We start from the raw sequence: 57,671 nt of genomic DNA on the forward strand, positions 1-57,671 counted from the left end.
TAACTTTTGTCGTGGAATAACTATATTGCTTCCTGCCTCGCAGTAAACGTTCAATCATCAGAATAAAAATAACGATTCCCATAAGAGAGGCAGCTAGTTTGATGGATGATTCCAGATCACCTAGCCCAAACCACGTTTGGAAAATAGCTGTACTAAACGTCTGGATTCCGAAATACTTCACTACCCCATAGTCGTTCAAAACCTCAAGCACTACAAGACTAGCCCCGCCAATTATGGACACACGGGAAATCGGGATAACTACTCTGAAGAAGATTTCCAAAGGGCCTTTCCCTAAAGTGCGCGCACTTTCAATGAGGGAGGCAGATTGGTGAGAAAGAAAGATTCTCGTAATCATATATACATAAGGATAAAGAAACAGTGTATAAATGAAAATTGCACCTGGGACGTTCATGATGTCAAAATAGGCAGGATTCACTACGATATCGAAATGGTTACGAAGCGTCTTTTGAATGACACCCGTATAATTTATGATGCCGTGATATGTATAAGCACCAATGAATGGCGGAATCGATAAAGGGAGAATTAGCGCCCATTTCATAAAGTTCCTAAGGGGAAAATTATATTGAGCAATGAGCCAAGCAAGACTAAGTCCGATAGCAATCGTGAACAACGCTGTAAAGAAAACGAGTGTGAGCGTCGACTTAATATAGTTAAGAAGCATGAATTCCTTTATATGTGCCCAATTTTCACTAGCTGGAGAAAATATGCCTATTACAATCGACATATTCGGTAAAAACAGCACGATGATAATGAGTACAGCTGCAATCGACCACCCGTTTACGTTAGCTAAATACTTGTTCATGAGAAACCCATCCTTTATCTTTTCCGCAACAACCCCCTTACCGAATTTCCGGAAGGGGGCTCGACTTTTATTTCCAGCCGACTTCGTTAAAAATCATAATCGCTTTCGCGTTGTTTTCTCCGAGTGTCGATAATGGAATATCTTGTTCTTTAAAATCCCCCCAAGATTTGAGGAGTTCTGAAGGTTCAACATTTTCATTAACCGGGAATTCATAATTTGCAGAAGCAAACTCGCCTTGCGCCTCTTCCCCAGTTAGGAATTCAAGTAATTTAACCGCGTTCTCCGCGTTTTTTGAACCTTTTATGACTCCTGCTCCACTAATATTTACATGTGTACCAGTAGTTTCTTGGTTCGGGAAGAAAACACCAAGGTTCTCGGCTACTTTCACTTCCTCCGGCTCTGTTGAATTAAGCATTTGACCGAAATAATATGAATTCATAATTGCGACGTCACCGATTCCTGCAGCGATTGCTTTCGCTTGGTCCCGATCTCCGCCCTCAGGATTTTGGGCAAAGTTATTGACGATGCCTTGAGCCCATTCTTTCGCTTTCTCTTCACCATTTATCTCGATGAATGAAGCAAGAAGTGACTGGTTATAAACACTTTCAGATGACCGCACAAGAACACGGCTTTTCCATTTGTCTTCCGTCAGCGCTTCGTACGTGGAAAGCTCTTCGGGTTTAACTTTATCTTTATTATACACTAAAATTCTCGCACGTTTCGTCAACCCAACCCACATATCGTCAACATCACGTAAGTTCTCAGGTATTTGTTTCGATAAGATGTCACTTGACACAGTTTGAAGGAGTCCATCTTCTTTTGCACGATACAGTCTTCCAACGTCTGCTGTTAGTAATATGTCTGCTTTCGTTGCAGTTCCTTCACGTTTGATCCGTTCGATAAGTACATCTGCTTCGTCTTTTATTACGTTAACTTTTATACCAGTTTCTTGTTCAAACTTTTTATATAATTCATTATCAACATCATAATGACGGCTTGTATATAAATTCACTTCCGCCTTTTCAGTTTTCTTAGAAGCTGAATCAGTATCAGTACCACTTTCCTTTTTAGTTGTACTTCCACATGCAGCAAGTATGAGCATCATGGCAACAACAATTATGTATAAGCTCTTCTTCATGATTTTCCATCTCCAGACTTTTAGTTTTTTTGATTGAAAATGATTCTCAATATCATTAATAATATATAATGAAATCCAGTGAAAGTCAACATAAATATGTAGGTATTCAGACAATTCTTTAGGCTAACTTTCGAATAATATGCAAAATCATGAGTTATAACAAGCTATAGATAAACCGAATAAGAACCGTTTCATAAGTCTTAGATTCGTATTCATTTGGTTGAAGGTATTTAAAACTAGTGATATTTCATTACGCAATCTCATCGCTTTACCCTGATAATGAAGTCCATCGTAAGATTTCCCTCATATAAGTAACTGCTTAATAAGCTATGTCAGGCATTTAATTAAATTGCCTATCCCTATGCGCTTATTTCTTTGTGCTTGTCTTATTAATAATACGATAAAAGAATAGCTCAATCGTGAAAGGGAAGGCTATTATTATCATGTTATTGGATGGAGGAAAAGAATGATGATAAAAAGAATCGTTCATATCATTATCATTGCCATTGTCTTATTTTCAGTCCCAAAAATTTTCACAAATACACTTCTAGACACTTCTTCAAAATCAGACGTCGAAGGTTCCGTTACTACTTTCTCAGAAACAACTAATGATGACCTTTATAAAAGAATTTCAGCTTATAATGACAAGCATAAAATCGAACCGACCGATGCAAAAATAGACAGAGTATGGAAGGCGATACCCGGGTATAATGGGCTGGCCGTAGATATTGAAGCCAGTTATAAAAAAATGAAAAAAGGCAGTGATATAGATACGACCGAAATGATTTTTAAAGAAGTACCGCCCAAAATCCATCTAAACGATTTAAAGCCTTCCCCAATTTTTCGGGGAAACCCGGAAAAACCTATGGTGGCATTGTTGATAAACGTTGCCTGGGGTAATGAATATATTCCGGGTATCCTTAAAACATTAAAGGATTCTCAAGTAAAGGCAACATTCTTTTTTGACGGAAGTTGGGTTAAAAATAACCCCGATCTAGCCATGAGCATCAATTTCGAAGGTCACGAAATCGGAAACCATGCTTATAGCCACCCCGACCTTAACAAACGCTCCCGGGCCGATACAATGGATGAACTGAAAAAAACGAATGATGTAATTGAAGCGACTTTGGGTACCAAACCGATATGGTTTGCTCCGCCAAGCGGAAGTTTTAATCAAGAAACGATCCACGTTGCCGATGAGCTAGGCATGAAAACCATTCTATGGACGGTAGATACAGTCGATTGGAGAAAGCCCGCAACTTCTGAAATGGTTAAGCGCGTTCTTGCGGGGGTAAGCAATGGTTCGATGGTACTCATGCACCCCACTAAACCTGTTTCAGAGGGGCTGGAAACGATGATAATTGATATTAAAAGGAAAGGGTACCAATTGGGGACTGTAAGTGACTTAATGAGCGAAAAACGTATTGAAAATCATAGTTTGCCCCTTAAAAATGATAATTGAGGACATTCGCCCTTTCGATATTGAAATTGGAAAGGGTGAGACCATTCAGACCAATCGCTTCGAAAAAATCAGGCTTGAAAATAGCGTGGAGCCTTAAGCTATAAAATTTTTCGAGTAAAAGCTCACGAGAACTCCGGATTTTTTATCTTTGACGGAATGATTAACGAAAATAACACGCCCCGTAACAATAATTACCAAGAATTGAAAACCGCTCTTGAGCACATGATATGGTCATGGAGGTGATTAATCTTGCCAAACAACAAAGACAGAAATCCAAACCAAGACCGCAACCGCAACAGAAACGATAATCCAAACGATATGCGTGAAGAGTTTGGAGCTGCATTCGATGTCGATAAGCTGAGAGATCAAAACAATGATAACCAAAGACAAAAAGAACAACGCACAAACCGTAACGACCGAAATAACAAATAAGTGATAAAAAAACTGGCACATGAGTATATTCATGTGCCAGTTTTTCATTTATCTATCTCGCCGATTCTCACCTTGAAGCCGCACAGGGCTACTGATCATTCGTATTCTTTCCATGATTCGGGCCGCTTTTACTGCTTCTTTTTCACCGCGTTGCGAATATGTCAAGTGATCTTCAAGTTCAGTGTAGTTGAAATTAGATGTGAAAAAAGTAGGCAATTTTTCCGCCATACGGAATTGCAAAATCGTTCCAAGCACTTCATCCCGCGTCCACGCAGACATCGTTTCTGCACCTATATCATCCAGCATAAGCACTTGCGCATTCTTCACGAATTCGATTTTTTCATTGAGCGTCTGATCTTGAATTGACTGTTTCATCTCCCTCAAAAACTCTGGTACGTACACCGCGACAGTACGCACCCGACGATTGGCCAGTTCGTTCGCCAATGCTCCGAGCACAAAAGATTTACCAATGCCAAAGGGACCATAAATGTATAGGCCTCGATCTGGAAGTTTACCGGTTTCATCGAAAAAGTTCAGAAAATCTTTTGCAGCCCGTACTGCCTTCACCCTGCTGTCATCAAAAAACATATCTATATCGTGTAATTTTGCCTCCATTACGTCTTTTGGCATATACATACTGTCGATCATTTTAGTAATATTACGTTGATCTTCATCAGTGAGCCTATTTGGACATTTCGTATACTCTACATCAATCAGACCGCGCGCCAATACCAATTTGGGTTCAAATCCATTCATGATATTCACACATCCCGAAAGGTCCGGACACTTTCCACACCCATGGGAAGCCGAGGCATATTCATACAACTTCCCTAGGCTTCTTTCGACAACCTCGCTGTCAATCACGTCGGAATGATCGGTCAAAAATTGCTGTACCCCCGGACTTTCCATCACTTCTCCCCGCAATTCTTCATACCTTGCAGCAAATGCCGGAGCTTTCACAACACGCTTCAGCGTATCGCCAATTCGTTCCATTTCACTTCACCGTCCCATCTTCTGTTACGCCTAATTCTTTCAGCAACTTACGACGTTCTTCATCAATAGCTGAATTTGAAGCAGGCTTACCTGTTTTTACTGTTTTCGTTTGCTTTTCTTCCTTTTTATAAAACCATTCCGGTACTTTTTCTTCTCGGGTAGGTTTTCGCTTCGCCCTGGATACCTGTCCTTCATTTTTCCACTTCACATACTGATCGTGCTCATTCCTGGACAATTCCATTGCAGCTTTAACTGTTTCCACCTTTTTGCCCATCCAATGGGAAGCAATCCGTTCCGCGAAACTGTTCGTTATTTTCCCGTCATTACGATAAAGAACGTATTGCAGGAGGACATTGACGACGCCGACGGACAATCCATGTGTATTGACCAGCTTTTCAGCTAGCTTCACATCTACCGATAACGGCTCTTTCCCCATAAAGTCACGTAGCATTTCAAGTGGTGCCGTATTTTCAAGGTAATGTTCCAATTCTTCATCACGGGTCATTGTTTGACTAGCCGGTTTCGGAGCCTCTGCGGCATACACTTTATGCAGAGCGGGAGCATCTTTGGAAACATTCATCTTATAAAATTCTGCAGCTGATTTCCGTAATCTGTCTTCAGGCAACTTGAGATCTTCATCAAGTGCCATCATGATAACTTTTTGCATATCAAGCGGAGTCAACGAATAAAGGAATGCGAGTTTAGAAATTGTTTCTTTTGAAACAGAGGATAACGCGGCTTGGGGAACCATCTGTTCCGATAAACCGGAACGAAGAAGAGCGAAATCAAAATCCGGCTGCACGAACGGGACACCCTCAGGCTCGTTCCGGCCGATAAATTCCTGGTCCTCCCTCATATTCATGTTATATCCTTGCTGAACTGGTGTGTATACATCCAAAAAGGTTCGCGAAACGTCTTCAAACCCATCGTCTTTGCTGCGATCGATTGCAAAGCGGGAACGTAAATTACGATATGCTTGCTCTCCAATTTTACTGAAGAGGAATGTCGACAACAATGGATCCTGGAAAAATGCCCGGGCATCGAGGGGGGGAAGCAATTCGTAAATGAACAATCTCGCATCTCCATCTTTTCTCCCGTAAGTCCGCAGCAATCCAATTGCTTCAAGTGAAATCCTTGCCTCGAAAACAGGTCCAAGCGGCATTGTCAAGATGTTCATGAGATGGTAATGGTTATATTCGCGTTCATCCTCCCTCTCTGCGTCAGCCCAAAGAGTCATAAACAGACTCATCGCACTTGGACCAATCAACGGCTGATAAAATAAAGTGAGGAGTTGACGGTCATAATCCGAGAACGACTGTGATAATCTGATTTTGTATGCATCAACTGGTTGCAATTCTTTAAAAAGGGGTGCCATTAGAACTCTACTTCCTATCTCAATGGAATACTTTACTTTTTCGTACGTTTCTGTAAGTCTTGCAATTCTTCTATGAAAACCGTGATGTCTTTGTATTGGCGATAGACTGAGGCAAATCTGACGTATGCGACTTCATCGACCTCTGTAAGCTGTTCCATAACCATTTCCCCAACATCATCGGAATTAATCTCCACTACACCTGCACTTCTCAATTCTTTTTCAATCGATGTCACGATATTTTTAAGGTTTTCAAGTTGAACGGGACGTTTCTCACAAGCCCGGATTAGGCCTCTAAGCACTTTTTCTCCGCTGAACTCTTCACGTGATCCATCCTTTTTCACGACAACCAGAGGTGTTTCCTCAACTTTTTCAAATGTCGTGAATCGGAACGCGCATTGTTCACATTCCCTGCGACGCCGGATAGATTTATTTTCCTCGGCAGGTCTGGAATCGACGACCCGGGTGCCATTGTACTGGCAAGCTGGACATTTCATAAGTATTTCCTCCGATTTTTCTTAGATAATAACTTAATTATAACAGAACATGACTGGAAAAATCGAAATTGAGGGGAAAGAAACATCGTCCAATTAAAAAAGCGCCCCGCAAGTCATTGTACTTCGACCTTCGGGACGTTTTCTATTTACTGTTAAGCCAGCTCTAGTGATTTTAAAGCGAATGCAACTTTCTTCGTCAAATCAACGACGCGCGCGGAATAACCCCACTCGTTATCATACCATGCAAGCACTTTCACTTTCCGGTCAGCCATAACGATCGTTGACAGCCCATCGATAATCGCCGAGTCAGTCGTCGTATTGAAATCAATGGAAACAAGCGGTTCTGTCGTGAAACGAAGAATGCCTGCCATTGATCCTTCTGAAGCCTGCCTGAATGCATTATTCACCATTTCCACTGTAACGTCTTGGTTCAAATCTACAACAAGATCGACAAGTGATACATTTGGTGTTGGAACACGAAGTGACATTCCGTGAACTTTCCCTTCCAATTCTGGAAGTACAAGTGCCAATGCTTTTGCAGCCCCAGTAGACGTCGGGATGATGGACTGTGCGCATGCACGTGCACGGCGAAGGTCCTTATGGGGATTATCCAGGTTTTTTTGGTCATTCGTATAAGCGTGGATTGTTGTCATTAAGCCATTGTTAATTCCGAATGTATCATTCAATACTTTAGCAACCGGCGCAAGACAGTTTGTCGTACAGCTGGCGTTCGAAATCACGTCGTGCTTCTCGATATCCAATTTGTCATCATTAACGCCAAGAACAATTGTAATATCTTCATCTTTACCAGGTGCGGATATGATAACCTTTTTCGCTCCCGCTTCAAGGTGAAGTGCAGCTTTGTCCCGCGAATTGAATTTACCTGTCGCCTCGATAACAATATCAATGCCAAGCTCTTTCCAAGGGAGGTTAAGCGGATCACGGTCTGAAACGATTTGAACCCGTTTACCATTGACGACAATCGCGTTTTCCTCTGCAATTACATCACCGTCAAATGTGCCATGATTCGTATCATACTTTATCAGATGGGCAAGCGTTTCTGATGGATAAGTTGCGTTTATCGCAACAATTGTAATATCTTCTTCCCTAATCATTTGGCGGAAAACCATCCGTCCAATTCGTCCGAACCCGTTAATAGCAATAGAAGTAGTCATTTAAAGATCCTCCTGTATGTATGTTATACTTTTTATGTTTATTCGCTCATTAGTATAACATATATTAATCAAGAACAAAGGGTTTATGTTATTTATTACATTTTCCAACTCTTCAGAATAAAGTCACGGCCGTGCATTCCAATCTAAAAGTATTTCTTCCAACTGTTCCCCCGTCTGTTCTACACTCTCGTTGTTCTGAAGAACAGCGTCGGCACCTTGTTCTTTTTCCGCCATTGAAAGCTGGGAACGGATCCGGGCTTCCGCCTCTTCTTCCGATAACACATTCCGCGTCATAAGACGTTGTTTTTGGATTTCAGGTGTAACGGATACGACAATGATTTTATCAACGAAAGATTGCAGCTTACTTTCAAATAAAAGAGGGATGTCCAAGATGACTGTGTTTGCCCCTTTAGAAATCCAATCCTCTTTTTGCCGAACCATTTCTTTGCGGATAGCTGGATGGATGATGCCATTCAATTTCTTCCGTTCTTCTGCATTTCCAAATATGCGCTCGCCCAGTTTTTCACGGTTGAGCGATCCATCCTCATGTAAAATGTCTTGTCCAAATATGCGGCTGATTTCCGACAGCACCGGACTTCCTGGTTCAACGACGAGTCGGGCAATTTCGTCCGCATCCACAATTGGAAATCCTTTTTTTTTCAGCATGGCGGAAACGGTGCTTTTTCCGCTGGCAATACTTCCCGTTAATCCGATAATCATTGCAATCCCCGCCTTTCAACATTCATTTTTGGCATGTCGGACAATAAACAGATGTCCTGCCCGCAATTTTCATACTGTTCGTGTCGGCACCGCAGGCAGGGCAATGTTTTCGGCCATACATTTTAAGCCGATCCTGCATTGTTCCAGCTTCCCCGTTAATATTTCGATAATCGGAAATGGAACTTCCACCGGCATCGATACTCTCTTGAAGAATGTCTACGATAACATCGAACAATTCGGTTTTGCGTTTCTTACTAATTCGATCCGCTGTCCTACCAGGATGAATATTCATCTTATAAAGCGCTTCCGTCGCATAGATATTCCCGCATCCCGATACAACGTGCCCATCCATTATGACTTCTTTGATTGGTTTCCGAGCATATTTCGGGGTAGCCGCCATTTCTAGAAAATGATTTCTCGCACCCGCAGCGAACGGTTCGGGGGCCATTTTCAATAATGGAGGATGGTCCGCTTCACAACCAAGAAACCGCAATTCCCCAAAGCGTCGTATATCCGAATAGACAAGCAATCCTCCGCCTTCCAGCGTAAAGACGACGTGGACATGATTGCGAAATTTCATTTCCTGAATGTCATCGACTTTTTCAACTGTGAACCATGCCCCTGACATACCTAAATGACTGACAAGAAGACAGCTGTTACCGTCTTTTGTTAAATGAAAATAAATGTATTTGCTTCTGCGTGTGACGTCTTTAATCGTCATCCCAGCCATATCCATGATAAAATCTTCAGTTGTAATTCCTTTTATCACAGCTTCTTTGCCTAGTTGTTTTGATTTGATGACCGTATCTGAAACGGTTACCTCCTGGATGGTCCTTCCGATCGCAACAGGCGCAAGTGCACGGACGACCCCTTCCACTTCCGGCAGTTCAGGCATTGTATCCCCTCACTTCGTATCATACCAAGATAATCCAAACGCCCATTCAACTTTCAATGGCACATCAAGTTCCAGAGCAGATTCCATCACTTCGGGTACGATTACTTTTAGTTTTTCGATTTCCTCTTCCGGTGCTTCAAAGATCAGCTCATCATGCACTTGCAGGAGCATGCGCGTCTGCATACCCTCAGCTTCAAGGCGTTTGGCCATTTCTATCATTGCCTTTTTAATGATATCAGCTGCACTACCTTGAATCGGCGTATTCATAGCTGTCCGCTCCGCAAAACTTCTCAAGTTGAAATTCGAACTAGTTATTTCTGGCAAATAACGTCGGCGACTCATGAGTGTTGTCACATAGCCTTTTATTTTCGCTTCTGCAACGCTGTCATTCATATACTGCTTGACACCCGGGAAGCTGCTAAGATAGGTGTCAATGAACTTTGCTGCGTCTTTTCTTGTGATATCCAAACTTTGCGAAAGTCCGTAATCGCTTATGCCATAGACAATTCCAAAGTTTACCGCTTTTGCCGCCCTACGCATATCTGAGGTCACCGACTCGCTATCCACCCCGAAAACATCCATTGCCGTTTTTGTGTGAATATCCGCGCCTTCTCGAAACGCTTCAATGAGCTTCTCATCTTGCGACATGTGCGCGAGTACTCGCAGCTCGATTTGCGAATAATCCGCGGCAAACAGGTACCAGCCCGGTTCAGATGGAACGAACGCGGCGCGAATTTTTCTTCCTTCTTCAAGCCGTACAGGGATATTCTGCAGGTTCGGATTGATGGAACTGAGACGCCCTGTTGTAGTGAGCGCTTGCTGGAACCGTGTATGAATCTTCCCGTCCTCAAATATTTCTTTCAACAGTCCTTCAATATAAGTCGAGTTCAATTTACCGAGTTGCCGGAAGTTTAAAATATGGCTGATGATTTCATGTTCACATTCAAGCTTTTCAAGAACGTCAGCTGCCGTTGAATAACCGGTTTTCGTCTTTTTAATCGGAGTAAGTCCGATTTTTTCAAATAGAATGACACCCAGTTGTTTAGGCGAGTTAATATTGAACTTTTCCCCTGCAATTTCATAGATGATTGCTTCAAGTTCCGCCAGTTTTGCGGAAAGCTCTGTTCCGATAGAAAGAAGTGTTTCCCGGTCTGTCTTAACGCCGGTCGTTTCCATTTTGCCAAGGATTGCCGCTAGCGGCAACTCCAGTTCGTGATATAAATCGTACTGATCGTTTTCCCGTAATTTCTGTTCAATTTCAGAACGCAGTTTCCAAATTGCTTGCGCTTTCCGGCCCGCGTGCTCCGCAATCACTTTTTGTTCCGGCTTCGATTTCTTTGCACCTTTTCCATAAATCACTTCATCATGCTCGACTTCCGTGTAGCCGAATTCACCTGCAATGGAGGCCACGTCAGTATAAGTGGTCGAAGGGTTGACGATGTACGTCGCAAGCAGTAGATCGAATTGGAATCCTTCCGTCTCTATACCTTGCCGCGCTAGCGACGCGTAAGCCGCTTTCGAATCGGACGTGTATTTCAACTTATCCGTATTTTGCAGCCAAATTTTTAACGCATCGCATTCTTTTGCGACTTCTAGCGGAACAAATAGTGTATGTTTTTCATCAGCCAGGCTGATGCCCAGAATCTCCGCAGTCAAATAGTTTTCATCCATCATTTCGACGTGGATTGCCATCTCGTTTGATAAATCCCCGTCCGCCAATTCCGAAACGATTGTCACTTCAATAGCTTCCTTAGGCTCTTCCGCCGCTTGCGGTGTGATTTTATCGAGAAGCGTCTTAAATTTCAATTCACGGTAAATACTCGTCACTTCGTCCATATCGGGTCCCTCATATGACAAATCAGTCAGGGTAACCGTGATTGGAGCAGCAACTTCTATCGTCGCAAGGTCTTTACTCATGAATGCCTGCTCTTGATTTTCCGTCAAATTCTGATTCAGCTTTTTAGCAGTAATCTTATCAAGTGATTTATAAACATTTTCAATAGAACCGTATTCAATCAGTAATTTAAGCGCCGTTTTCTCACCGACACCGGGGACGCCTGGTATGTTATCTGATGCATCGCCCATAAGGCCTTTCATATCAATGATTTGATGGGGTTCGATACCATACTTCTCCATGACATGTTCAGGTGTGTATTTCTCAATGTCCGTCATCCCTTTTCGAGTGATGAACACTGTAGTATTGCGACTTGCAAGTTGCGTTAAATCTTTGTCCCCGGAAATGACGACGATTTCAGAACCGTCCGCATCGCCTGTTTTACTGAGCGTGCCGATGATATCATCCGCCTCGTACTGATCCAGTTCATATTGAGGAATATTGTAGGCATCAAGAAGCTTCCGTAAATAAGGGAATTGCTCGGATAATTCAGGTGGGGTTTTCTGACGCCCCCCTTTGTATTCTCCGTATGTTTTATGCCTAAATGTTGTTTTTCCGGCATCCCATGCGACGAGAATATGCGTAGGTTTTTCTTCTTCCAAGATGTTTTGCAGCATCATTGTAAAGCCGTATACTGCATTAGTATGAATCCCGTTATCGTTGGTCAATAAAGGCAATGCGAAAAATGCCCGGTATGCAAGACTGTTTCCGTCAAGTAACACGATTTTCTTAGTCGTCACGTACATTCCACTCCTATTCAAAAAACGTCATCTTCATTCATCTTACCACGAGGGCAGGAGTAATTGAAAATGACGCGTCGTTCAGTCCCGATACTTGCGGGACTGACAGTCGTTTAGACAGGGTCCTGCATTATTCTTTACTCAAGATAGCCCGTCAGTACCTTCGCGTACGGCGAGTCGGCTGGGATAATGATCATTGTGTCGTCGCCGATTGTCTTCTTATACGACTGAAGTGTGCGGTATAAGTTATAAAACTCTGGGTCTTTCGAGAACGCATCATTGTAAATTTTTGCCGCCGCGGATTCGCCTTCAGCATGAATGATTGCCGCTTCTTTTTTCGCGGTTGCCAACATTTCCTGCACTTCGCGGTCTGTCTCTGCTTCGATTCGGCGTTTATCTGCATCCCCTTGTGATAAATAGGATTGGGCAGTCGATTGACGTTCGGAAATCATACGTGTATAAATCGACTGTTCGTTTTCCTCAGGCAAGTCGATACGCTTCATACGGACATCCACTACTTCGATCCCGTAGTTCCCCTCAGCTAAAAACTCATTTACCCTTTCCGTTACACGGTCATTCATACTACCCCGGGAAGAGTTTTCGTCATTGACGACATCTACATAATTCAGCTGACCGAGTTCTGTTCGGACAACAGAGTAAATGAACTCTCCTAACCGCGTTTCGGCATTAACAATATTCCTCGCGTTTGAAATCATTTTTCCCGGATCAGTGATTCTCCAAACCGAATAGTTGTCTATGATAATTCGTTTCTTATCCTTTGTGTTAATTTCCTCTTCGGACACGTTGTAACTCATCAAACTTTTGGGAAGAGTTGTAACACTTTGGATGAACGGTATTTTCATGCTCATTCCCGGTTCATGAACGATGCGTTTAATCTCCCCGAATTGGCGGACGACTCGGTATTCATCTTCTTTAACGATGAAAATATTGGCGATAACTATGACCGCTAATGCAAATAGCGCAGTAAGGATAAACGTCAATTTCGCATATTTCTTTATTTCAAACGGAGCTTTCGGTGTAACAGGTGCACCTGTTGCTTTTGGCGCTTTCTGTTTTGCACGCTGTTTTTCCAGAAACTTTTCTTCGATGGATTTAAATGGATTATTGTCGTTCGCCATCAGTTTCCATCCCCTTCCGTTTTCGGCTCAGCTGGTGGTATTGTATTTTCCAGTTGCTGCAACGGGAGATATTTCACCGTTTCGCCTGAATCGTTCATAATATAGATTTTTGCTTTCGGCAATACTTGTTCGAGTGTTTCAATGACAAGCCGCTGACGCGTAATCGCTTTATTCTTCGAATATTCTACTAGTAAATCATTAAACAGAGCGACATCACCGAGGGCTAGCTCGGTACGCGCCTTCTTTTGCCCGATTGCATTAGACTTGATGGCGTCAACTTCCCCGATCGCTTCATTCTTCTTTTGATTTTCATATTTTTTAGCTTCATTCGTCTTTGTGTTTTTCGTTTCGCGTGCATCCGTCACAGCTGTGAAAGCGGCTCGAACTTCGGCATTTGGAAGTTCGACATCTTGCAACTTTACGCCTTGAATAGCAATGCCGATATCGTACTTATCAATGAGTGTCGCAAGCAGTTCGCGTGTCTGCGCTTCAATTTCCGCTTTACCGTCCGTCAGTGCGGCGTCTATCGTAGAGCTGCCGATAATGGAGCGAATAGATGCTGAAGTTGCGTCGTGAAGGATTTCCTTCGGATTTTGCGCATTGAATAAATACTTCTGGGGTTCAGTGATTTTCCATTGAACAACCAAATCGGTAAGTACAATGTATTCATCCCCCGTGATCATCTTGGTTTCTTTATCGAACGAAACTAGCTCTCCCCCGGCATCTTGCTTGTATCCGAATTGCAGACTATATGTCTCTTTTGATAGAATTTCAGCCCTTTGAATAGGCCATGGTAATTTGAAATGAAGTCCGGAATCCGTCACTGTTGTATCTGCTTTTCCGAATGTGATGACGACAGCCTGTTCTGATTCGTCGACTGTATACCATGTTGTGAAAGCGACGATAAGTAATATAATTCCGGTGAAGATCATTCCAACTGTCATCAAGGTACGTCGTGTACTCATTTGTAAACCCCCTTCTCTTATGTATCAATCTGTTATACGTTCCATTCAGCCGAAAGTTTCATATAGTTTGGATTCGTTCAATAAAAAAACGAACCGCGGATAACGGATCGCTCAATTTCCTTGTTGCAAAGGAAGACATATGCGGATTAATGTTCCTACCCCAATTTCACTTTTGACTTCGACTGTACCATGGTGTGCTTCCACCAAGTGTTTGACGATGGCCAGACCAAGGCCTGTGCCTCCTGAGTCGCGGCTTCTTGCCCGATCGACACGATAGAATCTTTCAAACAGTCTCGATAGTTCTGTTTGTTCGATACCGATTCCTTCGTCTTGTACTTCTATGATAGCGTCTCTCGATTGTTTTTTAACTGTAACAGTTATTTTAGTCTGTTCTTTGGAATAGCTTATCGCATTTGATAAGAGATTCACCATCACTTGAATTAATCGGCCTGCATCGCCTTCAATGCTAAATTGATCGTCAATATCTAGAAGTATGTCCATCTTTTTTCGTTCTAAGTGACCAGAAACGATTGTCAATGCATCGTTCATCACTTCTCTAAGCTCAACTTGGGCGAACTGAAGTATAAAATTCTCCCTTTCCATAGCCGATAATTCTAGCAGATCATCAATCAACAGATGCAGTCTGTCGCTTTCTTTCTGGATGATTTCAAGGAATTCTTTCATTATGACAGGCTCGTTCATCGCGCCATCCAATAACGTTTCAGTAAATCCTTTGATTGATGTAATAGGTGTACGAAGTTCGTGGGAAACATTTGCGACAAAATCTTTTCGCACTTCTTCAAGTCGTACAAGTTTTGTAATATCATGCATGACAACCACAATACCGAGCCAATTACCATGATGGCCGATGACAGGTGCACCGTAAACGCCCATATAGGATAAATTATCGGCTATATCGAGCCGAACTTGTTTTTCATGAACTTGTTCTGTCATGAATACATCTTCAATAAGATTTTCTATTTCAATAGGTAAACCGATTGTCTTAAATGTCTTGCCGATGATCTCCTCTTTTGAAAATCCAAAAGTCTTTTCAAATACCCCATTTACAAGATTGACAGATCCTTCACGACCAAACATTAGCAGTCCACTACCCATACTTTCGATAAGAGTTTTCAAGCGCTCTTTTTCCATCATACGTAGCGTCGACATTTCCTGCAGATTGCTCGCCATCTTATTTATGGCAATGGAGAGTTCGGTGGCATACTCCGGGTCATCCATCTGTGTCCTGGCAAAATAATCACCTTGCGCGACTTGGATTGCTACCTTAGTGACTTCATCGACTGGACGGGCATATTGCAGCATCATCCGTGTTGCGATTAAGAGAGAGATAATAAATGCAATAATTAAAGTAACAACTAAATAACCCCAGTATTGCCGCTGCAGGTCTAACGGGACTTCTGTGGCGAATAAAGGGAAAAACTGACCGAGGACAATACCAAGGCCAGTTAAAAGAACTGAAAGAAGAATTGCACAAGCGATGACTAAACGGGAATAAAGGCCTTTCATCACGGTTTCGGCTCCTCAAATTTATAGCCAATTCCTCTAACCGTTTTGATGAAAATAGGTTTTTTCGTGTTTTCTTCAATCTTTTCACGTAAATGGCTCACATGAACATCTACGATGCGTGTATCCCCTGCAAAATCATAATTCCATACAGCACTTAAAAGCTGGTCACGAGAAAGAACCCGGTTTTTATTCTGCATGAAGTAGACTAGTAATTCGAATTCCTTTGGAGTGAATTCCAGCTCTTCTTTATCAAGGTAAGCTTCATATTGTTCTGAGTGCACCGTTAATAAACCGCTGGTCAACGTTCTATTTTCATCATTACGGCCAGCCCATTCACCACTGCGTCTTAATACTGCTTTTACGCGGGCGACAACTTCCCGCGGACTGAATGGCTTCGTCATATAATCATCCGCACCGATTTCAAGGCCGAGGACTTTATCAAGCTCGTCCCCTTTTGCGGTCAACATAATAATCGGAATATCAAGTCCACGCTGCCTTAATGTTTTACATACGTCAATTCCATCCATTTTGGGGAGCATTAAGTCCAGTAAAATCAAATCGGGCTTTTCCGTTTCTGTTTTAAGTATTGCTTCTTCGCCGTCAGCAGCAGTGATTGTTTCATATTGCGCTTGTTTCAAATTGTACTCAAGCAATGTTCGAATTGATTGTTCATCATCAACAATCAATATTTTCTTTAGATTTGAGCTCACTGTTCATCAATCTCCCGTCAAAAATTTTCCATCGCCTGTGATGTGAGACGTTCTTCCACTTTCGGCGGAGTGACTGTCACTGTTCCCGAAATGACAATATTTTGCTCTTCGTCACAAGCTTCAATCGAAATATCTATGGAGTTTCTTTCTTTATCAACATGAATGATTTCCAGTAAGAAATTGATAGTTGAATAATGATAAACAGCTTTCGGAAATGCCAATTGCTGTTTTGTAATATGTGAACCCGGACCTGGTAAGTATTTCGAGACGGCGGAGGTCACGATTCCCGTCAACATGATAGTTGGTACAATAGGTTTTTCATAAGCTGTCTGTGAAGCGTAATCATGCTGGATATAAAGTGGATTGCTGTCATTTGTCAATCCGAGATAGAGTAAGAGGTCTTTATCCTCTATTTTCTCCGTCAATTTCAATTTTTCTCCAACAGTAATCTCCACGATTTTTCTGCCGAGACGCCTTTTCTTCCCTAGTATCAACTTATATCCCCCTCAATATGTAATACTATAAGTTTAACAATAATCAGAAAAAAAATCGAGTAGCATATGCTACCCGATTAAATGAAGACTATATTAAGCAAGAACTTTCATGACAGCCCTAACTGATTCAGCAGAATTGGCCATTGCCGCTTTTTCACTTTCAGTCAATTCCAGCTCAATAACCTTTTCGATACCACCTGCGCCAAGCACAGTCGGAACACCAATGTAGATACCGTCAAGACCGTATTCGCCCTCAAGATATGCAATTGATGGAAGTACACGCTTCTGGTCTTTAAGAATCGCTTCAGCCATTTCAACGAGTGATGCTGCTGGTGCATAGTAAGCAGAACCATTGCCAAGAAGATTGACGATTTCAGCTCCGCCCTTACGCGTGCGGTCTACGATTTCATCAAGACGTTCAGCAGAAATCAACGTTTCAAGCGGTACACCGCCCGCATATGAATAGCGAATTAGTGGAACCATGTCGTCTCCATGACCGCCAAGTACGAAACCTGTGACGTCTTTGACTGACAGGTTCAATTCTTGCGCTACAAACGTACGGAAACGTGCTGTGTCAAGTACACCTGACTGTCCGATTACGCGTTCTTTCGGTAATCCTGATTCTTTGTATACTGTATAGGTCATTGCATCGACCGGATTTGTCAATACGATGATTGTCGTATTCGGAGAATGTTTCACAATTTCGCCTGTTACAATTTTCATGACTTTTTGGTTCGTCTGAACGAGATCATCACGGGTCATACCGGGTTTGCGTGCAATACCGGCTGTAATGATAACAATGTCAGAGTCTTTAGTATCTGCGTAATCTGAAGTTCCTATAATGTTCGCATCAAAACCTTGGACGGGTCCAGCTTCAAGCATATCAAGCGCTTTTCCTTTTGTCGGGTTTTCCATTTGCGGAATATCAACGAGCACTACATCGCAAAGCTCTTTTTGTGCCAAAAGAAATGCTGTAGTTGCACCTGTGAAACCAGAACCGATAACTGAGACTTTTTTACGTTTCATTGTCATGGAAAACTCTCCTTCTAGTCATATGAATGAGGGGGCGGACCCCCTCCGTTCAAGTTTTTCAATTAAAGATTTTTGATCAATTCATCAGCAAATTCAGATGTCTTCACTTCTGTTGCTCCGTCCATTAGACGAGCAAAGTCGTAAGTGACTACTTTAGAAACAATTGTTTTTTCGATTGAAGAAGTGATCATAGCCGCCGCTTCGTTCCATCCTAGGTGTTCAAGCATCAAGACACCTGAAAGCAGAAGTGAAGAAGGGTTGACTTTGTCAAGTCCTGCATATTTCGGTGCCGTACCGTGAGTTGCTTCAAAGATTGCATGTCCACTGATGTAGTTGATGTTTGCACCTGGAGCAATACCGATTCCGCCGACTTGTGCAGCAAGTGCGTCGGAAATGTAGTCACCATTCAAGTTCATTGTTGCAACAACATCGAACTCTTTTGGACGTGTCAAGATTTGTTGCAAGAAGATATCAGCAATCGCATCTTTAACGATAATCTTGCCTGCTGCTTCAGCGTCCGCTTGTGCTTTGTTTGCAGCATCCGTGCCGTCAGCATCCTTGATTTTATCGTACTGGTTCCAAGTGAAGACTTTATCGCCGAATTCTTCTTCAGCAACTTCATAGCCCCAGTTTTTGAATGCGCCTTCTGTAAACTTCATAATATTCCCTTTATGGACAAGCGTCAATGATTTGCGGCCCTCTTTAATAATATAATTAAGAGCAGAGCGTACTAGACGTTTTGTTCCTTCTTCAGAAATAGGTTTGATCCCGATTCCGGAAGTTTCCGGGAAGCGGATATTTTTAACGCCCATTTCATTTTGTAGGAAATCGATTACCTTTTTCGCTTCAGGAGTACCTTCTTTGTATTCAATACCTGCATAGATATCTTCCGTATTTTCACGGAAAATGACCATGTCACAGTCTTCAGGACGTTTAACGGGTGATGGAACACCTTCAAAGTAACGTACTGGACGCAAGCAAGTGTAAAGATCCAATTCTTGGCGAAGCGCAACGTTCAGTGAACGGAAACCGCCGCCGATAGGTGTAGTAAGTGGTCCTTTAATAGCGATCAAATACTCCTCGATTGTGTCGAGCGTTTCTTGCGGAAGCCATTCGCCGGTTTCGTTGAATGCTTTCTCCCCTGCAAGAACTTCTTTCCAAACAAGTTTTTTCTTGCCATCGTATGCTTTATCGACAGCAGCTTCAAGCACACGAGAAGCTGAATGCCAAATATCCGGCCCTGTACCGTCACCAATAATAAAAGGAATAGTTGCGTGATCAGGAACGTTCAAAACACCATCAGTTACTGTAATTTTACCACCGTTAGTCATTTATAATTTCCTCCCCATTTCAAAATCAGAGGACCGGCCAATCGAAATGCCGACCCATGTCATAGAATCCTTATCGTCCGTTTCTTATCGTTCCTCAATTGGAACGTATTTCTGCATGCCCGGCCCACTATAATCCGCACGTGGGCGAATCAATCTATTGTTCGCATATTGCTCACGAATATGTGCAATCCAACCCGATATACGGGAAACCGCAAAAATCGGTGTAAACAAATCATGATCTATTTCCAGAGAATGGTAAACGGAAGCCGAATAGAAATCGACGTTCGGCGGCAAATTCTTTTCGCCTGTAACGATTTCTTCGATTTTATTGGACATATTGTAATACTTTTCTTCTCCGCGAAGTTCTGTTAAACGTTTAGACATTTCACGCAGGTGTTTCGCACGGGGGTCCCCTTTACGGTAGACGCGGTGACCGAAGCCCATGATTTTTTCTTTGTTATCCAGTTTAGCTCTGATGAATGCTTCGACTTTGTCCTCTGAACCGATTTCCATCAGCATTTTCATCACTTGTTCGTTTGCTCCGCCGTGAAGTGGTCCTTTAAGGGCACCGATGGCAGCTGTAACGCCCGAATACATATCAGAAAGAGTTGCAACACAAACGCGTGCTGTAAATGTAGAAGCATTCAGCTCGTGGTCTGCATGAAGTACGAGTGCTTTGTCGAACGCTTCAATTGCGATTGCTGCCGGCATTTCGCCAGTAAGCATGTACAAGAAGTTTTCAGCATAGCCTAGCTCCGCTTTTGGAGCGACCGGCTCAAGTCCTTTGCGGATACGGGAGAACGAAGTAACGATTGTAGCGATTTTTGCTTGAAGCTTGATCGCTTTTTCGTAATTTGCCTCATCTGACATATCTTCCGCTTTTTCATCGTATAATCCGAGAAGGGAAACTGCAGTACGCAGTGCCGCCATCGGGTGTACATTCTCGATTGGGTAAGTTTTGAAATGGTTAAGCACTTCTTGAGGAACAGCCATGTTATCAGCAAGCTGCTTTTTCAACTCTGCGAGCTCAGTCTCTTTCGGCAGGCGCTGATGCCAAAGAAGATAAATTACTTCTTCAAAGCTGGCGTTTTCTGCAAGATCGTCAATATCATAGCCGACATATGTAAGTGTGTCATCAATAATAGAACTGATTGCTGACTGTGTCGCTACGACTCCCTCCAACCCTTTGGTTGATGTCATATATATCGCTCCCTCTTTCAGTATAGCTGTTCAATCCGCAAAAAAAAGCAGAATGACAGCCAATCTGCTGCTAATAAATATCTACCTAAAACGCTTACAGTGACTATTATAATCAATTTTGTCGATTTTGTGAATGGAAACGCTTGTTTTTGTTTTTTAAACATATAAATGAGGAGTTGTGCAATGCCAGAAAGTCGCAGCAAACGCCAAGCCTTCCAATCAATTTTAATGAAATGGCTGCCTGCTCTTTTGACAGGAATTATTCTTTTCGCGGTTCCTCCTGCAGCTATCGCTGTCATTATCGCCTACTTCACCGCACCTATTCTATCTTCAGTCCGATCAATGACAAAGCTTCCTTTAACAATTGCTACCCTACTCGTCATGACGCTCATGCTTTTTTTTATAAGTGCATTCACCTTTATTGCAATTCACGGATTGATAGACACGATTCCTGCTGTCGAAAATCATATAGCGCCGTTTACACAAAATGCCGATATACCGGGGAAACTGTTTACTTTTCTTGAGGATAAAGTCGTTGAGTATGGACATGCGTTGCTGGAATACTCGGTTACGATAATCAGTACTGCGTTTCAGCAGCTATTCAGTCTATTCATTTTTCTCGTTTCCTACTTTTTTGCGTTGAGGGAATCCGGGAAAAACAGGTACTGGTTTCTTGTCTATTTCCCCCTCAGCATACGTAAACCCGCAAAAAGAATGTTTACAGAATCAGGAAAACTCATCGGCACTTTTGTTTCTGTGGAAGCTCGTTTATTTTTCCTGACATTCTTAATCATTACAACCGGTTTCTTCTTTCTTAGATTCGAGTCACCAGTCGGTAATGCTTTTCTAATTTCACTCGCCGACAGTCTTCCATTTCTTGGAATAGGACTATTCCTTCTGCCAATGGCCGCTTTCTTTCTGTATACGAATAACCTGTTTCTTGGAATTTCAATTATATTGCTTTATTTATTCACTATGATTACGCGACAAATGGCAGAATCGTACATGTGGGCATCCACATTTCAAGTGAAACCCATCCATGCTTTTTTCATCACTGCTTCATCTTTTTACCTGTTCGGGCTGCCTGGCATTTTACTGACGCCATTCTTGCTTTTTGCCGCATTGAAAATTAGACAGCACCCGTTGTTCACCGTATAACAATCTGGCCGTTTTTCATCTTATTATAAATCCACTTCTGGATGATAGGCCTTATTAAATTCCTGGGTCCATTAAAAAGCAATAGAAGACCTGTGATATCGGTGATAAAACCGGGCATGATCAACATAATCCCCCCGAAAAGAATACAGGCGCTATCAATAAGTGCATCTCCCGGCGTCTCCATGGCTGCCATGCGTGTTTTCAAGTCAGTCCAGGCTTTCATTCCTTGCCATTTCGCCAGGTAGGCACCGCCAATTCCCGTTATCAGGATAATAGCTATTGTCGGCAGAAGGCCCAATGTCTTCCCGGAAAAGAAGAGTATGGCAAGTTCGGCTGTCGGGATGGCGATGAATGCGAGTACAATCCATTTCATAATATGTTTTCATCTCCTAAAAAAGGCTGCTAACCGAACATATCGGAAGCAGCCTTATCCTATTTACAAGACGCTGGCGTGTCCGTTGTAGATAACGCCCGATTCAGCATCCATCGTAATTTCAGTGCCGTGCCGGATAATTTTTGTGGCATTTTTAACCCCCACAATAACCGGAATGCCCAGACTCAGTCCGACAATAGCACCATGACTAGTCAACCCGCCTTCCTCGGTAATGAGTCCGGCGCACTTCTCGATGGCAGGCATCATGTCACGATCAGAACCGTTTGTAACAAGGATTGCGCCCTCTGTATCATAAGCCAATGCTTCAGTTGCATTTTTAGCCACAACTGTACGGCCGAACGCTACATCTTTGCCAATCCCTTGTCCCCGCGCTAGTAAATCACCGATGACATGGATTTTCATCAAGTTCGTCGTACCGGCCTTGCCGACAGGCACGCCAGCAGTAATGATGACAACGTCACCATGTCCGACATATTGATGTTTAACACTTTCTTCTACAGATTCCTGCAGAATTTCATCGATCGATGACACTTTTTCCCCGACAATCGGGTAAACGCCCCAAACAAGTGATAGTTTTCTTGAACAAGCTTCAGATGAAGTAACGGCGATAACCGGACAACCGGGACGGTATTTGGCTATCATTTTAGCAGTATGCCCGCTTTCCGTCGGTGCAAGGACAGCCTTAACTTTTAAGTTGATGGCCGTGTAAGCCGCTGCTTGGCCGATCGCCTCTGTCATATTACCGTGTTTTTCACGACGGCGCGTTGAAACAACGGAACGATAATCGATAGCTGCTTCCGTCGTACATGCAATTCTATCCATCGTCTGGACAGATTCGACAGGATATACCCCTGCAGCTGTTTCTCCGGATAGCATGATTGCATCGGATCCGTCCAAAATCGCATTTGCGACATCACTCGCTTCCGCACGTGTAGGACGTGGATTACGCTGCATTGAATCAAGCATTTGTGTAGCTGTGATAACCGGCTTACCCGCTTGGTTACATTTTTCAATCAAATTCTTCTGGACAAGTGGTACTTCTTCAGGTGGAATTTCTACACCCAAATCACCTCGGGCAACCATAAGACCATCCGAAACGTTCAGGATCTCATCGATATTGTCTACGCCTTCCCGATTTTCGATTTTCGGAACGATTTGCAAATGAGATCCGTTGTTCTCCTCAAGAAGTGCACGTATTTCCATAACATCGGAAGCCCTTCTTACAAATGAGGCAGCAATGAAATCGACACCTTCCCGAATACCGAATAAGATATCTTCCGCATCCTTTTCTGTCATCCCGGGAAGTTGTACCGAAACACCAGGAACGTTCACACCTTTATTGTTTTTTAACATACCTGAATTAATGACAAGTGTATGGATCAACCCTTGCCCCTCATCCTTACCGGTCACTTCCAATTGGATAAGACCATCGTCCAATAGAATGACGGAACCTTTCTCGACATCTTCAATCAGTTTATCGTAACTGACTGAAAATACATCATTATTCCCTTCGACTTCCGTCATGGAAATATTTATTTTTTGCCCGGCTTCAAGATCGACTTGGCCGTTCTTCATAATATGGGTCCGAATTTCAGGACCTTTGGTATCTAACAGGATACCGACGACTTTCCCTTTTTCACGGGCAACTTTATTAATAGTTTCGATACGAGATTTATGCTCTTCATGATTACCATGAGAAAAATTCAGCCTAGCCACATTCATACCAGCATCAATAAGTTGTTCTAGAATTTCCGGTGATTCACTTGCGGGACCTATCGTACACACTATTTTTGTTTTTCTCAATTCCTATCGCCTCTTTTTAGTTTTTTGAACAACCAATCATTCCACCCCAACGTAATTGCGCCTGAATTCCGAATTAATCTTGCTCGATACACTTTTCCGTAAAACTCGCGGCACACGTCGGAGGCTTTAACTTTATACAGGCGGCACTTTTTACACCCAATGAATTATAGACATCGTCCGCATTCATCCCACCACTTTTGGAAGTGGAATACTTCTGCTGAATAAAGTCAAATAGATAATTCTTTGGACAATTTATACATTGCCACATCTAGACTATTCGACTGTTCGAAAACGTCCGTTAGATTATAGTCTACCACCACATGTTTTTGCATGCCAATCGCAATGCCTCCACGGCCTTCTTTCAATACTTCCACAGCTTTTGCTCCATATTGGCTGGCAATGACGCGGTCACGCGCAGAAGGGGAACCTCCCCGCTGGATATGCCCGAGCACGGACGAATGCGTTTCAATATTCGCTTCGCGCTTCAAAATTTCGGCAAGCTCAGGAGCCGACATAACACCTTCAGCAACAATGATGATACTATGCTTTTTACCGCGTCCCGAACCGCTTTTTAGCCGTTCTATTATATCGGGTATTTCATATTTCTGCTCTGGGATAAGAATCGTTTCGGCACCGCCAGCCAGCCCCGTCCATAACGCGAGGTCACCTGCATTACGGCCCATAACTTCAATGATGAATGTTCGTTCGTGAGATGTAGCTGTATCCCGGATCTTGTCAATTGCATCAATGACCGTATTCAGTGCCGTATCAAAACCGATTGTGAATTCGGTGCCATTGATATCGTTGTCTATCGTGGCTGGGACACAGACACATGGTAAACCGAGAGCTGTCAACTCTTGTGCGCCTTTGAAAGAACCATCGCCGCCAATAACAACAAGTCCTTCGATACCGTTCTTCTGCAATTGGCTCAGGGCTTTTTTACGTCCTTCCAAGGTCCGGAATTCGGCACTGCGGGCGGAACGTAACATTGTCCCGCCGCGCTGGATAATATCACCTACTGAACCCAGTTCCAGAAGTTCGATTTTCCCCTCAATCAACCCTTGATAGCCATTAAAAACACCTGCAATTTCAAGTCCTTCGTAAATTGCCTTACGAACGACTGCACGGACCGCGGCATTCATACCCGGTGCGTCCCCCCCACTTGTCAACACGGCAATCTTCTTCATACAAATCACCTCTATTTAGTATGGTATATACTTTTTTAAACACGAAAAGATGCGGTCACCCGCACCTTTCTTTATTCGGAAAAAATACCAATCTGCCGAAATTTTTTATACCGATGATCAACGAGCCCATTGCCATCCATCGAGCCTAACTCTTGTAATGAAGTCCGGATTGCGTCCTTAATATGGGCGGCTTGCACTTTTGGATCACGATGGGCCCCACCGCGAACTTCGGGAATAATCTCATCGATAATCTTCATTTCTTTCAGGTGTGGAGCTGTGATTTTCATCGCCTCGGCTGCCTGTTCAGCTAGACCAGAATCTTTCCAAAGAATAGTTGCAGCACCTTCAGGAGAAATAACGGAATAAGTCGAGTTCTCAAGCATTAGGATATGGTTAGCTACTCCTAAAGCCAGTGCCCCGCCGCTTCCACCTTCTCCGATGACGATTGAAATGACCGGGACAGTTAAACCAGCCATCTCAACAAGATTGCGTGCAATCGCTTCGCTCTGCCCACGTTCCTCAGCAGCTTTACCTGGAAAAGCACCTTTCGTATCAATGAAACATACGATTGGCCTACCAAATTTTTCTGCCTGTTTCATAAGTCGCAATGCTTTCCGGTAACCTTCAGGATGAGGCATACCGAAATTCCGCCTGACATTCTCTTTCGTGTCTTTACCACGCTGATGACCGATTACCGTTATCGGAATCGATTCGAATGAAGCGATACCACCAATAATCGCAGCATCATCGCCGTAAGTACGATCCCCATGCAGTTGCATGAAATCATCAAAAAGGGCATCTATATAATCCATCGTCGTTGGACGCTCCGGATGTCTTGCAACCTGAACTCGATCCCATGGCTCCATGTTTTCATAAATCTCTGTTTCCAAGTTTTTCAAACGAATTTTCAACGTTCCGATTTCATCCGAAAGATCTACTGAATTGGTCTCCGTGAACTCCTCAAGCCCTTCGATTTTTTCGCGCAGCTTGACAATCGGTTCCTCGAATTTCAACGTCTTGCCCATTTCAGTTAGCCCCCTTTCCATGAAGTCGCACAATTTTGGATATGGTTTCTTTCATATCGGCACGGTGGACGACTGCATCCAATTGACCGTGTTCCAGTAAGAATTCCGCGGTCTGAAAGTTATCCGGCAATTTTTCCCTTACCGTCTGTTCGATTACCCGTCTGCCTGCGAAACCTATGAGTGCTTTCGGTTCTGCAAGATTAATGTCACCGACCGATGCAAAGCTTGCCGATACACCGCCCGTCGTTGGATATGTCATGACTGATATGTAAAGTAGTCCTTCATCAGCATGTCGATTTAGAGCGACACTTGTTTTAGCCATTTGCATAAGCGATAACACGCCTTCCTGCATACGGGCTCCGCCGCTAGCCGAAAAGATGATGACGGGAATACCGAGTGTAGTTGCTTTCTCGATTACCCGCGTTATTTTTTCACCGACGACAGATCCCATTGATCCCATCCGAAAATGGGAATCCATGATAGCAACAGCTACCTCCTGCCCGTTGATTTTTCCGGTTCCTGTCAGGACAGCTTCATTTAAACCGGTTTTTTCCGCGTCCGATTCCACTTTTTCAGTATAAGCGGGGAAGTTGAGCGGGTTTTCAGTTTTCAGATGATTGTCAATCGATTCGAAGGTTCCATCATCAAACAGACATGCCACACGTTCTGTTGCTGTCATCTTTAAGTGATAATCACATTTTGGACAAACTTTCAATGATTTGATTAAATCTTTCGTTAATACAATATGTTTACATTCTGGACATTTAGTCATTAATCCTTCGGGTACGTCGTTTTTCGCGTCAACGGAAGGAATCGTCGTCGTATGTTTTTTTCTATTTTTTTTAAATAGATCTATTCTCATTTCCTTCTTTCCCCTCTTTCACTTTCAACTAGTTCAATCCATTCTGAATAAGCTGCCAATGTTGAAATTACGTCGCCCTCCGACAAGTAATTTAGTAATCTTTTGACGATTTCATTTTCATCGGATTTTGTCATCTCTTCGAATGGTACCTTACTATATTGTTTTAATAAGAACCAGATTTTTAGCGACAGTCTGTTTCCCGTCGCCACGATCATCTCCCGAACCAGGTCTTCTCGCAAGATTTCACCGTCCACATCGATTTTTGCAAGTAAGCTGTCCCATACAGGCAAACGCCTCAACTCGGTGTCCTGACATACGGTGATGATTGCCGCCTTTTCGTGGATGCTGCGGGTCTCTTGAACGTCTGATACAGAATCCGGATGTTGCATGATGAAAGCAGCTAGAACTTCAACAAGCTGATGCTTTCTGAAATCAGCAAGGAATGTCCCTTCACCGCGCCTCGTTTCAATAAGGCCGAGAAGTTCGAGACTTCGCAGCGCTTCGCGGATTGTCGATCTTCCTGCTTGGAGACGCTCTGCAAGCTCGCGTTCAGAAGGTAGCTTTCCACCTGTTTCAATGCCTTCTTCTCTAATTATCGATCTGAGTTCACCGACAATATCGAGAAACATTTTTGAAGTCGGTTTTGAATTTTGCATTCATGGACCCCTTTGAAAATATACATGATGAAAAGTGGTCTGACCACTCCTGTCTATAGCATACAGAAAACGCCACTGAACGTAAAGTGAAAGCTGAAAAGTGGGGATATATGACTAATCCCTTATGAATTTGCATGATTAAACTAATACCATCCTATGTTGGAGGCTAGTCCCTTACAGTTTTTCCGTTTGCTGAACTAGTATCTGGGGCTTGCCCATACGACGTTCGATGGTCCCTTCAACTTGAATCATAGCCATCTCAGTAAGGAGAGGATTTGAAACCATATATTGTTTCGGGAAATATGTGCAAGAAATTGTACCGGTTTCATCTTGAACCGTAACGAACGCCATCGATTCCCCTTTTTTTGTACGGATCCGCTTAACATCGGTAATAAGGCCCGCGATATTCACATTCATTCGATCAGGAAATGTATCGATAGAAGAAATGTTATGGAATCCCCCGCCCATATTTTTTTTGACTTCAGCCGCTGGATGTTCCGACAAATAGAAACCAAGCACTTCCCTTTCATATTCAAGTTGCATCATACGCGGCATTGTCCCACCCGGAGAATATTTCGGACTGGCAATCGAACGTAATGCTTCACTGAGAAAATCATCGCCATCATCTGGACGGATGAATAACGCATGGGATATCGCGGCATCAATGGAAGTAAGAAGTACAGCCCTCGGTTCACCAAAATCATCGAGCGCCCCCGCTTTCACAAGAGGTCGAACAGCTTTCTCCGTGAATACTCCTCCCCCCAATGATGCCGACATATCAAACAATGTCTTCCAATTGCCACCGGACTTCCTAGCATTTTTGATGGCTTCATAAAAAGACGGTGTGACACCTTTTATAGCACCTAGTCCCATCCGAATTGAGCCTTTTTCGACTGTATGCATGTATTTACTACGGTTAATAGAGGGAGGTAGGATTTTGACACCGACAGCTTCTGCTTCACGCATAAGCTCCATTGTTTTATCACTGTTTCCAGTTGTAGAAGATAATAGTGCTGCGTAAAAATATGCAGGCTCATTGGCTTTCAAATAAGCAAGCCGATAGGAGATAAGTGAATAAGCGACTGCATGGCTTTTTGGAAAGCCGTAGTCAGCAAATTTCACAATGAGATCATAGATTGCAACGGCCGCATCTTCCGGAAAACCGTTTTCCACCGCACTTCGCGTAAAATGAATCCGTTCCACCTCTAGTATTTCACGTTTTTTCTTACTGACAGCCCGCCTTAATAAATCAGCTTCCCCCATCGTAAATCCCGCAACCCGGACAGCAATCTCCATGATTTGTTCCTGGTAGACAATAACTCCATACGTTTCTTTCAATACTCGTTCGAGTAGCGGATGGATATAGGAAATGTGTTCGTTATTATTTTTACGGCGACTATAGAGCGGTATATGATCCATCGGTCCGGGTCGGTATAGAGCGTTAGTTGCGAATATATCATCGAACTTAGTCGGGCGGATTAACCGGAGTGCATCTCTCATTCCGTCCGATTCAAATTGGAAGATTCCAGTCATTTCCCCCGCTCTGAATAGTTCGAATGTCTTTTCATCGTTTAAGGGGATTTTTTCAAAATCTAGACGAATCCCTTTGTCATAGGCAATCATTGATCTGATACGCTCCAGCAGAGTCAGGTTACGCAGGCCCAGAAAATCCATTTTCAGTAATCCTTGCTCCTCAACATCTCCCATCTGCCATTGGGTCAGATAGACGCCCTCCGTCCCACTTTGAAGCGGGACCACATCCACAAGGGGAACCGGGGATAAGATCACTCCTGCCGCATGCGTCGAAGCGTTCCGGGGTAACCCTTCAAGACTGATTGCCGCTTTGAACCAGTCGTTGCGAATCGGGTCAATCGCAATCCAATCACGAAGCGCTTTCGACCCAGCAACCACTTCTTCAATGGAAGTTCTGTGCCTATTCGGAATTTCTTTCGATAAGTAGGCCATCTCTTCATTTGAAAAGTCGAACACTCTTGCAACATTTCGAGCGACAGATCTTGCGGAGAGTGTTCCAAATGTGATGATTTGTGCGACATGCATCTTGCCATATTTCTGTGCGACATAGTCAATCACTTCCCCGCGGCGGTTATCTGCAAAGTCAATATCGATATCCGGCATTGTAACGCGGCTTGGATTCAGGAATCGTTCAAAAATAAGGCCGTATTTAATTGGATCGACATCAGTTATACCTAGAGCATAAGCAACGAGCGAGCCTGCCGAGGAACCGCGGCCCGGACCAGTCAATATTCCCTGTTCTTTGGCATAGCGCATAAAATCCTCGACAATAAGGAAGTAGTCCGCAAAACCCATTTTACTAATGACATCAATTTCATAGCGGAGACGTTTACTATATACCTCTTCTACATTCCCTAGCCTTCGTTGTAAACCCGCTTCGCTGTTTTTTGCCAGAAGAGTTGTTGACGTTTCTCCGTGCGGAACCGGAAATACCGGCATAAGCGGTTGGCTTGGAGACAGGGCTGCATCGCATGATAAAAGGATATCCGATATATTCGCAAGCCATTCCGGTTTATCTGAAAACCATTCTGTAATCTCGCTTTTTTCAGGCAAGTGTGCAGCTACCCGGCTATTTACAGGCCTTGCCGGGTCATTCAGCTTATACCCTGTCCGAATTGCTTCAGCTATTTCGTAAGTAAATGCATCCGCTTTATCGATATACCTGCTTTCGTACACAGCTGCGATAGTTGTTTGGGTCGATTCTGCAATTGATTCAATGACCGTCTCGTCGGGATGCTTAATGCCTTCAGGTCTGCCGATACCAATGACGATTGAGGACTTATCGCAATCTTTTATGAAATTACGGAAACCTTCTTCATTGCAGGAAGCATTCCAGGATACATCGGTCAATGGGCAGACGATGATGCAGCCCACACTGTAAGCTTTCAGCCATTGAAGGGGCAGTGTCTCGGATTCCCTCACTGAAACGGCACTGCTCATTTTCAACAGATTTCGATATCCTCCGTCATCTTTTGCATAGACGTATAGAAGAACAGCTTGTCCATCCGGAGTTTCTACAAAGACGGATAAGCCTATAACAGGACGAATCCCTTCTTTTATCATCGTTTTATAAAACGAACGGATGCCATACAATTTAGAGTTGACGATGGCAACGGATTTAGCCCCTCTCCTTTTTAGAAGCGGGGCTAGATCGTCAAGTTTTATTATTCCGCGCAGAAGATCTGCACCAGTTACTACTTGCGGGTAGACAAGTGTCAATGCATTCCCTCCGCCCGTTTTTTATATACATAGTTTTTTCAATTGTTCAATGACTTCATCCGCTTCTTCCCATGAGTGTACGGATGCACCCGAGGCAAGAGGATGCCCCCCGCCGCCGAATTGAGCGGCCAATGTATTGATCACCGGTCCCTTCGAACGAAGTCTGACCCGAATCTGATCGTCTTCTTCTATAAAAATGACCCATGCACAAATCCCTTGCACATCACCCAACGCCCCTACAAGCTGGGATGTATCCGAAGCAGTCACTCCAAATTGTTCAAGTGTTACTTTATCAATTTTAACAAAAGCCGCGCCATTGGCATCCATGGTGAAATTCTGATAGATATAGCCTTTCAGATGAAGTAAATCTCTTTTGACCTCGTACATTCCGGCAAATAGTTCTGTTCGATTGAAATCGAACTTAATCAACTCGCTTGCGATTTCAAATGTATTGACCGTCGTACTCGGAAAAAGGAAACGTCCCGTATCTCCGACGATTCCCGCAAACAAAAGCCTTGCTGCCTCGGTTGTCATTTTCCATCCGTAGGATTCTTTACCTTCTTCATACAAAGTATAAATCATTTCAGAAGTCGAACTCGAGGAAGTGTTAACCCATTTCACATCACCATAAGGATCTGCATCTGGATGATGATCGATTTTCATAAGCAAGGCACCTTCTGTGTAAAACTCGCCGTCAATCCGTTCCGTGTTTCCGGTATCTGTGACAATAACGAGAGCCCCTTCGTAAAGTGCCTGATTGACTTGATCCAGCTGAGCCAGATATGTAAGTGATTCATCATGTGTTCCCGCTGCATATACTTCTTTCTCAGGATAGTTCGCTTTTATCAATTCTTTCAGCCCTGATTGAGATCCATAAGCATCAGGATCAGGCCTAACATGACGATGAATGATGATTTTATCGTACTTTTCAATTGTGTCGATGATTTGTCTTTTCATATCCGATTCCTCCGAGCTTCGATATATTCCGGTCGCAATCTAATCGCAAAGCCGCTACAATGAAATAAGTTTGTATGTATTGGAGGGCTTCCATGTTAACTATAAATTTCATTTTGGTGTTTTTCATTATTGCTTCGGCAGTCTTCTATTTCTACTTCAAAACCCGGCAATTCCGAACAAGACAGGTGTTTCCGATTCGCAAAAAAATGTATGCGAGTATGTCTGGAGCTTCCCTTGGTGGTTTGTTGCTCTTTTTCGGTCTCAATCAACTGATGCTTTTCAACGGAGTTACAACTTATGTCATTGCCGCCTTATTCATTGCGCTTGGAATCTATGTGGGTATTTTCAATTACCGGGCCTACAAACATTATAGAAGTTTTGTCGATGAAGAAACGAAGTTGAATGAAAACTGATGCAAACTACATGCATCAGTTTTTTCTTTACCTTTCGAACAATTGATACATGATCATAGCTTTTGCGACAAGATCGCCATGGGATAAAATGTCGAAATCAACTTTCACAAACCGTCTACTCATATGCAGGATTCTTGGTATCACGACAACTACACTGCCAAGCTGAACGTGTTTAATGAAATACAAAGACATATTTTCCGGAACGCTTTCCCCGCGTTTACGCATTTTGATCGCCCTGTTGCCTGCCTCGGTTAAAAGGGTCGTCAATGCCCCGTAAGACAACGAACCGAACTGATTCGTCATTTGAGGGATCACTGTAAATTCGATGGTATGCGGTTGTTCTGGAATGGTCTTCATTTGATTTTTAATGATATCATCAATCGTTTCACCTTGTTGTGGCTGACGTTGCGTCATTTGGAGCGCTTTCAAGACATTTTGCCGGCTAATGATTCCTGCTAGCATCCCTGCCTCCGTAACGACAGGCATAAGATCAATCCCTTCCCAGATCATACTATGACCTGCCGAAGCGACACTAGTTTTCCCGGTGACCGTTATCGGATGTCGTGTCATCACTTTTTCAATTAACTCATCTTTCGATTTATCGATTACATCGCGTGAAGTAATTACTCCCACAAGTTTACCGTTTTTATCGACAACAGGATAACCCGAATGGGATGTTCTGCCATTCACTTCATGGAAATTGTCAACTTTTTCTTTCGCCAATAATACAACCGTATCCGAAAGCGGTGTTAAAATATCTTCAACAAGCAGGATTTCCTTTTCAATCAACTGATCGTAAATCGCCCTGTTCAGCATTGTTGCGACAGTAAACGTGTCGTAGCTCGTCGAAATGACAGGTAGTTCCAATTCATCGGCCAGCTTCTTCACGTCATCCGATGCATCGAATCCTCCAGTGACTAGGACCGCCGCACCGGCAAGAAGCGCTGTCTCATGTGCTTTCAATCTGTTCCCAACTATGAGTAGACTGCCCGCATCGATATAACGCATCATGTCATCCAGCTGCATTGCACCAATAACGAACTTCGTCAACGTCTTATGTAATCCTCCTCGGCCACCAAGGACTAGACCATCGACTATATTAACCACTTCCGCATATGTGAGCCGTTCGATATTCTCTTTCTTTTTCTTTTCAATCCGAATAGTACCGACACGTTCAATGGTATTGACGAGTTTTTGATTTTCCGCCTCTTTAATCGCTCTGTAGGCCGTTCCTTCGCTTACAGATAACGCCTTCGCAACTTGACGGACTGAAATCTTCTCCCCAACAGTAAGCCCTTCGATATAATCCAGTATTAATTCATGCTTTGTCGCCATGTCTTCACCTTTTCTCTATCATGCCCTTAAGGCTATTCTACCACAAAACGTTCAAGAATAGCGCATACAGCCTGCTCGGAGGCGATAGACCGGCCTTGTAAAAAAGAAATCATTATAATTCGAACGATTCTCCCGCATTCATTATTTTCACTTCATGTCTTTCGACAAACCCCTTGAACGTTTGCGGGTCCTGTTCGATTGGCGGAAATGTATTGAAATGGACAGGTACAGCAAGTTTTGGATTCAACAATTCGACTGCATAAGCCGCATCTTTAGGACCCATTGTAAAATTATCTCCAATCGGGACGAATGCGACATCGATAGGATGGCGTTTCCCTATCATCTGCATATCCCCGAAAATCGCCGTATCCCCGGCATGATAGATTGTCTTCTCCTCCGCTATTACTAAAATCCCCGCCGGCATACCTGTATAAATGATTTCATCATTATCTGTCGTATAAGACGAACTGTGAAAAGCTTGAGTGTATTTAACTGTACCGAAATTGAAATTGCAAGCACCGCCGATGTTCATTCCATGTGTCTTAATCCCCTGCCAACCAAGGTATATGGCCAGCTCATTCGGTGCTATGACGAGCGCGTCACATGCTTTTGCAATTGCTACTGTATCGCCGACATGATCGTTATGTCCATGTGTCAGCAAAATAAAATCCGGTTTTTCGTTTTCAACAAGTAAATCCGTCAGCTTATTCCCTGTAATGAATGGATCGATGAGAATTGTCGATCCCCCTGTTTTTATTTTCACGATTGAATGGCCATGATATGAAATTTGCATTGAAAAATCTCCTCCAATTATTTATCTTATAAGACAATTTTCGTTATACAACCTGAAAACCCTCTTTTTTGTTATGATAATAGAAGGTTAAATTAGGAGGTCATCATTTTGAGTAAAGTTAAAGAAATCCAACAATTTCTTCAGAAGGAAAATCTGGATGCTGCACTGATTACAACGCCAGACAATGTATTTTACGTATCTGGATTCCACAGCGATCCGCATGAGCGTCTTCTTGGCATTATGGTATTCAAAGATGCCGAACCGTTTATTATTTGTCCCTTGATGGAAGTTCCTGATGTGAAAGCAGCCGGCTGGTCCTACGAGGCCGTTGGGCATGAAGATACTGACGATGCTTGGGAAATTGTTTTGCAAGCCGTTCGGAAACGTGGCGATATTCCCTCCTCAATCGCAATCGAGAAATCCCACTTGACGGTTGAGCGTCTGGAGCGCATGGATGAACTGTTTCCGGATGCGAAATTTGCTCGCCTTGACGATCAGCTCAACAGCATGCGTAACATCAAAAGTGAAGATGAACTTACCAACCTACGAAAAGCGGCTGAACTGGCCGATTATGCGATTGAAGTCGGTTGCAGGGAAATCGCCGAAGGAAAAACTGAACTGGAAGTGCTGATGGCCATCGAATTTGAAATGAAGAAAAAAGGCGCGGAGAGGATGGCGTTCGATACGATGGTCCTTTCGGGTCCAAAAACCGCGTCACCACATGGGACGCCGGGGGATCGTAAAATCCAGAAGGGCGATTTCATCCTGTTCGATCTCGGTGTTGTCTACAAAGGCTATTGTTCCGATATTACACGGACAGTTGCGTTCGGTGAACCTTTGGATGCAATGCGTGAAATTTATGAAACTGTAAGGAAAGCGGAACAGGCCGCCGTGGATTTGGTCCGTCCCGGCGTCAAGGCTATGGAAATCGATAAGGCTGCACGGGACGTAATTGAATTAGCGGGTTATGGTGAATATTTCACGCATCGTATCGGGCATGGTCTTGGAATATCAGTCCACGAGTTCCCTTCTATGACAGGAACGAACGAACTTGCCCTTGAAGAAGGGATGGTATTCACGATTGAACCGGGCATATATCATCCTTCAATCACGGGTGTGCGCATCGAAGATGATGTTGTCGTGACAGCTGACGGGGTCGAAGTATTGACGAAGTTTCCGAAAGAATTGCAGATTATCCAGCCATAATATAAAAAAACGGACTAAGTATTCACAATACATGCTTTGGCGCTTTGTGGATGCCTCTTGCGCTGTTTTTTCTAAGTATATTGATGATATAATATTAAAAAAGGCTGTCCACACGATTACAAGTGTGGGCAGCCTTTTCATTTCGTCCTTATCGATTCAAAAGTGTTTCTGCAGGGACATATTCAATGCCTTGAGCATCTGCTACAGCTTTGAATGTAACATGTCCTTCCATTGTGTTGATGCCTTTTTGAAGAGGAATATTGTCCAAGCAAGCTTGTTTATATCCTTTGTTCGCAATTTGAAGTGCGTAAGGCACCGTAACATTTGTTAAGGCTGTTGTAGATGTTTGCGGCACTGCACCTGGCATATTCGCTACTGCATAATGCACAACGCCATGTTTCTCATAAGTTGGCTCATCATGAGTCGTTACACGATCAGATGTTGCGAATATACCGCCTTGGTCGATTGCGATATCTACAAGAACAGATCCCGGTTTCATCGATTTTACCATTTCTTCAGAAACCAGTTTTGGTGCTCTGGCTCCCGGAATCAAAACAGCCCCGACAACAAGATCTGCGTCTTTTACAGATTCAGCAATATTAAATGGATTTGACACTAGCGTTTGAATGTCATTTCCGAAGATTTCATCCAATTGGCGAAGTCGATCAACCGACAAGTCAAGAACCGTCACTTTCGCTCCCATACCTACCGCAATGCGAGCAGCATTCGTTCCAGCTTGTCCGCCACCGATAACCGTTACGTTTCCACGCGATACGCCCGGGACGCCACTTAATAGAATTCCTTTACCACCATTCGTTTGTTGTAAATATTGGGCTCCGATTTGCGTAGCCATGCGCCCCGCAACCTCACTCATAGGTGCAAGAAGCGGCAATGAATTATTCGGAAGCTGTACTGTTTCGTAAGCGATCCCTACTACCTTTTTCTCAAGAAGCGCATTCGTTAATTCTATTTCAGGTGCAAGGTGTAAATATGTGAATAAAATAAGTCCTTCGCGGAAGTAACCGTATTCAGATGCAACGGGTTCTTTTACTTTCATGACCATATCGGCATTCCATGCTTCTTTCGCAGTTGCAACAATTTTAGCACCTGCTTCAATGTACTCTTGATCCGTAAAGCTTGACCCTAAACCTGCACTTGTTTCAATAATGACTTCATGACCTGCTGCTTTTAAGTTGAAAACTCCAGCTGGCGTCATTGCGACCCGGTTTTCATTGTTTTTCACTTCTTTTGGGATACCTATAAGCATTTCTTTTCCTCCTCATGAATATGTTTAGACTATAGGTCACTTGCAGACTATTCAATCTGACCAATCCATATTTCATATTATCAGATAGTTGACATTTGTGCTCTATTTTAGTAATCCACGGAATATTCAGGTTATAAGTCGGCCGATTATTCGACACATTCTCTTCTATTTCTTCAAGACTCGGGGGCGATACCGGAAAAAATTAAAAAATTACTGACATTATCTTGCATGAATAAAAAGGTTTTCGCCTCTTTTTACCGAAGTAAGTATATATACGAATATAAGGATGGAGTGAGAACTATGACATTAGTATACAAACAAATTCTTGTTGCTGTGGACGGTTCTAAGGAATCGGAATGGGCTTTTAAAAAAGCTGTTGCTATTGCGGACAGAAACGAAGCGACATTAAACTTGATTAACATTATTGATACACGCTCATATGCTGCTGTTGAGGCTTATGATCGTTCAATTGCAGAACGTGCTCAAAAGTTTGCGGAGGATTTGCTCAACGATTACAAATTGCAAGCAGAAAAAGCAGGGGTGCAGCATGTCAATATCATCGTAGAATACGGTTCACCCAAAACGATGATTTCACGAGATATATCAAAAAAACTTAACGCAGATTTAATCATCTGCGGAGCCACGGGATTGAATGCAGTTGAGCGTTTCCTAATCGGCAGTGTTTCCGAAAACATCGTCCGATCAGCAAAATGCGATGTTCTGGTAATCCGTACACCCGAAGCATTGTGATGAAAGCAAATGAGTTGCCCATTATTGCGAGACCACTGAGAAACATACGTTTATAATGCCTGTAAGTAAATTTATATTTAAAAAGGCGACTTTTCGTTCAAATTCGAACGATAGGTCGCCTTTCCTATTCATTTTCCCACTCTAATTTCTTAGTAAGTTCCCAGATTAGCGCAGGAGGCATCCACAAAGCGTCAGAGCGTGAATTATAGGGAATTCCTAGTCCGGTCTTAGAATGGCGAGCTTTTTTCATAGGTCCCATTATTTCCCGGGCAACTTTTTGATAAAGTCATACAGGGCAATTCACAATTCTGCAACCCTAATTGTATCCCGGGCGATCATAACCTCTTCGTTCGTCGGAATTACTAATATCTTAACTGGAGAGTAAGGGAAGCTGATATGCGCTTCTTTCCCATTACTATTATTCAGATCAGGATCTAAATAAACCCCCATAAATTCAAGTCCATTCAATACTTTCTCACGAATTACATCGCTATTTTCACCGATTCCAGCCGTAAAGATAATCGCATCCACTCCGCCCATCCTTGCTGCATACGATCCGATATATTTATGGATTCTGTCAGCAAACACCTCTAAAGCAAGCTGCGCACGCGTATTTCCTTTTGAAGCTTCAATCTCAATATCGCGCAAATCGCTGGAGAATCCTGAAATGGCAAGCATACCGGATTGTTTATTCAACACATCAAGAACTTCCTCTACATTTTTTCCGGTTTGTTCCATAATGTAAGGGATGAGCGCCGGATCTATGTTTCCTGAACGTGTACCCATGGTGACACCCGCAAGAGGTGTAAAACCCATCGATGTATCAAGCGACTTTCCACCTTCAATCGCTGCTATGCTTGCTCCGTTCCCCAAATGACATGATATCAGCCGAGTATCTTCCAAAGGCCGATTTAACAATACAGCGGCCCGCTCTGCCACATACTTATGACTTGTGCCGTGGAAGCCATACTTTCGGACGCCATATTTCTCATAATACTCATAAGGTAATGGATATAAAAAAGAACTTTCCGGCATCGTCTGATGGAAAGCCGTATCAAAAACCGCAACTGACGGAACATCTGGTAAAGCTTTACTAAATTCTTGAATGCCTATGATATTTGCCGGGTTGTGGAGAGGTGCAAGATTTGAAAGTTCCCAAAGAGTTGCAACTATATCTTCGGTGATGAGAACGGAATCACTGAAGATTTCGCCGCCATGCACGACACGGTGCCCGATTCCATCAATTTGGTCAAACGAACGAACGATACCTTCACTGATTAACATTTCAAGAATCATCGACACAGCTTGGGTATGACTGCCTATATCCTGCCCCTTTTTTATTCTGCCTTGCTCGGATTTCATTGTGAAAACTGAATCCGAGAGGCCAATTCGTTCAATTTGACCTTTTGCTGTCACGTGCTCTTCTGGCATTTGGAGTAGCTGAAACTTCAAGGATGAACTTCCCGCGTTTATCGCTAAAATATTCCGCATACGGAGTGCTCCTTTTTGAAAAATTTCTTTTTACAAGTAGGCTGAACGCCAAATAGACGCATAGCCTGGATTCAATAACCTTTAGTCATTGGCCCAAATATCGATTTTCTGGAGGAAAAGCGCCATGGCATGCTTGTCGGTCATGTTCGGAACTTTCGCAAGCAAGACATCATGTGTCACTTTTTTATCCAGGAAAGGCTTTTGCAAAATTAAAATACTTTTTGCGTGTGCAGCACTTTTAAATAATGAATCGGGAAGCTGAATGATCGCCCTGATGATCGTTTGTTTTTTTAAATATGGGTGCAACACGGAAGATTGCTCAGATTCGAACAAATTCGCCGGAATGATGAATAGGCCATGTCCCCCCGGTTTCGTATGCTTCATCGATTGTTCAATGAAAAGATGATGGGCATATGCATGACCCGCAGCAGGCATCAATTCATAATTGAGTGCGTTTTCATCATCCGGATAAAATCCGACGGGCAGATCACTGATGGCGATGTCGACTGGATCCGCAAATAATGGTCGTAATGCATCCTGAACGTAGAACGTTACAGGGTGTTCCAGTAGTTCAGCAGTGATAGCCGACAACCTGACTAGTAAATCGTCTATTTCAACTGCGGTCGCTGTGATATCATTCCCTATCGTATTCATAACCGTATACAAGAGATTTCCTGTTCCCGCCGCAGGGTCAAGCAGTGTAATATTCCCTTCGCCCGCCGCCAATTTACTCGCGATGTGGCCGATAAGCATCCCTATTGAATCAGGGGTCATCTGGTGATTGGGCTGAACATTTTTTTTCATGCCTTTCAGTACAGCAAGTTGGATACCACGGCGGATATCCTCTTTTGTTACCGTTTCCGATAACATTGGCTGTGTTTCCCCTGAAAGCCACTTTTGGCAAACTTCTACAATCGCTTCCAAGTACAGCTCTTCTTTGGATTCCGCATATGTATCAATGAATGAAAAAATGGATTCTGTATTTGTAGTCATTTATCTATCCCTCAATTTACAAAACCCACCCGTTTCCGAGTGGGTTTCCCTTATTATTTTGTTATTGCTTTTTTAATCTCTTTTACTGCTTCAATTGCTTTTTCGTAATCGGGGTGGTCAGTACCTTCGCCAACATATTCAACATAAGTCACTTTATCTTCTTTGTCGATGACGAATACTGAACGCGCAAGCAAGCGGAGTTCTTTCATGACAACACCATATGCTTCTCCGAAGGAAAGATCACGATGATCGGATAATGTCTGGAGATTTTCGATACCTTCCGCAGCACACCATCTTGCTTGTGCAAATGGAAGATCGGCGGAAATCGTCAATACTTGTACGTCATCTCCAAGAGACGAAGCTTCTTCATTGAATTTACGCGTCTGAGTTGAACAGACACCTGTGTCAATTGAAGGGATTACACTGATTAACCTAATTTTCCCTTTCGAGTCAGCAAGTGTCACTGGACTCAAATCGGTCGCGAGCACCGTAAAATCATTTGCAGTATCACCTACTGCAACTTCTTTCCCGAGCAAAGTTATAGGATTATTTTTAAATGTAACGTTAGCCATTTATGACGCCCCCTTTTCTATTTCCATCTTACTAAATGATAGTGCCCTCTTGCAACTGTTGTCCCTCCCCGCGTCTGCGATAACTTACACCCACTACCTTTTCATAGGAAGATTCGTGTACGACTACCGTATCAGCGAACAGATCATGCAATGCTTCTTTTTTAGGTGTGAATAAGACAAGCAGATATGGGATGAAAAGCATTTTAGAGATGAAGCGTCCAACGCCTTCCCGGAAAATAACCGCTCCCCACGTCAGTTGCCCCCCTTCTTTCGCTTCGACTTTAATACCCATAATCATTTTCCCTACGGTCTGCTGCAGATATTTCGTCAACAGCATGAAGTAAAGTAGAAGCAGGAGGAGCGCTGTGACTTTATATGCGCTGAATAAAAAGAATGATGGATTTGTAATTTCCCAACCCGCAATCCGAAAAATCGGTTTGATAATAATTCCGCTGATTGCGGACAAGACTAACAGGTCGATTGCATATGCCCATAACCGTGTCCAGAATCCAGCATATTTCGCTCGGAAGTGTTCGGATTGAACGGGCTCACAATTCGCATTCTGGCTTGCGATAGCCGTGTTATCCATAAAATCCTGCTGTTGTTCAATGTGATCCGACATTAGCTCCTCCTCCTTATCTCTCACCGTACAAATACATCATCCGCGGTGCATTATAATCGGTCAACAACTTGCCGATCAATTCCGATTCGATATTGCTTCCGAATAGGTTCCCTGCCTTCATTCCGAATAATGAACTCCAGCTGTCTAAAGCTGTATATTCGAAAACTGTCGCTTTCTGGAGATTGTTATCTTCTTTCATGGCAGCGATGACATCCCCTGCTTTTCCATAGTCATCTGCAAGTCCTGCTTCGATTGCCTGCCGACCATTCATAATCCGGCCGTCAGCGACTTTTTTCACTTCTGCTTCGCTCATTCCGCGGCCCGCTTCGATTATATCGACAAAACGCTCGTATGAGTCATTAATCATTTCCTGAAGCATTGTGCGCTCCACGTCTGTCATTTCACGTGATCCGCTCATGATATCTTTATAAGGTCCTGTTTTGATGGTATTGAAATCAATTCCATACTTTTCAGCGAGTTTCGCATAGTTGACACTTTCCATAATGACACCGATTGAACCTGTAATCGTTTCAGGATTGACAAAAATCTTTTCAGCAGGCGCAGAAACATAATAACCGCCCGAAGCAGCCATTCCACCCATTGACACATACAATGGAATTTCCCTTTCAGTCTGAATCAGACGCAGCGCATCATAGATTTCCGCTGATTCTACAACTCCGCCGCCAGGAGAATTCACTTTAAGAACTACACCCTTGACACTGGTGTCTTCAAGAACCTCATTCAGCTGAGTCATGAAAAACTGATGATTATAGCCGGACGGCTGGAAAATGGAACTTGAATTTCCTAAGTCTTGAATGACACCATCAAGTGTTAGAACAGCGATTTTTTCTTCGGCGCTTCCTTCCTCAATAATTGTTTCCTCATATCCCGAAGACGATGAAGCCATGATTTCTTCGAAGAACCCATTGAAGTCCCTCGTGAATATGTACGATAACGAATTGATACCTATTGAAACAAAAATTAATGCTGCAGCTACGATGATTGCAATCCATCGTTTCATTGTCATTTCAAATTCCTCCTTTTTAAATACAGACTTCTATACGTTTCAACACACCAAAATGTTTCACTCCATGGTAAAATGAGTATAACTCATTCGGAAGGAGCTTGTGCAATGACGGATCGGATGAATATTTTTATTTACAGTAAACATGATGAAGACTCAATCGATAAAAAACAGAAAGTGGAAGACGCGCTGATCCACGAAGGTTTTACAATGTCCGAGAACGATAAAGATGCAAATATTATTATAAGCATCGGGGGTGACGGGGCATTTTTACAGGCGGTCCGAAAAACTGGTTTTCGCCAGGATTGCCTGTATGCCGGCATATCTATAACAGGCAAAGCGGAGCTTTACTGCGATTTTCATTATAATAATCTTTTTGAAATGACAGAGACAATCCGTAAAGCCGAAATTGAGGTAAGAAAATATCCACTCATCGAAGTGAAAATTGACAACCACCAACCATTCTATTGCCTGAATGAATTTAGTATTCGTTCAAATATTATCCGGACATTCGTCCTGGATCTTCTCATTGATGACAAACTGTTCGAAACGTTCCTAGGCGACGGTTTGATCATCTCTACCCCCACCGGCAGTACCGCTTACAATAAATCGGTAAATGGAGCTGTAGTGGATCCGCTTCTCCGTTGCTTTCAAGTGACCGAACTTGCGTCTGTAAATAATAATAAATACAGAACACTTGGATCGTCATTCATTATGAGCGGCGACCGAAAATTCCAACTTAAAGTCCATCAGGATGGGAACGTCTTTCCCTTAATTGCCGCAGACAACGAAGCTCTTGGCATACAGCAAGTGGAGCATGTGGAAATCGGGTTAAGCGATAAGGTTGTGAAAACAGTAAAGCTGAAAAACAACTCTTTCTGGGAAAAAGTACAGCGGATGTACCTATAAAGAAAAGAGCCTTCCCGATTATGGTTGGCTCTTCTTTAGTTTCCTTACTTCTATTATTTTCGACGCCGTAAATACGAGCAATGCTGACCAAATGAATGCAAATGACAGCATATCAATCTTCCCGAAAGTTTCGTTGTAAATGACGACACCGAGAAACAGCATCATCGTGGGAGCAATGTATTGGAGAAAACCCGCCATATAGAGCGGAATTCTTTGTACCCCTTTTGCGTACATGAGTAAAGGCAGTGCAGTTGCCACACCTGTCATGATCAGCAAGAGATCCGTCTTCATATCAGAATGTAAAAATACAGCATTGCCATTGATAAATAACCATATGTAATAAATGATAGCAAATGGAACAATGAAAAGAGTTTCAATTGTTAATCCGTGCAGCGCATCTAGTTTTACCTGTTTCTTAATAAGACCATATACTGCAAATGTCATGGCGAGGCTGAACGCCAGCCAAGGAAACTTCCCATATGAAAAAGTTAAAATTGCCACGCCCGTCGCTGCCAACAAGAAAGCTATTTGTTGAGCCCTCGACAGTCTTTCCTTCAAAAAAAATATTCCAAGTAATACTGATAGGAGCGGATTTATGTAATAACCAAGACTGGTTTGAACAATATAATTATTATTCACTGCCCATATGTAGACGAACCAGTTCGACGAGACAAATGCGGAAGCTGCGAACAAAGCCCAAAAATCCCGCTGTGAATTCCAAAGTGTTTTCATGTCCTCAGTTAGATGACGTCCATTTTTCATAAGAAGAACAACTAGTATCGTCATTACAAATGCCCACATGACTCGGCTCACTAAAATTTCAGCACTTGCAACGTGCTCTAGGCTCTTCCAATAAACTGGCATAATCCCCCAAATCAGATATGAACCAATCGCCCAAAGGACACCGCTTTTTTCCGTATGCATCACGACGCCCTCCTACTATTTTGATTTCCGAAATAATAATTTAAGTATATACTCATTAAATCGATGCGTAAAGGTAATATTATGCATTGCGATATGTACCGCATTTTCATCAAAAAAACAAAACCGCTGTCGCAAGTACGGAGTGATCCGTCTTACGAAAGCGGTCTGTTGTAACTGTCACTTACGCTTGTTCAAGCTTCCTCAATTCTACTCTCATGATTTTGCCCGAAGCTGTTTTTGGCAGTTTCTCCACAAACTCAATTTTACGGGGGTACTTATAGGGTGCTGTTAAGGTCTTCACATGTTCTTGTAACTCTCTGATAAGATTTTCTACGTTTACCTGTTCGGGATCACGCAACACAACGAACGCTTTGACGATATTGCCCCTTACTTCATCAGGACTACCCACGACCGCACATTCACGTACTGCGGGATGTTTCGTCAATGCATCTTCAACTTCAAAAGGTCCGATTGTGTAACCGGAGCTGATAATAATGTCATCTCCACGACCTTCGAACCAAAAATAACCGTCTTCGTCCATTTTAGCCCTGTCACCAGTCACATAATACTCGCCGCGAAACTGCATCGTTGTGCGTTCGGGATCCTTCAAATACTCCTTGAATAAGGCAGGCGTCGAAATGTGAACGGCGATATCGCCGACTTCTCCGATAGCGGCCGGATTTCCTTCATCATCAATTACGTCAACTTTATTGCCGGGAGTCGGTTTTCCCATGGAACCCGGACGCGCTTCCATCCCGAGCATCGTTCCCACGAGTAGTGTATTTTCCGTCTGTCCATATCCATCCCTCACAGGCAGTGAAAATACCTTGTCGAATATTTCAATTACTTCCCGATTAAGCGGCTCACCCGCGGAAACCGCACTATGGATGGATGACAGATCATAGCCTTCAAGCTTTTCCGCTTTCGCCATAAACCGGTATTCTGTCGGTGTACAGCATAATACATTCACTTGATACTCACTAATCAATTTCAAATACGTGTCCACGTCAAATTTACCATCATAGATGAGCCCTGTCGCTCCACTACCGAGCACCGATAAGAAAGGTGTCCATATCCATTTTTGCCAACCTGGCGCGGCGGTAGCCCAGACGACATCGTCTTCTTTTATGCCGAGCCAGCTTACACCTGTCGTCCGCAGATGAGCATATCCCCAACCGTGTGTATGGACGACTCCTTTCGGCTTTCCGGTCGTGCCTGATGTATAAGATAAAAATGCCATATCGGAGCTCTTTATATCTGGCGCTATGAAATCCGAAGGTGCTGTTTTCATAAGCTCCGTTAATGAAAGCTGTTTTTCCTTCGCTTCTCCAATAACAAATAATTTAACATCGTCCATATTTTTCACATCTTTGAATTGATCTGTAAAGGCGTCAAATGCAACAATCGCTTTTGCATCGCTATGCGCTAAACGATACTCAATATCTGAAGACCGAAGCATTTCAGAACTTGGAATGACTGCGATTCCCGCTTTCAAGGCGCCGATATAAGTTATATATGCCTCTATTTTACGGGGCACCATTACCAGGACTATATCGCCTTTTTGGAGCCCGTTCGCTATAAATACATTGGCTACCTTATTTGCCGAATCCATTAATTCATCATATGTAATTTCTTGCTTTTGACCTTCCGCATTGAAATAAATAAGTGCTTTCTTTCCTTCGCCAGTCGCGTATTTTTCAAATTCACCGACTAGATTGTATTGTTCTGGTGCTGTCAATTGTTCGCGGTTCATAATACATCCCCCTTTACTCTATAATCCAAGTATACAAACAAAAGTCCGACAATTCAAAACAAATTTATTTGAGTATGTTTTTACAGTATTTACTCTTTAGTTATTTTTTCATAAAATTATAAAAGCCGCCCCAGGTAAATTCCTGGAACGGCTCCTATTTTACTTATTTATCCTTGGTTGCCCTTCATTTGGTCTTGAGCCTGACGCACTAATCGCTTTGTAATTTCCCCGCCGACGGATCCGTTGGCACGCGATGAAGCATCTGGTCCCATCTGCACTCCGAATTCTGCTGCAATTTCATTTTTCATTTGATCAAGTGCTTGTCTTACACCTGGAACTAAAAGTTGGTTTGAGTTTCCGCTGTTGTTGTTTGGCATGATTTTCACCTCCTTATGCTTATAGAATGTGCTGAATCGAAAATTTCATGCAAATTTTTTATAGTAAATTTAGTTAACTGTTTTAGAATTGTTTAAGCGACGATACTTTTGCTTATACTGGATAAGCAAAGGGCTGCTTTTAACAATATCTTAACAGTTTCACTTTTTAAATTTACTCCCGGAATCCACCCATTTGTTGTTGCGCCTGACGCACCAATCGCTTAGTAATTTCTCCGCCGACAGATCCGTTAGAACGAGATGAAGCATCAGGTCCCATGTTTACCCCGAACTCTGCTGCAATTTCATTTTTCATTTGATCGAGTGCTTGTCGCACGCCTGGAACTAGAAGCTGATTTGAATTTCCGCTGTTGTTGTTTGGCATATTTCTCACCTCCTTGTTCTCATAGAATGTACCGTTTACTGAACTTTATGCGCATGTCCACTTCGGTAAATTTAACCAATTTTATAAATTAGTTTAAAATTCTACAATTTTGCTTACACTGTTTTTCGACAATGTTTATTGCGAAAGGCTTTCAAATTAACAGTCGTAAATTTTTTTTATTTAAACGTTATAATTAAAAGCCTTTCATTTGTTCTTGCGCTTGACGCACTAATCGCTTTGTAATTTCTCCGCCGACAGATCCGTTGGCACGAGATGAAGCATCTGGCCCCATCTGTACTCCGAATTCTGCTGCGATTTCATTTTTCATTTGATCAAGTGCTTGTCGTACGCCTGGAACTAGAAGTTGATTCGAGTTACCGCTGTTGTTGTTTGGCATGTTTGACACCTCCTTGTGCATGTAGAATGTGCCGGACAATAAAATTCATGCATGAGCATCAAACGGTAACTATTTCCATCTATTCAATGTAGGTTTAAGCCGCGGCACTTTCGCAAATACTATAAAAGCAAAAAGCCGTATCGGATATTGACCGATGCGGCTTTTTGCTTTTTGTTTTGTTGAATGTCTGTATGGCGTTGTTAATGCCTTTATGAAATACGGCAGATCATAATATCTTTTAAAGCAGGTCTTCAAATCCATCTTTCTCCGATAGCGGCAATTCAACTGTCATTCGGCTTTCAACCGCCATTTCAATCATCGGTTCGAAATCAGTGAAGCTTTCATAAAAAGCAACTTTTTCAAGCTTTGGTTTCGTTTTCGGATTGGAAGGTGAAAAGATTGTGCAGCAATCTTCATAAGGTCTGATTGAAATCTCATATGTCCCAATACTTTGAGCAATATTGATAATCTCAAGTTTGTCCGTTGCGATAAGTGGTCGCAAAATGGGTGTAGCGGTAACAGCGTTGATAGCCGTCAAGCTTTCAAGTGTCTGGCTTGCGACTTGGCCGAGGCTCTCTCCCGTTATAACGGCAAGTGCACCTTCTTCTTCGCGGACTTTATCAGCAATTTGTAGCATTATTCTTCTTGTAGTCGTCATCGAAACATTATCAGGTACTTGACTGACGATTGTTTGCTGGATTTCAGTGAATGGAATTATATGAAGTCGGACCGATGCCCCAAATGAACTTAGCTTCTCCGCCAAATCCATCACCTTCTTTTTAGCCAACTCACTTGTGAACGGAGGACTGGCAAAGTGAATGGCATCGATAGACACACCACGCTTCATCATAAGATAGCCGGCTACAGGACTGTCTATCCCGCCCGATAGCATAAGAAGCGAGTGACCATTCGATCCGACCGGCATTCCACCTGCACCTTCGTATACTTTAGCTGTCAAGAAAGCTCCTTCGACCCGAATATCGATGAGTAATACGATGTCCGGCTTCTTCATCTTTACGCCGAGTTCGGGGAAGCTGCGCAACACATGCGCTCCGATTTCCTGCTGCAGTTCGCTTGTAACGAGCGGAAATCTTTTGTCTGTCCGTTTGACTTCAACCTTGAATGTCTTGCCCGCCGTTTCATCTGCTCCAATAACCTCTATCGCTTTTTCTTTTATCGCTTCAAGTGTCGCTTCGCATTTAGCGACCGGGCTGAAAGATTGGATGCCGAAAACAAACGGCAACCGTGCTATCGCTTCTTTCATATCATGTTGATCCTCCGCATAAAGAAACATGCGATCACGTTCCGGTTTTATAATCACTGTCTTCAAACCGCTTAACGAATCCTTGATATTATCCCGTAATTTCTTAACGAATACATTCCTGTTTCGTCCCTTCAATGACATTTCACCATAGCGGATTAATAGTTCGTTCCATTCCATCATTTATTTCCCCTTCCAAGCAAATCCATGAAACGTGCAAAAACGTGTTCAAATTCCACGATTTCTTTTTCCGTGTTATTTTTCCCAAAACTGATGCGGATCACTCCATTTTTATACTTCCCATTGACACCTATCGCTTCAATAACATGCCCAACAGTAGTACTCTTCGATGAACAAGCACTGGAAGTTGAAATTGTAATACCATTCTCCTGAAAGAAATTAACAGCAACTTCACCATTTATTTTATTAAATGCGATGGACAATATATGTGGAGCTCCTTTTTCAGGGGCTAATACGAGAACATCTTTAAATTGCTTGATGAATTCGATGAGCCGATTTCTCCATTGTCTGAAATTCGGCTGTTCCGTGTCCATTGAACCCATTCGCATTGCCTTTGCCAGTGCAGCTGCATCTGCAACAGATACGGTACCACTGCGAAGTCCGTTTTCCTGCCCGCCGCCAAAATTAATCGCTTCCGGAGTCCTGCCCTTTCTTAACGCCAGCAAGCCCGAACCTTTCAAACCATTGATTTTGTGGGCTGAGATCGTTATGGCATCCGGACCTTCACCTGTTAATGAAACGGGTAACTTGCCAAAACTTTGAACAGTATCCGAATGGAATATCGCCCTCGAATGTTCTTTAATAATACGTGCACATTCGGATATCTCCTGTACTGCCCCGATTTCATTATTCACATGCATGATGCTGACAAGTATTGTATCCGTCCGCAGCTTACTTTTCAACTCTTCAATGGAAATTATTCCTTGTTCATCAACCGATAAATAGTCTACTTCAAATCCTTGACACTCCAAATATTCCATTGCAAGAAGAACCGATGGGTGTTCGATTTTGGTAGTGATCAAATGCTTCCCTCTGGATTGTAACGCTCGCGCGAAACCGATAACAGCCAAATTGTTTGCTTCCGTTCCTCCAGACGTAAATAGAACCACTCCGTCAGGCGCTCCAACAATCGACAAAATTTGCTCTCTTGATCGATTCAGAAGTGCTTCGGCTTCCTTCCCAGCAAGATGTAATGACGCGGGATTCGCGAAAAAGCGTTTATTCACTTGAACGAATGATGCGAGTACGCTATCATCCGGGATTGTAGTTGCACTATTGTCAAAATATATCATTCGTACCTTCCTTTCAGTTGTAACGATAACAAGCGTGACAAAGCCACCTGCATCGGGATGCCGGTGGCTATTTTTTCTGTAATCCACTATTTATTAAACGTGTTCTTTTACAAGTTCCTCAATCCGTTTCATTGCACCCGGCTCCACTTCTTCAACCGCTGTGGCTGCTTCCTCGAGCGCTTTTGAGTAGCGGAATTGCCTGAATGACTCTTCTGCATCAAGAAGTCGGGCATGTACCTCCGGATTGGATGCACGGTATCTGTTCCCATATTGAATGATCCATTCAATAAGCAAGACATTTTCAAGCATCTCTTCCACTCTTTCGCTAACATCTTGCACGATTTTTCCGGCATTTTCCAAATACGAATCAACAAGGTGCATATTGAGCGGAACTTCCTGTAGGCTTTGTGTCACGATATAAATTTGTTCATCTGCCTCCTCGAGACGCGCCTCCATTTCGTCCGGTATGCCAGGTATGTTCCCTTTATGAAGCATCCGATCCGCGTTTTGCAATTGGCGTGATAATTCATCGAGTTTTGTCCGAACATCATTTTCATCGATGCGCAGATTTTTCATACGGTTTGCAAGATTTTCCTGTTCCACTTCTATTTCTTCAAGTTCTTCAGATATATATTGTAATTCTTCCTGCAAACTTGAATAAGCTGATGCTTCCCCTTCCACTCGGGAGCTGAGGACTTCGAATTGTTTTTCAATCGCAGCCAACCTTTTAAGTGATAACTGTGGAATTTGCGCTTCTTTTTCATCCAGTCGGTAACTTTGCTGAACGAATGCCGCTTCATCGGAAGTCTTTTTCGTCAAAGTAGTAATGCCATAAAGCTTATCAGCAATTTCATTGTAGTATTCATCTACATAATGTTTTGCATTCACTTCATTTTCTAGAGCATCATAAAATGAGTCGATTTGATCGTTAATTTCAGCTGTTCGACGCTGTACTGATTCGATTTGCAGTTCTGCCATGCTCGCTAGCATTTCTTCTAGGTCCAATTCAATCGCCCTAAAACGTTTGGTTAACTCAAGATGCTGCAAATAATAGGACTGCTCTTCCATCTCTCTTGTCCCATTTCGGAGTTCCCTGAGCGATGCCGGTATCTTGTTTTGTAATTCAGATAGTAATGATGGAATCTCATGGATTAATGAAAATACCCAGTCTCCTTTAGCCGATAATGATATAACGATTTCCCGCGCTAACAAATAGTTCCCGTTCGCAGTCAATTCATCATATTCTTCGAATTTCGGATTGAATGCTTCCAGTTCTTTTTCAAGAGGATTTGCTGTCATACCAAATGAATGTTGATGGGCGAGTACCGCTTTACGAGCCGCTCGATGCTGCTCTTTCAGCTTCTCTATCTCAATGCGGTTTTTCTCTTCACTGCCTACAAGTTCATTCAGTTCATGCAGGATGTCATTCATTTTTTTATCGCAGAAACGGATTTTTTCTTGAATTTCTTTTTCAAGTTCTGTTGCTTTTTTAAAGCGGAAACGATCGACCATGTCTTCTACATCGAATAGCAGTGTATCGATTTTCGGCATATGTATATCCATCAATTCTGACCATTCATTCCGCCACCGTTCGAACTTCTCTTCGGTTTCACCCGTCATGTTCAATTGTTTTACCTTCGTCATCTCTTCCAAAATCGGTTTGTGTTGAATCTGTAATTTTCCCTGTTCCAGCCGGCCGATTTCCTGAATATGTTTGCGCCTGAATAAGAAGGCGATTGTCGTCAATATGATAAGTGCTACAATAGCAATGATGAAGATTTTCATCGTGGTCCCCCTGTCCGAGTCGCTGTACCATGATATTATCCTATATAGTACCACGTTTAAAGACTTTTGGTTGCGAAATTGAATGATTTATAGGGAAAAACCTGTTTTTCGCTCAAAAAATCAGGAAAGTTTGTTTGTAAACGTCTCAATATGTATACTAATTCTATATTATATCTAACTGAAGGAGTGTTCGAGTATGTTTCATGAAATTGATTATGCCACCGATCATAAAGTGAAGTATGAGCAACTTGCAAGTCAATTAGATGCATTGTTGACGGGCGAAAAAAATATTTACGCAAACTTGAGCAACGCTTCTGCAGTGCTCAATCAATTTTTCGACCGCATCAATTGGGTCGGATTTTACATGATGGACGAAGGTGAACTTGTACTTGGTCCATTCCAAGGTCTCCCCGCATGTATCCGTATCCCTCTTGGAAAAGGCGTCTGCGGAACTGCGGCCGAAAAGATGGAGTCCATTATCGTTCCTGACGTCAATGCATTTCCTGGCCATATTGCATGCGACGCGGCATCACAATCCGAAATCGTAGTCCCTATTGTAAAAGATGGTGTTTTATTGGGCGTCCTAGACATCGATAGTCCTGAACTAAACCGTTTCACGGAAGATGATCGCGTCGGACTTGAACATTTTGTCGATGTTCTAATCAAACATATTTGACAATCAAAGGTCTAAGCTCCTGCCAAAATTTGCGAAGACGTGAAACTGCCTTGGCCACCCAATAACCGGTAGCCAAGGCAGTTTTTTTAATCAATCCTGCTCAGTGATTGCAACTTCCATGATCGCGAATGCAGATTTGAGGTCAGCTATGAGATCGTCAGCATGTTCCAGACCGACCGAAAGTCTCAGCAACGAATCGGTGATACCCATTTGCAAGCGTTCTTCCTCGGGTACGACTGAATGTGTCATCGTAGACGGATGCTGGATCAGTGTTTCCGCGTCACCAAGACTTACCGCGATTTTAATGAGAGAAAGGCTATCCATGAATAACTGTGCCCCTTCTTTTCCACCCTTAATTGTAAATGAAATGATGCCGCCGCCCGCCCTCATTTGGCGTTTTGCTATTTCAAATTGAGGGTTGTCTACATCGAACGGATAATAAACTTTTTCAACAAGCTTCTGGGCTTTTAAATAGCCTATCAATTTTTCCGCATTTGAAGTATGTCGCTCCATCCGGACAGACAGCGTTTTTAATCCGCGGATTAATAACCAAGCATCGAAAGGTGATATAATACCTCCAAAATCTTTCTGGACAGACATGCGGATTGACTCCATCTCTTCCTTGTCGGTTCCAACGAGAAGTCCCGCTATGACATCACCGTGACCGTTAATATATTTTGTTGCACTATGCAAGACGAAATCCGCTCCAATATCGAGCGGGTTCTGCAAATAGGGCGACGAAAAAGTATTGTCGACAACGACACGAAGTCCACGGCGCTTAGCTACGCTTACGACAGCGTGAAGATCAACAAGTTCCATTGTAGGGTTTATCGGCGTCTCAATATATATACAGACTGTTTCCGGTTTGATAGCTCGCTCAATTTCTTCTTCGGTCCCCATCCGAACCAGATCATGTGTGATATTGTATTTTTGGTTCATCAAACCAAGAAGCCCGAATGTACAACCGTAAATACCACGCGAGCAAAGTATATGATCGCCGGCTTTTGTTAAGTGGACAAGAATCGTACTAACTGCAGCCATCCCCGAACCAAAAGCAAGTGCACCTTTCCCGTTCTCCAGAGCAGTCATACGCTCTTCCAATACACGTACAGTCGGATTGCCGAGCCTGGAATAGATATTCCCTGCCTCCACACCTGAAAAGCGATCCCCCCCCTGCACCGCTGTTTCAAACGCAAATGTCGATGTTTGATATAACGGAACCGCCAAACTTCCCTGATGCGCGCTACCATCATATCCTTCATGGATGACAACCGTATCTTTATGCATATTTTTTTCTTCCATATCCATCTACCCCCTTTTTATCAACGCTCACATTCCTTCTCTATCAGTTTACTCTTTATTCGTAGTCAGGAAAAGGTACAAGTAGTTGCATCATGAATCACCACTTGATTTTTACCGTTTTTTTTAGCCTTATATAAGGCCTTGTCAGTGTAATGGAATAGCTCATTATATGTTAACTCCCGTTTCTTGGTCCAATTGCGCATTCCAATCGATACCGTCACTTGAGGTTCCGTGACCGTCGGAATAAGCGTTAACAGCCGTTCCGTGAATTCCGCACCTTCATTATAGTTTGCAGATGGCAGGAATATTGCAATTTCCTCTCCGCCCCATCTTCCTGCCACCCCTTTGCCGGATACCTCTGAAAGAATGGTTGCAGCAATCTGCTTCAGCACTTCATCGCCCATCACATGCCCATATGTGTCGTTCACCTTCTTGAAATCATCGACATCTAATAGCACAAACACTCCTGCTTCATCATTAATAATCGACTTTTCAATTATTTCATCCACATAACTTCTTGTATAAAGCTTAGTCAACTGATCTTTGTCGACTAGTTCCTGCAATTGGTCACGCAACATCGAGTTAGCTAAGGCAAGTGAGGAATGGCCGATAAGTGATTGCATTAATTTGAAACTATCGAACGAAAAGAAATACTGATCTCTATGCAATAAAATAACGAGTCCTGTCAATTTCCCCTGCGTCTTGATAGGTATGGCTATGACTGATCGGTATAGGAACTTTCCCTCAATGGGGGAACGGAAATTCGCATTAAATAGGGCATCTTTACCCCTTTCCAAATGATTCGTAGCGAACGCAATGTAGTCATGTCCCGCATCCGTTCTGAAAAAATCAGTACTTAACCCCGAGATATCATAGTTATTCTTTTCATCAATGAAAACAAATGCGATTTCGGTAGGTTGAAATGCCTTCAGGAATTGCTGTTGCAGAAATGCGATCATTTCTTCGAAAGGCATATTGCTATTCAATTTTCTGGACGTTTCATTGACTAATTGCAGGTCTTCAATAACGCGGTGGGATTGATCATAGAGACTCGCGTTTTCCAGGGCATTTCCCGCTGTATGTGCAACCATCCTGATAAAATTATTCTGAATCGAGGAAAAAACGAAATCTAGGGGCGCCTTAATTTGTAATACTCCGTAGATACCCTGTCTACCTTTGATCGGCACATTAATCAGCGTGCTGGATGACTCGGTAAGTTCTTCTCTTGTAACTTCACCAGAGACGAACGCGTTCATGGCAGATGGTCTTTCATTCATATAATCGAGTAATTTGTATTTTTGCATCATATCTGTTTGTTCATGAGATAATAGCAACTCGACATCAAAGGATGGAAATGATTCGGAAACCGCCGCTACAATGCCATCTACTATTACATTGCTATCCATTGTCGAATTGAACAATTCAGTGACTGCGAATAAGTGCCTGTAACTCTTTTCTTCCTTTACAAGAAAGACCATCTTTCTAACCTTTTGAATAAAATGACTAACTGCTATTTCAAGCTCATGCAAATAAGGGGATGATGCGAAGGACTGCCATCTTTCGTTCGATTTTAAAATAAGAAGGCCAAGTGGTTCTGATTTCCAGTTTTTGATTAGAAGAAAGTCATCTGCGTAGTCGAAACCTCTCTTGTGGATTTGCGATAGAAAAGAAGCGCGAGTTATGCCCTTTGTATAAAACAGAAGGGCATCTTTCCTCTTCACAGCAGATTTATGTCCCTCAAGAGTCATGAAACTGTTATTGTCATATATGAGGAAATCCATTTCTGTAATACCGAAGTGTTGGAACAGCTTCGGTCTCATTGCCGCAAACCACTGTTCATAAGACTGCCCCGCAGTTTCCTCGGTCCACAAATCCATCAGACCGCTTTTAACTTTAAACATCGTCAATTGATGATCTATCACACAATCACCCCTATTTTTTATTATATGAAAGCGCAAACGCGTATTACTCCATTCTAATGCATTGGAACTACGGATGCATTCTTTATATAGACCATTGCACTAATTTTAATTTGTCTTGATGATGCTTGACTCTTAGGTCGATACTTGGTAAGATGAAACTTGTGTAAAATAGTTGCAGCAGTTGTGTGTTTCAGATTATCCAGTCTATTCCTTTTAAAAGGTGCATCGCGTAACTTCCTGGCTGCGGAAGCGAGGATGCAAGATGATAGAATGGCATTTGGATTGAACACATCTGGTTCTTATTTTACAACAAAATAAAACCAACAATAGAGGAGGAGTCTTTCATGGCTCGTTATACAGGTCCATCTTGGAAACTTTCCCGTCGTCTTGGGATTTCACTTACAGGCACTGGAAAAGAAATTGAAAAACGCCCTTACGGTCCAGGACAACACGGTCCTAACCAACGCAAAAAACTTTCCGAATACGGAATGCAATTACAGGAAAAACAAAAACTCCGTTTCATGTTCGGCGTAAACGAACGTCAATTCAAAACGGTCTTCAACAAAGCTGGTAAAATGCCTGGTAAACACGGTGAAAACTTCATGATTCTTCTTGAAACTCGCCTTGATAACGTTGTATACCGTATGGGCCTTGCACGCACACGCCGTGCATCACGCCAACTAGTTAACCACGGCCATATTTTGGTTGATGGTAAACGCGTTGACATCCCATCTTTCAGCGTTAAACCTGGACAAGAAATTTCTCTTCGTGAGAAATCTAAAAACCTTGACGTTGTAAACGAAGCGCTTGAAGTGAACAGCTATGTTCCTGAATACGTTACATTCGACAACGACACTAAAGTTGGTCAATTCGTACGTATGCCTGAGCGCAGCGAACTTGCAGCTGAAATTAACGAAGCACTTATCGTTGAGTTCTACTCACGTTAATATCGTCTTTGGAAAAGAGTCCTTCACAGGGCTCTTTTTTTTCGTGCTATACTTGTACATATTACGAATTGTGAGGTGTTTATATGAAACTCATATCAATCTGCCCAAGCAATACGGAATTGCTTGCCTATCTTGGACTTATTGACCAGCTCGTCGCGGTTGACGATTTTTCCGATTGGCCAAAAAGTATTGACGCCCTCCCCCGCCTTGGTCCTGATTTGTCTATTGATATGGATAAATTGGAATTGTATGAACCTGATTTAGTGCTAGCATCACTCAGTGTTCCCGGCATGGAAAAAAATATCGAAGAACTTGAGAAGCGAATGATTCCCCATATTATACTTGACCCGCAAAGTTTAAATGATATCGCCGATGATTTACTAATCGTAGGCCAAGCATGCGGCATTGAAGAGCGAGCCCATCAAATCAGAGCGGAGTATCTATCCTTCATCGAGGAAATGAAATTACGGGCCACCACCGTCGACGAAACTCCCCGGCTATATTGGGAATGGTGGCCGAAACCGGTATTCACCCCAGGCAACATCAACTGGCTGACAGAAATCAGCACGATAGCCGGCGGGCTGAATGAATTCCGGAACGTTGAACTTGCCAGCGTGCAGACGGACTGGGATGATGTACTGAACAGAATGCCTGATTATATTCTACTTGCCTGGGTCGGTGTTAGGGTCGACAAGGTAAAAAAAGAAGTCGTCTTAAAACGACCGGGGTGGAAAGATCTTTCCGCTGTGAAATGGGGGCGCCTTTCAATTATGGAGGAAGCTTTATATTGCCGACCTTCCCCCCGACTTCTCGAAGGCGCTTTGAAATTAGGTAAAATGATTCATCCCGAAACGTATAAGGACTTAAGACTACCTAATTGGATTAAAAACGAATAAACAGTAAAAGGCTATTCTCCTTGGTTAGGGAGAATAGCCTTTTTTATTGGGAGTGAGTACAATTGGCGGGATTGCGCTAACAGTCCCGCCAATTGCCATGACAGTCCATTAAATCAATGCTACTTATTTCATTCACTTTCAGTATTAAACGAACTTCACCATTTTATAATTTTTCTTGCCGCGTCGGACAATCGTGAACGCATCTTCGAGACGGTCTGCTGTGCTTACTTCGTAAGCCGTATCTGTCACCCGTTCCCCGTTCAATGAAATCGCGCCATTCGTCACGTCTTCACGGGCTTGTCGCCTTGATGGTGACACCCCGGACTCGACGATAAAGTCGACAATGTTTTTATCTTCTTTCACCATTTCAAATGAAGGCACATCCTTGAATGCGTCTTTCATTTCATCCGCGGTCAGTGTTTTCAAATCACCGCTAAACAACGCTTTGGAAATACGGATTACCTGGTCCAATGCATCCTGACCGTGAATCAATCGCGTCATTTCTTCGGCAAGTGTCAGTTGGGCTTT

The 57,671-nt window shown here is 42.9% G+C and carries 54 protein-coding genes (2 of these 54 running past the window's edge); 10 read left to right on the forward strand and 44 right to left on the reverse strand.

From position 1 onward, the window contains the following. Positions 1–823, reverse strand: the 5' portion of a protein-coding gene (locus tag HDC33_RS09500) for an ABC transporter permease (protein ID WP_179392205.1). 809 nt of this gene lie to the left of the window's left edge; the window shows 823 of its 1,632 coding nt (coding positions 1–823); it begins with the start codon at positions 821–823; its stop codon lies off the left edge, out of view. A 67-nt stretch (positions 824–890) separates the two neighbouring features. Beyond that, entirely contained in the window at positions 891–1,961 is a 1,071-nt protein-coding gene (locus tag HDC33_RS09505; RefSeq protein ID WP_179392206.1) for a Fe(3+) ABC transporter substrate-binding protein, read from the reverse strand. 466 nt (positions 1,962–2,427) lie between these two features. Here HDC33_RS09505 and HDC33_RS09510 point away from each other — a divergent pair, with 466 nt between their 5' ends. Together HDC33_RS09510 and HDC33_RS09515 are read left to right on the forward strand one after the other, a co-directional pair. Then, positions 2,428–3,423, forward strand: a complete 996-nt coding sequence (locus HDC33_RS09510) for a polysaccharide deacetylase family protein (protein WP_255457327.1) — start codon at positions 2,428–2,430, stop codon at positions 3,421–3,423. A gap of 249 nt (positions 3,424–3,672) precedes the next feature. Then, complete coding sequence (locus tag HDC33_RS09515; RefSeq protein ID WP_179392207.1) at positions 3,673–3,855, forward strand: hypothetical protein; 183 nt, start codon at positions 3,673–3,675, stop codon at positions 3,853–3,855. A gap of 48 nt (positions 3,856–3,903) precedes the next feature. On the opposite strand, the gene dnaI is transcribed toward HDC33_RS09515, so the two are convergent. From dnaI to citZ, 15 genes are all read right to left on the reverse strand, one after another. Beyond that, positions 3,904–4,848, reverse strand: a complete 945-nt coding sequence (gene dnaI, locus HDC33_RS09520) for a primosomal protein DnaI (RefSeq protein ID WP_179392208.1) — start codon at positions 4,846–4,848, stop codon at positions 3,904–3,906. A gap of 1 nt (position 4,849) precedes the next feature. After that, complete coding sequence (locus HDC33_RS09525) at positions 4,850–6,223, reverse strand: replication initiation and membrane attachment family protein (RefSeq protein WP_179392209.1); 1,374 nt, start codon at positions 6,221–6,223, stop codon at positions 4,850–4,852. Positions 6,224–6,255: 32 nt separating this feature from the next. After that, entirely contained in the window at positions 6,256–6,717 is a 462-nt protein-coding gene (gene nrdR / locus HDC33_RS09530; RefSeq protein WP_179392210.1) for a transcriptional regulator NrdR, read from the reverse strand. 152 nt (positions 6,718–6,869) lie between these two features. Then, complete coding sequence (locus tag HDC33_RS09535; protein ID WP_179392211.1) at positions 6,870–7,892, reverse strand: glyceraldehyde-3-phosphate dehydrogenase; 1,023 nt, start codon at positions 7,890–7,892, stop codon at positions 6,870–6,872. Positions 7,893–8,015: 123 nt separating this feature from the next. Then, the gene (gene coaE, locus HDC33_RS09540; RefSeq protein WP_218843188.1) at positions 8,016–8,612 is read right to left on the reverse strand and encodes a dephospho-CoA kinase; all 597 of its coding nucleotides are present in this window, start codon (positions 8,610–8,612) and stop codon (positions 8,016–8,018) included. A gap of 22 nt (positions 8,613–8,634) precedes the next feature. Next, the gene (gene mutM, locus HDC33_RS09545; RefSeq protein ID WP_179392212.1) at positions 8,635–9,507 is read right to left on the reverse strand and encodes a bifunctional DNA-formamidopyrimidine glycosylase/DNA-(apurinic or apyrimidinic site) lyase; all 873 of its coding nucleotides are present in this window, start codon (positions 9,505–9,507) and stop codon (positions 8,635–8,637) included. A gap of 9 nt (positions 9,508–9,516) precedes the next feature. Beyond that, a complete protein-coding gene (polA, locus tag HDC33_RS09550; RefSeq protein WP_179392213.1) occupies positions 9,517–12,141 on the reverse strand; it encodes a DNA polymerase I in 2,625 nt (874 codons plus the stop codon). A 137-nt stretch (positions 12,142–12,278) separates the two neighbouring features. Then, on the reverse strand, positions 12,279–13,280 hold the full coding sequence (gene hflC, locus HDC33_RS09555) for a protease modulator HflC (RefSeq protein ID WP_179392214.1): 1,002 nt from the start codon (positions 13,278–13,280) through the stop codon (positions 12,279–12,281). Next, positions 13,280–14,245: an FtsH protease activity modulator HflK gene (gene hflK, locus HDC33_RS09560; protein ID WP_179392215.1), complete on the reverse strand. Its 966-nt coding sequence runs from the start codon at positions 14,243–14,245 to the stop codon at positions 13,280–13,282. The genes hflC and hflK overlap by 1 nt, the downstream gene beginning before the upstream one ends. A gap of 111 nt (positions 14,246–14,356) precedes the next feature. Further along, positions 14,357–15,772 (reverse strand): two-component system histidine kinase PnpS, encoded by a 1,416-nt coding sequence (gene pnpS, locus HDC33_RS09565; protein WP_179392706.1) that lies wholly within the window; start codon positions 15,770–15,772, stop codon positions 14,357–14,359. After that, positions 15,772–16,482: a response regulator transcription factor gene (locus HDC33_RS09570; protein WP_179392216.1), complete on the reverse strand. Its 711-nt coding sequence runs from the start codon at positions 16,480–16,482 to the stop codon at positions 15,772–15,774. Before HDC33_RS09570 ends, pnpS begins: the two co-directional genes overlap by 1 nt. Before the next feature lie 17 nt (positions 16,483–16,499). Then, positions 16,500–16,976: a MaoC/PaaZ C-terminal domain-containing protein gene (locus HDC33_RS09575; protein WP_179392217.1), complete on the reverse strand. Its 477-nt coding sequence runs from the start codon at positions 16,974–16,976 to the stop codon at positions 16,500–16,502. Positions 16,977–17,069: 93 nt separating this feature from the next. Further along, positions 17,070–18,008, reverse strand: coding sequence for a malate dehydrogenase (gene mdh, locus HDC33_RS09580; RefSeq protein WP_179392218.1), 939 nt, complete (start codon positions 18,006–18,008; stop codon positions 17,070–17,072). 62 nt (positions 18,009–18,070) lie between these two features. After that, complete coding sequence (gene icd / locus HDC33_RS09585) at positions 18,071–19,339, reverse strand: NADP-dependent isocitrate dehydrogenase (RefSeq protein WP_179392219.1); 1,269 nt, start codon at positions 19,337–19,339, stop codon at positions 18,071–18,073. Positions 19,340–19,423: 84 nt separating this feature from the next. Beyond that, positions 19,424–20,539 carry a citrate synthase gene (gene citZ / locus HDC33_RS09590; RefSeq protein WP_179392220.1) on the reverse strand — a complete coding sequence of 372 codons (1,116 nt, stop codon included), beginning with the start codon at positions 20,537–20,539 and terminating at the stop codon, positions 19,424–19,426. Between the two features lie 183 nt (positions 20,540–20,722). On the opposite strand from citZ, the gene HDC33_RS09595 reads away from it, so the two are divergent. Next, the gene (locus HDC33_RS09595; protein WP_179392221.1) at positions 20,723–21,697 is read left to right on the forward strand and encodes an AI-2E family transporter; all 975 of its coding nucleotides are present in this window, start codon (positions 20,723–20,725) and stop codon (positions 21,695–21,697) included. Here HDC33_RS09595 and HDC33_RS09600 read toward each other — a convergent pair. The 8 genes from HDC33_RS09600 to HDC33_RS09635 form a co-directional block, all read right to left on the reverse strand. Then, positions 21,687–22,070, reverse strand: a complete 384-nt coding sequence (locus HDC33_RS09600) for an FxsA family protein (RefSeq protein WP_179392222.1) — start codon at positions 22,068–22,070, stop codon at positions 21,687–21,689. The two genes, HDC33_RS09595 and HDC33_RS09600, sit on opposite strands and share 11 nt — an antisense overlap. Before the next feature lie 63 nt (positions 22,071–22,133). Next, positions 22,134–23,894, reverse strand: coding sequence for a pyruvate kinase (gene pyk / locus HDC33_RS09605; protein ID WP_179392223.1), 1,761 nt, complete (start codon positions 23,892–23,894; stop codon positions 22,134–22,136). Between the two features lie 227 nt (positions 23,895–24,121). Continuing rightward, positions 24,122–25,081 (reverse strand): 6-phosphofructokinase, encoded by a 960-nt coding sequence (gene pfkA / locus HDC33_RS09610; RefSeq protein ID WP_179392224.1) that lies wholly within the window; start codon positions 25,079–25,081, stop codon positions 24,122–24,124. Between the two features lie 71 nt (positions 25,082–25,152). After that, on the reverse strand, positions 25,153–26,106 hold the full coding sequence (locus tag HDC33_RS09615) for an acetyl-CoA carboxylase carboxyltransferase subunit alpha (RefSeq protein ID WP_179392225.1): 954 nt from the start codon (positions 26,104–26,106) through the stop codon (positions 25,153–25,155). A gap of 1 nt (position 26,107) precedes the next feature. Next, on the reverse strand, positions 26,108–26,968 hold the full coding sequence (gene accD / locus HDC33_RS09620) for an acetyl-CoA carboxylase, carboxyltransferase subunit beta (protein ID WP_179392226.1): 861 nt from the start codon (positions 26,966–26,968) through the stop codon (positions 26,108–26,110). Next, a complete protein-coding gene (locus tag HDC33_RS09625; RefSeq protein ID WP_179392227.1) occupies positions 26,965–27,624 on the reverse strand; it encodes a FadR/GntR family transcriptional regulator in 660 nt (219 codons plus the stop codon). Before HDC33_RS09625 ends, accD begins: the two co-directional genes overlap by 4 nt. Positions 27,625–27,798: 174 nt before the next feature. Then, entirely contained in the window at positions 27,799–30,876 is a 3,078-nt protein-coding gene (locus HDC33_RS09630; RefSeq protein ID WP_179392228.1) for a DNA polymerase III subunit alpha, read from the reverse strand. A gap of 21 nt (positions 30,877–30,897) precedes the next feature. Then, on the reverse strand, positions 30,898–31,833 hold the full coding sequence (locus tag HDC33_RS09635) for a DHH family phosphoesterase (RefSeq protein ID WP_179392229.1): 936 nt from the start codon (positions 31,831–31,833) through the stop codon (positions 30,898–30,900). 92 nt (positions 31,834–31,925) lie between these two features. Here HDC33_RS09635 and HDC33_RS09640 point away from each other — a divergent pair, with 92 nt between their 5' ends. After that, on the forward strand, positions 31,926–32,246 hold the full coding sequence (locus tag HDC33_RS09640) for a YtpI family protein (RefSeq protein WP_179392230.1): 321 nt from the start codon (positions 31,926–31,928) through the stop codon (positions 32,244–32,246). Between the two features lie 27 nt (positions 32,247–32,273). Here HDC33_RS09640 and HDC33_RS09645 read toward each other — a convergent pair whose 3' ends face one another. Beyond that, positions 32,274–33,581 carry a DRTGG domain-containing protein gene (locus HDC33_RS09645; protein ID WP_179392231.1) on the reverse strand — a complete coding sequence of 436 codons (1,308 nt, stop codon included), beginning with the start codon at positions 33,579–33,581 and terminating at the stop codon, positions 32,274–32,276. Positions 33,582–33,693: 112 nt separating this feature from the next. Beyond that, positions 33,694–34,374 carry a metal-dependent hydrolase gene (locus HDC33_RS09650; RefSeq protein WP_179392232.1) on the reverse strand — a complete coding sequence of 227 codons (681 nt, stop codon included), beginning with the start codon at positions 34,372–34,374 and terminating at the stop codon, positions 33,694–33,696. 108 nt (positions 34,375–34,482) lie between these two features. Between HDC33_RS09650 and HDC33_RS09655 the strand changes: the two genes are divergently transcribed. Next, the gene (locus HDC33_RS09655) at positions 34,483–35,580 is read left to right on the forward strand and encodes a M24 family metallopeptidase (protein ID WP_218843189.1); all 1,098 of its coding nucleotides are present in this window, start codon (positions 34,483–34,485) and stop codon (positions 35,578–35,580) included. 148 nt (positions 35,581–35,728) lie between these two features. Here HDC33_RS09655 and ald read toward each other — a convergent pair whose 3' ends face one another. Then, complete coding sequence (gene ald / locus HDC33_RS09660) at positions 35,729–36,847, reverse strand: alanine dehydrogenase (protein ID WP_179392233.1); 1,119 nt, start codon at positions 36,845–36,847, stop codon at positions 35,729–35,731. A gap of 300 nt (positions 36,848–37,147) precedes the next feature. On the opposite strand from ald, the gene HDC33_RS09665 reads away from it, so the two are divergent. Beyond that, the gene (locus HDC33_RS09665) at positions 37,148–37,597 is read left to right on the forward strand and encodes a universal stress protein (RefSeq protein ID WP_179392234.1); all 450 of its coding nucleotides are present in this window, start codon (positions 37,148–37,150) and stop codon (positions 37,595–37,597) included. 300 nt (positions 37,598–37,897) lie between these two features. On the opposite strand, the gene HDC33_RS09670 is transcribed toward HDC33_RS09665, so the two are convergent. The 5 genes from HDC33_RS09670 to sppA all read right to left on the reverse strand — a co-directional run bounded on the left by HDC33_RS09670 (position 37,898) and on the right by sppA (position 42,302). After that, entirely contained in the window at positions 37,898–39,088 is a 1,191-nt protein-coding gene (locus tag HDC33_RS09670) for an acetate kinase (protein ID WP_179392235.1), read from the reverse strand. An 81-nt stretch (positions 39,089–39,169) separates the two neighbouring features. Next, on the reverse strand, positions 39,170–40,081 hold the full coding sequence (locus HDC33_RS09675) for a class I SAM-dependent methyltransferase (RefSeq protein WP_179392236.1): 912 nt from the start codon (positions 40,079–40,081) through the stop codon (positions 39,170–39,172). Between the two features lie 53 nt (positions 40,082–40,134). Then, positions 40,135–40,653 (reverse strand): thiol peroxidase, encoded by a 519-nt coding sequence (gene tpx, locus HDC33_RS09680; RefSeq protein ID WP_179392237.1) that lies wholly within the window; start codon positions 40,651–40,653, stop codon positions 40,135–40,137. 31 nt (positions 40,654–40,684) lie between these two features. After that, positions 40,685–41,275, reverse strand: a complete 591-nt coding sequence (locus HDC33_RS09685) for an RDD family protein (protein ID WP_255457328.1) — start codon at positions 41,273–41,275, stop codon at positions 40,685–40,687. Between the two features lie 13 nt (positions 41,276–41,288). Further along, a complete protein-coding gene (gene sppA, locus HDC33_RS09690; protein WP_179392238.1) occupies positions 41,289–42,302 on the reverse strand; it encodes a signal peptide peptidase SppA in 1,014 nt (337 codons plus the stop codon). Positions 42,303–42,407: 105 nt separating this feature from the next. On the opposite strand from sppA, the gene HDC33_RS09695 reads away from it, so the two are divergent. Further along, positions 42,408–43,208 carry an NAD kinase gene (locus HDC33_RS09695; protein WP_179392239.1) on the forward strand — a complete coding sequence of 267 codons (801 nt, stop codon included), beginning with the start codon at positions 42,408–42,410 and terminating at the stop codon, positions 43,206–43,208. Positions 43,209–43,226: 18 nt separating this feature from the next. Here HDC33_RS09695 and rarD read toward each other — a convergent pair whose 3' ends face one another. The 8 genes from rarD to ezrA all read right to left on the reverse strand — a co-directional run bounded on the left by rarD (position 43,227) and on the right by ezrA (position 51,400). Beyond that, positions 43,227–44,132 (reverse strand): EamA family transporter RarD, encoded by a 906-nt coding sequence (gene rarD / locus HDC33_RS09700; RefSeq protein WP_179392240.1) that lies wholly within the window; start codon positions 44,130–44,132, stop codon positions 43,227–43,229. Between the two features lie 181 nt (positions 44,133–44,313). Next, positions 44,314–45,885 (reverse strand): acyl-CoA synthetase MbcS, encoded by a 1,572-nt coding sequence (gene mbcS, locus HDC33_RS09705; RefSeq protein ID WP_179392241.1) that lies wholly within the window; start codon positions 45,883–45,885, stop codon positions 44,314–44,316. Positions 45,886–46,052: 167 nt separating this feature from the next. Beyond that, positions 46,053–46,262, reverse strand: a complete 210-nt coding sequence (locus HDC33_RS09710; RefSeq protein ID WP_179392242.1) for an alpha/beta-type small acid-soluble spore protein — start codon at positions 46,260–46,262, stop codon at positions 46,053–46,055. 172 nt (positions 46,263–46,434) lie between these two features. Beyond that, the gene (locus tag HDC33_RS09715; protein WP_179392243.1) at positions 46,435–46,644 is read right to left on the reverse strand and encodes an alpha/beta-type small acid-soluble spore protein; all 210 of its coding nucleotides are present in this window, start codon (positions 46,642–46,644) and stop codon (positions 46,435–46,437) included. 193 nt (positions 46,645–46,837) lie between these two features. Next, positions 46,838–47,041 (reverse strand): alpha/beta-type small acid-soluble spore protein, encoded by a 204-nt coding sequence (locus HDC33_RS09720; protein ID WP_179392244.1) that lies wholly within the window; start codon positions 47,039–47,041, stop codon positions 46,838–46,840. A 238-nt stretch (positions 47,042–47,279) separates the two neighbouring features. After that, entirely contained in the window at positions 47,280–48,482 is a 1,203-nt protein-coding gene (gene thiI, locus HDC33_RS09725) for a tRNA uracil 4-sulfurtransferase ThiI (RefSeq protein ID WP_179392709.1), read from the reverse strand. Then, a complete protein-coding gene (locus HDC33_RS09730) occupies positions 48,482–49,615 on the reverse strand; it encodes a cysteine desulfurase family protein (RefSeq protein WP_179392245.1) in 1,134 nt (377 codons plus the stop codon). The genes thiI and HDC33_RS09730 overlap by 1 nt, the downstream gene beginning before the upstream one ends. 93 nt (positions 49,616–49,708) lie before the next feature. Further along, on the reverse strand, positions 49,709–51,400 hold the full coding sequence (gene ezrA, locus HDC33_RS09735; protein ID WP_179392246.1) for a septation ring formation regulator EzrA: 1,692 nt from the start codon (positions 51,398–51,400) through the stop codon (positions 49,709–49,711). A gap of 196 nt (positions 51,401–51,596) precedes the next feature. Between ezrA and HDC33_RS09740 the strand changes: the two genes are divergently transcribed. Then, positions 51,597–52,076: a GAF domain-containing protein gene (locus tag HDC33_RS09740; RefSeq protein WP_179392247.1), complete on the forward strand. Its 480-nt coding sequence runs from the start codon at positions 51,597–51,599 to the stop codon at positions 52,074–52,076. Positions 52,077–52,166: 90 nt separating this feature from the next. Here the strand turns inward: HDC33_RS09740 and megL are convergent, their stop codons facing one another. Both megL and HDC33_RS16830 read right to left on the reverse strand, forming a co-directional pair. Then, positions 52,167–53,378, reverse strand: coding sequence for a methionine gamma-lyase (megL, locus tag HDC33_RS09745; protein ID WP_179392248.1), 1,212 nt, complete (start codon positions 53,376–53,378; stop codon positions 52,167–52,169). A 65-nt stretch (positions 53,379–53,443) separates the two neighbouring features. Next, positions 53,444–55,300, reverse strand: a complete 1,857-nt coding sequence (locus tag HDC33_RS16830; protein WP_179392249.1) for a sensor domain-containing diguanylate cyclase — start codon at positions 55,298–55,300, stop codon at positions 53,444–53,446. Positions 55,301–55,644: 344 nt separating this feature from the next. Here HDC33_RS16830 and rpsD point away from each other — a divergent pair, with 344 nt between their 5' ends. Beyond that, on the forward strand, positions 55,645–56,247 hold the full coding sequence (gene rpsD / locus HDC33_RS09755; RefSeq protein WP_179392250.1) for a 30S ribosomal protein S4: 603 nt from the start codon (positions 55,645–55,647) through the stop codon (positions 56,245–56,247). A gap of 83 nt (positions 56,248–56,330) precedes the next feature. Further along, on the forward strand, positions 56,331–57,143 hold the full coding sequence (locus HDC33_RS09760) for a cobalamin-binding protein (RefSeq protein ID WP_179392251.1): 813 nt from the start codon (positions 56,331–56,333) through the stop codon (positions 57,141–57,143). Positions 57,144–57,287: 144 nt separating this feature from the next. Here the strand turns inward: HDC33_RS09760 and tyrS are convergent, their stop codons facing one another. Further along, a protein-coding gene (tyrS, locus tag HDC33_RS09765; protein WP_179392252.1) for a tyrosine--tRNA ligase crosses the window boundary here: on the reverse strand, positions 57,288–57,671 show its end. It continues 882 nt past the right edge of the window; only the last 384 of its 1,266 coding nucleotides appear in the window; the start codon falls outside the window, past its right edge; the stop codon is at positions 57,288–57,290.

The organism is Sporosarcina sp. JAI121 (assembly GCF_013408665.1).
Classification (GTDB): Bacteria; Bacillota; Bacilli; order Bacillales_A; family Planococcaceae; genus Sporosarcina.

Excerpts from the sequence above, each read along its gene's own strand:
- HDC33_RS09505 (WP_179392206.1), bottom strand. The coding sequence starts at position 1,961 with ATGAAGAAGAGCTTATACATAATTGTTGTTGCCATGATGCTCATACTT.
- hflK (WP_179392215.1), bottom strand. The coding sequence starts at position 14,245 with ATGAGTACACGACGTACCTTGATGACAGTTGGAATGATCTTCACCGGA.
- HDC33_RS09600 (WP_179392222.1), bottom strand. The coding sequence starts at position 22,070 with ATGAAATGGATTGTACTCGCATTCATCGCCATCCCGACAGCCGAACTT.
- nrdR (WP_179392210.1), bottom strand. The coding sequence starts at position 6,717 with ATGAAATGTCCAGCTTGCCAGTACAATGGCACCCGGGTCGTCGATTCC.
- rpsD (WP_179392250.1), top strand. The coding sequence starts at position 55,645 with ATGGCTCGTTATACAGGTCCATCTTGGAAACTTTCCCGTCGTCTTGGG.
- HDC33_RS09740 (WP_179392247.1), top strand. The coding sequence starts at position 51,597 with ATGTTTCATGAAATTGATTATGCCACCGATCATAAAGTGAAGTATGAG.
- HDC33_RS09595 (WP_179392221.1), top strand. The coding sequence starts at position 20,723 with ATGCCAGAAAGTCGCAGCAAACGCCAAGCCTTCCAATCAATTTTAATG.
- HDC33_RS09710 (WP_179392242.1), bottom strand. The coding sequence starts at position 46,262 with ATGCCAAACAACAACAGCGGAAACTCAAACCAACTTTTAGTTCCAGGT.
- HDC33_RS09730 (WP_179392245.1), bottom strand. The coding sequence starts at position 49,615 with ATGATATATTTTGACAATAGTGCAACTACAATCCCGGATGATAGCGTA.
- HDC33_RS09650 (WP_179392232.1), bottom strand. The coding sequence starts at position 34,374 with ATGCAAATTTCATATCATGGCCATTCAATCGTGAAAATAAAAACAGGG.
- mbcS (WP_179392241.1), bottom strand. The coding sequence starts at position 45,885 with ATGAACCGCGAACAATTGACAGCACCAGAACAATACAATCTAGTCGGT.
- HDC33_RS09625 (WP_179392227.1), bottom strand. The coding sequence starts at position 27,624 with ATGCAAAATTCAAAACCGACTTCAAAAATGTTTCTCGATATTGTCGGT.
- hflC (WP_179392214.1), bottom strand. The coding sequence starts at position 13,280 with ATGGCGAACGACAATAATCCATTTAAATCCATCGAAGAAAAGTTTCTG.
- HDC33_RS09715 (WP_179392243.1), bottom strand. The coding sequence starts at position 46,644 with ATGCCAAACAACAACAGCGGAAATTCAAATCAGCTTCTAGTTCCAGGC.
- HDC33_RS09615 (WP_179392225.1), bottom strand. The coding sequence starts at position 26,106 with ATGGGCAAGACGTTGAAATTCGAGGAACCGATTGTCAAGCTGCGCGAA.
- ald (WP_179392233.1), bottom strand. The coding sequence starts at position 36,847 with ATGCTTATAGGTATCCCAAAAGAAGTGAAAAACAATGAAAACCGGGTC.
- ezrA (WP_179392246.1), bottom strand. The coding sequence starts at position 51,400 with ATGAAAATCTTCATCATTGCTATTGTAGCACTTATCATATTGACGACA.
- HDC33_RS09695 (WP_179392239.1), top strand. The coding sequence starts at position 42,408 with ATGACGGATCGGATGAATATTTTTATTTACAGTAAACATGATGAAGAC.
- HDC33_RS09670 (WP_179392235.1), bottom strand. The coding sequence starts at position 39,088 with ATGCGGAATATTTTAGCGATAAACGCGGGAAGTTCATCCTTGAAGTTT.
- coaE (WP_218843188.1), bottom strand. The coding sequence starts at position 8,612 with ATGATTATCGGATTAACGGGAAGTATTGCCAGCGGAAAAAGCACCGTT.
- HDC33_RS09760 (WP_179392251.1), top strand. The coding sequence starts at position 56,331 with ATGAAACTCATATCAATCTGCCCAAGCAATACGGAATTGCTTGCCTAT.
- HDC33_RS09675 (WP_179392236.1), bottom strand. The coding sequence starts at position 40,081 with ATGACTACAAATACAGAATCCATTTTTTCATTCATTGATACATATGCG.
- sppA (WP_179392238.1), bottom strand. The coding sequence starts at position 42,302 with ATGACAATGAAACGATGGATTGCAATCATCGTAGCTGCAGCATTAATT.
- HDC33_RS09635 (WP_179392229.1), bottom strand. The coding sequence starts at position 31,833 with ATGAAAAGACAAATCATCGACACAATTGAAAAGTACGATAAAATCATC.
- mutM (WP_179392212.1), bottom strand. The coding sequence starts at position 9,507 with ATGCCTGAACTGCCGGAAGTGGAAGGGGTCGTCCGTGCACTTGCGCCT.
- HDC33_RS09640 (WP_179392230.1), top strand. The coding sequence starts at position 31,926 with ATGTTAACTATAAATTTCATTTTGGTGTTTTTCATTATTGCTTCGGCA.
- accD (WP_179392226.1), bottom strand. The coding sequence starts at position 26,968 with ATGAGAATAGATCTATTTAAAAAAAATAGAAAAAAACATACGACGACG.
- HDC33_RS09665 (WP_179392234.1), top strand. The coding sequence starts at position 37,148 with ATGACATTAGTATACAAACAAATTCTTGTTGCTGTGGACGGTTCTAAG.
- icd (WP_179392219.1), bottom strand. The coding sequence starts at position 19,339 with ATGACTAACGGTGGTAAAATTACAGTAACTGATGGTGTTTTGAACGTT.
- thiI (WP_179392709.1), bottom strand. The coding sequence starts at position 48,482 with ATGGAATGGAACGAACTATTAATCCGCTATGGTGAAATGTCATTGAAG.
- pnpS (WP_179392706.1), bottom strand. The coding sequence starts at position 15,772 with ATGAAAGGCCTTTATTCCCGTTTAGTCATCGCTTGTGCAATTCTTCTT.
- tpx (WP_179392237.1), bottom strand. The coding sequence starts at position 40,653 with ATGGCTAACGTTACATTTAAAAATAATCCTATAACTTTGCTCGGGAAA.
- HDC33_RS09645 (WP_179392231.1), bottom strand. The coding sequence starts at position 33,581 with ATGGCGACAAAGCATGAATTAATACTGGATTATATCGAAGGGCTTACT.
- megL (WP_179392248.1), bottom strand. The coding sequence starts at position 53,378 with ATGGAAGAAAAAAATATGCATAAAGATACGGTTGTCATCCATGAAGGA.
- HDC33_RS09525 (WP_179392209.1), bottom strand. The coding sequence starts at position 6,223 with ATGGCACCCCTTTTTAAAGAATTGCAACCAGTTGATGCATACAAAATC.
- mdh (WP_179392218.1), bottom strand. The coding sequence starts at position 18,008 with ATGACAATGAAACGTAAAAAAGTCTCAGTTATCGGTTCTGGTTTCACA.
- pfkA (WP_179392224.1), bottom strand. The coding sequence starts at position 25,081 with ATGAAGAAGATTGCCGTGTTGACAAGTGGGGGGGACGCACCGGGTATG.
- rarD (WP_179392240.1), bottom strand. The coding sequence starts at position 44,132 with ATGCATACGGAAAAAAGCGGTGTCCTTTGGGCGATTGGTTCATATCTG.
- dnaI (WP_179392208.1), bottom strand. The coding sequence starts at position 4,848 with ATGGAACGAATTGGCGATACGCTGAAGCGTGTTGTGAAAGCTCCGGCA.
- HDC33_RS09685 (WP_255457328.1), bottom strand. The coding sequence starts at position 41,275 with ATGTCGGATCACATTGAACAACAGCAGGATTTTATGGATAACACGGCT.
- HDC33_RS09535 (WP_179392211.1), bottom strand. The coding sequence starts at position 7,892 with ATGACTACTTCTATTGCTATTAACGGGTTCGGACGAATTGGACGGATG.
- HDC33_RS09720 (WP_179392244.1), bottom strand. The coding sequence starts at position 47,041 with ATGCCAAACAACAACAGCGGTAACTCGAATCAACTTCTAGTTCCAGGC.
- HDC33_RS09510 (WP_255457327.1), top strand. The coding sequence starts at position 2,428 with ATGATGATAAAAAGAATCGTTCATATCATTATCATTGCCATTGTCTTA.
- citZ (WP_179392220.1), bottom strand. The coding sequence starts at position 20,539 with ATGACATCAACCAAAGGGTTGGAGGGAGTCGTAGCGACACAGTCAGCA.